This window comes from Geomicrobium sp. JCM 19055 (assembly GCF_000698185.1).
Taxonomy (GTDB): domain Bacteria; phylum Bacillota; class Bacilli; order Bacillales; family Marinococcaceae; genus Geomicrobium_A; species Geomicrobium_A sediminis.
The window spans coordinates 1-55,856 of record NZ_BAXL01000014.1 but is presented as its reverse complement, the minus strand read 5'-3'; the positions used below and the strand labels follow the sequence as shown (position 1 = coordinate 55,856).

General features: G+C 41.7%; 64 protein-coding genes, 1 other RNA gene, 12 pseudogenes and 1 riboswitch (1 of these 78 running past the window's edge). Of the genes and pseudogenes, 55 read left to right on the top strand and 22 right to left on the bottom strand.

All coding sequences use genetic code 11. The features are described 5' to 3' along the window. From JCM19055_RS13120 to JCM19055_RS13110, 4 genes are all read left to right on the top strand, one after another. Positions 1-920 carry the 3' portion of an AMP-binding protein gene (locus tag JCM19055_RS13120; RefSeq protein ID WP_370543147.1) on the top strand. 514 nt of this gene lie to the left of the window's left edge, so the window shows 920 of its 1,434 coding nt (coding positions 515-1,434); the start codon falls outside the window, past its left edge; it ends in the stop codon at positions 918-920. A 14-nt stretch (positions 921-934) separates the two neighbouring features. After that, the gene (locus JCM19055_RS29720) at positions 935-1,036 is read left to right on the top strand and encodes an SDR family oxidoreductase (RefSeq protein WP_265182141.1); all 102 of its coding nucleotides are present in this window, start codon (positions 935-937) and stop codon (positions 1,034-1,036) included. Beyond that, the gene (locus JCM19055_RS13115; protein WP_265182140.1) at positions 1,017-1,676 is read left to right on the top strand and encodes an SDR family NAD(P)-dependent oxidoreductase; all 660 of its coding nucleotides are present in this window, start codon (positions 1,017-1,019) and stop codon (positions 1,674-1,676) included. The genes JCM19055_RS29720 and JCM19055_RS13115 overlap by 20 nt, the downstream gene beginning before the upstream one ends. Positions 1,677-1,800: 124 nt before the next feature. Then, a complete protein-coding gene (locus tag JCM19055_RS13110) occupies positions 1,801-2,298 on the top strand; it encodes a hypothetical protein (RefSeq protein WP_042360043.1) in 498 nt (165 codons plus the stop codon). 91 nt (positions 2,299-2,389) lie between these two features. Here JCM19055_RS13110 and JCM19055_RS25570 read toward each other — a convergent pair whose 3' ends face one another. From JCM19055_RS25570 to JCM19055_RS13090, 5 genes are all read right to left on the bottom strand, one after another. After that, a complete protein-coding gene (locus JCM19055_RS25570; RefSeq protein WP_265182139.1) occupies positions 2,390-3,256 on the bottom strand; it encodes an MFS transporter in 867 nt (288 codons plus the stop codon). Beyond that, positions 3,159-3,743 (bottom strand): MFS transporter, encoded by a 585-nt coding sequence (locus JCM19055_RS25565; protein WP_081833685.1) that lies wholly within the window; start codon positions 3,741-3,743, stop codon positions 3,159-3,161. The genes JCM19055_RS25570 and JCM19055_RS25565 overlap by 98 nt, the downstream gene beginning before the upstream one ends. Positions 3,744-3,804: 61 nt before the next feature. After that, a complete protein-coding gene (locus JCM19055_RS13100) occupies positions 3,805-4,242 on the bottom strand; it encodes a MarR family winged helix-turn-helix transcriptional regulator (protein WP_370543135.1) in 438 nt (145 codons plus the stop codon). A gap of 151 nt (positions 4,243-4,393) precedes the next feature. Beyond that, positions 4,394-4,987: a TetR/AcrR family transcriptional regulator gene (locus JCM19055_RS13095; protein ID WP_042360041.1), complete on the bottom strand. Its 594-nt coding sequence runs from the start codon at positions 4,985-4,987 to the stop codon at positions 4,394-4,396. Between the two features lie 87 nt (positions 4,988-5,074). Further along, positions 5,075-5,818, bottom strand: a complete 744-nt coding sequence (locus tag JCM19055_RS13090) for an SDR family NAD(P)-dependent oxidoreductase (RefSeq protein ID WP_370543134.1) — start codon at positions 5,816-5,818, stop codon at positions 5,075-5,077. A 200-nt stretch (positions 5,819-6,018) separates the two neighbouring features. On the opposite strand from JCM19055_RS13090, the gene JCM19055_RS13085 reads away from it, so the two are divergent. From JCM19055_RS13085 to JCM19055_RS13060, 6 genes and pseudogenes are all read left to right on the top strand, one after another. After that, a complete protein-coding gene (locus JCM19055_RS13085) occupies positions 6,019-6,471 on the top strand; it encodes a GNAT family N-acetyltransferase (protein WP_265182138.1) in 453 nt (150 codons plus the stop codon). A gap of 28 nt (positions 6,472-6,499) precedes the next feature. Next, positions 6,500-7,047: pseudogene (locus tag JCM19055_RS13080) on the top strand (GNAT family N-acetyltransferase). Positions 7,048-7,114: 67 nt separating this feature from the next. Further along, a riboswitch (guanidine-I (ykkC/yxkD leader) is annotated at positions 7,115-7,211 on the top strand. Positions 7,212-7,293: 82 nt separating this feature from the next. Next, positions 7,294-7,621: pseudogene (locus JCM19055_RS13075) on the top strand (multidrug efflux SMR transporter). After that, positions 7,618-7,857, top strand: coding sequence for a multidrug efflux SMR transporter (locus JCM19055_RS13070; RefSeq protein ID WP_265182137.1), 240 nt, complete (start codon positions 7,618-7,620; stop codon positions 7,855-7,857). Before JCM19055_RS13075 ends, JCM19055_RS13070 begins: the two are co-directional and overlap by 4 nt. Before the next feature lie 358 nt (positions 7,858-8,215). Then, on the top strand, positions 8,216-8,839 hold the full coding sequence (locus tag JCM19055_RS13065) for a winged helix-turn-helix domain-containing protein (RefSeq protein ID WP_042360039.1): 624 nt from the start codon (positions 8,216-8,218) through the stop codon (positions 8,837-8,839). Further along, a complete protein-coding gene (locus tag JCM19055_RS13060; protein WP_042360038.1) occupies positions 8,826-10,067 on the top strand; it encodes an MFS transporter in 1,242 nt (413 codons plus the stop codon). Before JCM19055_RS13065 ends, JCM19055_RS13060 begins: the two co-directional genes overlap by 14 nt. 90 nt (positions 10,068-10,157) lie before the next feature. Here the strand turns inward: JCM19055_RS13060 and JCM19055_RS13055 are convergent, their stop codons facing one another. From JCM19055_RS13055 to JCM19055_RS27430, 4 genes are all read right to left on the bottom strand, one after another. Beyond that, positions 10,158-11,039, bottom strand: a complete 882-nt coding sequence (locus JCM19055_RS13055; RefSeq protein ID WP_042360037.1) for a fumarylacetoacetate hydrolase family protein — start codon at positions 11,037-11,039, stop codon at positions 10,158-10,160. Between the two features lie 28 nt (positions 11,040-11,067). Continuing rightward, on the bottom strand, positions 11,068-11,829 hold the full coding sequence (locus tag JCM19055_RS13050) for an SDR family NAD(P)-dependent oxidoreductase (RefSeq protein WP_042360036.1): 762 nt from the start codon (positions 11,827-11,829) through the stop codon (positions 11,068-11,070). Between the two features lie 85 nt (positions 11,830-11,914). Then, positions 11,915-12,568: an AraC family transcriptional regulator gene (locus tag JCM19055_RS23975; RefSeq protein WP_265182159.1), complete on the bottom strand. Its 654-nt coding sequence runs from the start codon at positions 12,566-12,568 to the stop codon at positions 11,915-11,917. A gap of 31 nt (positions 12,569-12,599) precedes the next feature. After that, entirely contained in the window at positions 12,600-12,758 is a 159-nt protein-coding gene (locus JCM19055_RS27430) for a hypothetical protein (RefSeq protein ID WP_193745428.1), read from the bottom strand. A 133-nt stretch (positions 12,759-12,891) separates the two neighbouring features. Here JCM19055_RS27430 and dctP (JCM19055_RS13040) point away from each other — a divergent pair, with 133 nt between their 5' ends. The 10 genes from dctP (JCM19055_RS13040) to JCM19055_RS13010 are packed head-to-tail and all read left to right on the top strand — an operon-like array spanning position 12,892 to position 19,447. Beyond that, the gene (dctP, locus tag JCM19055_RS13040; RefSeq protein ID WP_265182136.1) at positions 12,892-13,575 is read left to right on the top strand and encodes a TRAP transporter substrate-binding protein DctP; all 684 of its coding nucleotides are present in this window, start codon (positions 12,892-12,894) and stop codon (positions 13,573-13,575) included. Beyond that, on the top strand, positions 13,476-13,901 hold the full coding sequence (dctP, locus tag JCM19055_RS29715; RefSeq protein WP_370543133.1) for a TRAP transporter substrate-binding protein DctP: 426 nt from the start codon (positions 13,476-13,478) through the stop codon (positions 13,899-13,901). Before dctP (JCM19055_RS13040) ends, dctP (JCM19055_RS29715) begins: the two co-directional genes overlap by 100 nt. A gap of 2 nt (positions 13,902-13,903) precedes the next feature. After that, entirely contained in the window at positions 13,904-14,416 is a 513-nt protein-coding gene (locus JCM19055_RS13035) for a TRAP transporter small permease (protein WP_042360035.1), read from the top strand. After that, on the top strand, positions 14,394-14,534 hold the full coding sequence (locus JCM19055_RS29710; protein ID WP_265182134.1) for a hypothetical protein: 141 nt from the start codon (positions 14,394-14,396) through the stop codon (positions 14,532-14,534). Before JCM19055_RS13035 ends, JCM19055_RS29710 begins: the two co-directional genes overlap by 23 nt. Beyond that, on the top strand, positions 14,531-14,998 hold the full coding sequence (locus JCM19055_RS29705) for a TRAP transporter large permease subunit (protein WP_265182133.1): 468 nt from the start codon (positions 14,531-14,533) through the stop codon (positions 14,996-14,998). The genes JCM19055_RS29710 and JCM19055_RS29705 overlap by 4 nt, the downstream gene beginning before the upstream one ends. Next, positions 14,926-15,693 (top strand): TRAP transporter large permease subunit, encoded by a 768-nt coding sequence (locus tag JCM19055_RS29700; protein ID WP_370543146.1) that lies wholly within the window; start codon positions 14,926-14,928, stop codon positions 15,691-15,693. Before JCM19055_RS29705 ends, JCM19055_RS29700 begins: the two co-directional genes overlap by 73 nt. Positions 15,694-15,699: 6 nt before the next feature. After that, complete coding sequence (locus JCM19055_RS13025; RefSeq protein WP_042360034.1) at positions 15,700-16,584, top strand: fumarylacetoacetate hydrolase family protein; 885 nt, start codon at positions 15,700-15,702, stop codon at positions 16,582-16,584. A 1-nt stretch (position 16,585) separates the two neighbouring features. Next, positions 16,586-17,992, top strand: a complete 1,407-nt coding sequence (gene gucD, locus JCM19055_RS13020) for an alpha-ketoglutaric semialdehyde dehydrogenase GucD (protein ID WP_042360033.1) — start codon at positions 16,586-16,588, stop codon at positions 17,990-17,992. Positions 17,993-17,997: 5 nt separating this feature from the next. Next, positions 17,998-18,315: a UxaA family hydrolase gene (locus tag JCM19055_RS13015; protein WP_042360032.1), complete on the top strand. Its 318-nt coding sequence runs from the start codon at positions 17,998-18,000 to the stop codon at positions 18,313-18,315. Next, positions 18,281-19,447 (top strand): UxaA family hydrolase, encoded by a 1,167-nt coding sequence (locus tag JCM19055_RS13010; protein WP_042360031.1) that lies wholly within the window; start codon positions 18,281-18,283, stop codon positions 19,445-19,447. The genes JCM19055_RS13015 and JCM19055_RS13010 overlap by 35 nt, the downstream gene beginning before the upstream one ends. A 74-nt stretch (positions 19,448-19,521) precedes the next feature. On the opposite strand, the gene JCM19055_RS13005 is transcribed toward JCM19055_RS13010, so the two are convergent. After that, on the bottom strand, positions 19,522-20,622 hold the full coding sequence (locus JCM19055_RS13005; protein WP_265182132.1) for an MFS transporter: 1,101 nt from the start codon (positions 20,620-20,622) through the stop codon (positions 19,522-19,524). 79 nt (positions 20,623-20,701) lie between these two features. Continuing rightward, positions 20,702-21,223 carry a TetR/AcrR family transcriptional regulator gene (locus JCM19055_RS13000; protein WP_042360030.1) on the bottom strand — a complete coding sequence of 174 codons (522 nt, stop codon included), beginning with the start codon at positions 21,221-21,223 and terminating at the stop codon, positions 20,702-20,704. A gap of 135 nt (positions 21,224-21,358) precedes the next feature. Between JCM19055_RS13000 and JCM19055_RS12995 the strand changes: the two genes are divergently transcribed. The 5 genes from JCM19055_RS12995 to JCM19055_RS29695 all read left to right on the top strand — a co-directional run bounded on the left by JCM19055_RS12995 (position 21,359) and on the right by JCM19055_RS29695 (position 23,446). Next, positions 21,359-21,871: a hypothetical protein gene (locus tag JCM19055_RS12995; RefSeq protein WP_042360029.1), complete on the top strand. Its 513-nt coding sequence runs from the start codon at positions 21,359-21,361 to the stop codon at positions 21,869-21,871. Between the two features lie 115 nt (positions 21,872-21,986). Then, positions 21,987-22,253 (top strand): hypothetical protein, encoded by a 267-nt coding sequence (locus JCM19055_RS12990; RefSeq protein WP_052366310.1) that lies wholly within the window; start codon positions 21,987-21,989, stop codon positions 22,251-22,253. A gap of 384 nt (positions 22,254-22,637) precedes the next feature. Beyond that, positions 22,638-22,964: a hypothetical protein gene (locus tag JCM19055_RS12980; RefSeq protein ID WP_042360027.1), complete on the top strand. Its 327-nt coding sequence runs from the start codon at positions 22,638-22,640 to the stop codon at positions 22,962-22,964. A 33-nt stretch (positions 22,965-22,997) separates the two neighbouring features. Beyond that, on the top strand, positions 22,998-23,279 hold the full coding sequence (locus tag JCM19055_RS12975) for a hypothetical protein (RefSeq protein WP_042360026.1): 282 nt from the start codon (positions 22,998-23,000) through the stop codon (positions 23,277-23,279). Between the two features lie 32 nt (positions 23,280-23,311). Next, a complete protein-coding gene (locus JCM19055_RS29695) occupies positions 23,312-23,446 on the top strand; it encodes a hypothetical protein (RefSeq protein ID WP_265182131.1) in 135 nt (44 codons plus the stop codon). A gap of 11 nt (positions 23,447-23,457) precedes the next feature. Here the strand turns inward: JCM19055_RS29695 and JCM19055_RS23970 are convergent. Continuing rightward, positions 23,458-24,299, bottom strand: a pseudogene (locus JCM19055_RS23970) (SDR family oxidoreductase). Between the two features lie 118 nt (positions 24,300-24,417). Here JCM19055_RS23970 and JCM19055_RS31855 point away from each other — a divergent pair. From JCM19055_RS31855 to JCM19055_RS31845, 3 genes are read left to right on the top strand one after another with little or no spacing between them, the layout of a single operon-like run. Further along, on the top strand, positions 24,418-25,527 hold the full coding sequence (locus JCM19055_RS31855; RefSeq protein ID WP_370543132.1) for an ATP-dependent DNA helicase RecQ: 1,110 nt from the start codon (positions 24,418-24,420) through the stop codon (positions 25,525-25,527). After that, positions 25,478-25,978 carry an RQC domain-containing protein gene (locus tag JCM19055_RS31850; protein ID WP_370543131.1) on the top strand — a complete coding sequence of 167 codons (501 nt, stop codon included), beginning with the start codon at positions 25,478-25,480 and terminating at the stop codon, positions 25,976-25,978. The genes JCM19055_RS31855 and JCM19055_RS31850 overlap by 50 nt, the downstream gene beginning before the upstream one ends. Next, entirely contained in the window at positions 25,920-26,228 is a 309-nt protein-coding gene (locus tag JCM19055_RS31845) for an HRDC domain-containing protein (protein ID WP_370543130.1), read from the top strand. The genes JCM19055_RS31850 and JCM19055_RS31845 overlap by 59 nt, the downstream gene beginning before the upstream one ends. On the opposite strand, the gene JCM19055_RS12960 is transcribed toward JCM19055_RS31845, so the two are convergent. The 6 genes and pseudogenes from JCM19055_RS12960 to kynU form a co-directional block, all read right to left on the bottom strand. Next, entirely contained in the window at positions 26,191-26,778 is a 588-nt protein-coding gene (locus tag JCM19055_RS12960) for an MBL fold metallo-hydrolase (RefSeq protein WP_152549877.1), read from the bottom strand. The two genes, JCM19055_RS31845 and JCM19055_RS12960, sit on opposite strands and share 38 nt — an antisense overlap. After that, positions 26,732-26,878 (bottom strand): hypothetical protein, encoded by a 147-nt coding sequence (locus tag JCM19055_RS27425; protein WP_193745427.1) that lies wholly within the window; start codon positions 26,876-26,878, stop codon positions 26,732-26,734. The genes JCM19055_RS12960 and JCM19055_RS27425 overlap by 47 nt, the downstream gene beginning before the upstream one ends. Beyond that, positions 26,865-27,137, bottom strand: coding sequence for an MBL fold metallo-hydrolase (locus tag JCM19055_RS12955; protein WP_042360025.1), 273 nt, complete (start codon positions 27,135-27,137; stop codon positions 26,865-26,867). The genes JCM19055_RS27425 and JCM19055_RS12955 overlap by 14 nt, the downstream gene beginning before the upstream one ends. Positions 27,138-27,234: 97 nt before the next feature. Then, positions 27,235-28,084: pseudogene (gene kynA, locus JCM19055_RS12950) on the bottom strand (tryptophan 2,3-dioxygenase). Beyond that, on the bottom strand, positions 28,074-28,718 hold the full coding sequence (kynB, locus tag JCM19055_RS12945) for an arylformamidase (protein WP_042360024.1): 645 nt from the start codon (positions 28,716-28,718) through the stop codon (positions 28,074-28,076). Before kynB ends, kynA begins: the two are co-directional and overlap by 11 nt. Then, entirely contained in the window at positions 28,715-29,989 is a 1,275-nt protein-coding gene (kynU, locus tag JCM19055_RS12940; protein WP_042360023.1) for a kynureninase, read from the bottom strand. Before kynU ends, kynB begins: the two co-directional genes overlap by 4 nt. 327 nt (positions 29,990-30,316) lie before the next feature. Here kynU and JCM19055_RS27420 point away from each other — a divergent pair, with 327 nt between their 5' ends. The 13 genes and pseudogenes from JCM19055_RS27420 to JCM19055_RS12895 all read left to right on the top strand — a co-directional run bounded on the left by JCM19055_RS27420 (position 30,317) and on the right by JCM19055_RS12895 (position 39,809). Next, entirely contained in the window at positions 30,317-30,487 is a 171-nt protein-coding gene (locus tag JCM19055_RS27420; protein WP_193745426.1) for a hypothetical protein, read from the top strand. 91 nt (positions 30,488-30,578) lie between these two features. After that, on the top strand, positions 30,579-31,172 hold the full coding sequence (locus JCM19055_RS23960) for a chorismate-binding protein (RefSeq protein WP_081833680.1): 594 nt from the start codon (positions 30,579-30,581) through the stop codon (positions 31,170-31,172). A 4-nt stretch (positions 31,173-31,176) separates the two neighbouring features. Then, a complete protein-coding gene (locus JCM19055_RS12935) occupies positions 31,177-32,325 on the top strand; it encodes a chorismate-binding protein (RefSeq protein WP_052366305.1) in 1,149 nt (382 codons plus the stop codon). A 54-nt stretch (positions 32,326-32,379) separates the two neighbouring features. Continuing rightward, a pseudogene (locus JCM19055_RS12930) lies at positions 32,380-34,640 on the top strand (DEAD/DEAH box helicase). Positions 34,641-34,673: 33 nt separating this feature from the next. Next, positions 34,674-35,882: a ribonuclease H-like domain-containing protein gene (locus JCM19055_RS12925; protein WP_052366304.1), complete on the top strand. Its 1,209-nt coding sequence runs from the start codon at positions 34,674-34,676 to the stop codon at positions 35,880-35,882. Between the two features lie 211 nt (positions 35,883-36,093). After that, on the top strand, positions 36,094-36,429 hold the full coding sequence (locus JCM19055_RS23955) for a CotD family spore coat protein (protein WP_052366303.1): 336 nt from the start codon (positions 36,094-36,096) through the stop codon (positions 36,427-36,429). Between the two features lie 171 nt (positions 36,430-36,600). Then, positions 36,601-36,954, top strand: a complete 354-nt coding sequence (gene gpsB / locus JCM19055_RS12915; RefSeq protein ID WP_042360022.1) for a cell division regulator GpsB — start codon at positions 36,601-36,603, stop codon at positions 36,952-36,954. Further along, positions 36,947-37,204, top strand: a complete 258-nt coding sequence (locus JCM19055_RS26505; protein WP_052366302.1) for a reverse transcriptase-like protein — start codon at positions 36,947-36,949, stop codon at positions 37,202-37,204. Before gpsB ends, JCM19055_RS26505 begins: the two co-directional genes overlap by 8 nt. Continuing rightward, entirely contained in the window at positions 37,191-37,352 is a 162-nt protein-coding gene (locus JCM19055_RS25560) for a hypothetical protein (RefSeq protein WP_265182130.1), read from the top strand. The genes JCM19055_RS26505 and JCM19055_RS25560 overlap by 14 nt, the downstream gene beginning before the upstream one ends. Positions 37,353-37,412: 60 nt before the next feature. Continuing rightward, positions 37,413-37,782: RNase P RNA component class B (gene rnpB, locus JCM19055_RS25555), an RNA gene on the top strand. 102 nt (positions 37,783-37,884) lie between these two features. Next, positions 37,885-39,007: pseudogene (locus tag JCM19055_RS12905) on the top strand (class I SAM-dependent RNA methyltransferase). A 58-nt stretch (positions 39,008-39,065) separates the two neighbouring features. Continuing rightward, positions 39,066-39,257: a hypothetical protein gene (locus JCM19055_RS12900; RefSeq protein WP_042360021.1), complete on the top strand. Its 192-nt coding sequence runs from the start codon at positions 39,066-39,068 to the stop codon at positions 39,255-39,257. A gap of 138 nt (positions 39,258-39,395) precedes the next feature. Further along, complete coding sequence (locus JCM19055_RS12895) at positions 39,396-39,809, top strand: CoA-binding protein (RefSeq protein WP_042360020.1); 414 nt, start codon at positions 39,396-39,398, stop codon at positions 39,807-39,809. Positions 39,810-39,847: 38 nt separating this feature from the next. Here the strand turns inward: JCM19055_RS12895 and JCM19055_RS12890 are convergent. From JCM19055_RS12890 to JCM19055_RS31840, 3 genes and pseudogenes are all read right to left on the bottom strand, one after another. Then, positions 39,848-41,559, bottom strand: a pseudogene (locus JCM19055_RS12890) (GMC family oxidoreductase). Between the two features lie 45 nt (positions 41,560-41,604). Next, positions 41,605-42,114: a gluconate 2-dehydrogenase subunit 3 family protein gene (locus JCM19055_RS12885; RefSeq protein WP_370543145.1), complete on the bottom strand. Its 510-nt coding sequence runs from the start codon at positions 42,112-42,114 to the stop codon at positions 41,605-41,607. A gap of 43 nt (positions 42,115-42,157) precedes the next feature. Continuing rightward, on the bottom strand, positions 42,158-42,370 hold the full coding sequence (locus JCM19055_RS31840; protein WP_370543129.1) for a twin-arginine translocation signal domain-containing protein: 213 nt from the start codon (positions 42,368-42,370) through the stop codon (positions 42,158-42,160). 282 nt (positions 42,371-42,652) lie between these two features. Here JCM19055_RS31840 and parE point away from each other — a divergent pair. The 11 genes and pseudogenes from parE (at position 42,653) to JCM19055_RS12840 (ending at position 52,937) form a co-directional block, all read left to right on the top strand. Further along, positions 42,653-44,646, top strand: a pseudogene (gene parE / locus JCM19055_RS12880) (DNA topoisomerase IV subunit B). Further along, a pseudogene (gene parC, locus JCM19055_RS12875) lies at positions 44,633-47,072 on the top strand (DNA topoisomerase IV subunit A). Before parE ends, parC begins: the two co-directional pseudogenes overlap by 14 nt. 78 nt (positions 47,073-47,150) lie before the next feature. After that, positions 47,151-47,665, top strand: a pseudogene (locus tag JCM19055_RS29690) (metal-dependent hydrolase). Positions 47,666-47,745: 80 nt separating this feature from the next. Continuing rightward, the gene (locus JCM19055_RS12865) at positions 47,746-48,843 is read left to right on the top strand and encodes a D-alanyl-D-alanine carboxypeptidase family protein (protein ID WP_052366299.1); all 1,098 of its coding nucleotides are present in this window, start codon (positions 47,746-47,748) and stop codon (positions 48,841-48,843) included. 192 nt (positions 48,844-49,035) lie between these two features. Continuing rightward, positions 49,036-49,976: pseudogene (locus tag JCM19055_RS31835) on the top strand (DctP family TRAP transporter solute-binding subunit). After that, positions 49,943-50,089, top strand: a complete 147-nt coding sequence (locus JCM19055_RS29675) for a hypothetical protein (protein WP_265182127.1) — start codon at positions 49,943-49,945, stop codon at positions 50,087-50,089. The pseudogene JCM19055_RS31835 and the gene JCM19055_RS29675 overlap by 34 nt, the downstream one beginning before the upstream one ends. 49 nt (positions 50,090-50,138) lie before the next feature. Further along, the gene (locus JCM19055_RS12855) at positions 50,139-50,603 is read left to right on the top strand and encodes a TRAP transporter small permease (protein WP_193745423.1); all 465 of its coding nucleotides are present in this window, start codon (positions 50,139-50,141) and stop codon (positions 50,601-50,603) included. Next, a complete protein-coding gene (locus tag JCM19055_RS31830; RefSeq protein ID WP_370543128.1) occupies positions 50,603-50,833 on the top strand; it encodes a TRAP transporter large permease subunit in 231 nt (76 codons plus the stop codon). Before JCM19055_RS12855 ends, JCM19055_RS31830 begins: the two co-directional genes overlap by 1 nt. Further along, entirely contained in the window at positions 50,811-51,926 is a 1,116-nt protein-coding gene (locus JCM19055_RS12850; protein ID WP_370543127.1) for a TRAP transporter large permease, read from the top strand. Before JCM19055_RS31830 ends, JCM19055_RS12850 begins: the two co-directional genes overlap by 23 nt. A 53-nt stretch (positions 51,927-51,979) precedes the next feature. Continuing rightward, the gene (locus JCM19055_RS12845) at positions 51,980-52,585 is read left to right on the top strand and encodes an RraA family protein (protein WP_042360019.1); all 606 of its coding nucleotides are present in this window, start codon (positions 51,980-51,982) and stop codon (positions 52,583-52,585) included. A gap of 175 nt (positions 52,586-52,760) precedes the next feature. After that, positions 52,761-52,937: a hypothetical protein gene (locus JCM19055_RS12840; RefSeq protein WP_265182126.1), complete on the top strand. Its 177-nt coding sequence runs from the start codon at positions 52,761-52,763 to the stop codon at positions 52,935-52,937. A 30-nt stretch (positions 52,938-52,967) separates the two neighbouring features. Here the strand turns inward: JCM19055_RS12840 and JCM19055_RS12835 are convergent, their stop codons facing one another. Next, positions 52,968-53,345 carry a hypothetical protein gene (locus JCM19055_RS12835; protein WP_042360017.1) on the bottom strand — a complete coding sequence of 126 codons (378 nt, stop codon included), beginning with the start codon at positions 53,343-53,345 and terminating at the stop codon, positions 52,968-52,970. A gap of 378 nt (positions 53,346-53,723) precedes the next feature. On the opposite strand from JCM19055_RS12835, the pseudogene JCM19055_RS12830 reads away from it, so the two are divergent. The 3 genes and pseudogenes from JCM19055_RS12830 to JCM19055_RS26490 all read left to right on the top strand — a co-directional run. After that, a pseudogene (locus JCM19055_RS12830) lies at positions 53,724-54,856 on the top strand (NADH:flavin oxidoreductase). Between the two features lie 101 nt (positions 54,857-54,957). Continuing rightward, positions 54,958-55,281, top strand: a complete 324-nt coding sequence (locus tag JCM19055_RS12825) for a hypothetical protein (RefSeq protein WP_042360016.1) — start codon at positions 54,958-54,960, stop codon at positions 55,279-55,281. Positions 55,282-55,564: 283 nt separating this feature from the next. Next, positions 55,565-55,856, top strand: a 292-nt coding sequence (locus tag JCM19055_RS26490; RefSeq protein ID WP_042360015.1) for a hypothetical protein, incomplete at its 3' end; no start/stop codon positions are given.

The following is a 55,856-nucleotide window of genomic DNA, read 5'->3' as shown; positions in this document are numbered from 1 at the left end:
TGCCTTCAACATTCGGTCATCAGACGGGTTTTGGTTATGGGGTGCGGTTGCCGACAACGATTGGTGGTACGGCTGTGTACCAAGACGTGTGGAACCCTGAGCAGTTTTTGCGATCGGTAGAAAAAGAACGAATTACATTTACAGCGAGTGCAACGCCGTTCTTGCAAGACGTGGTGCAATTTGAAAACGTGAAATCGTTTAATCTTAAAACGTTACGAGCATTTGTCTCGCTCGGTGCGCCAATTCCACGGGCGCTTGTGAAAGAAGCGAAAGAAAACGTGCCATTTACGATTTTATCAGGATGGGGTCAAACCGAAAATGGCCTCGTCACACTTACAAAGTTGGATGACTCAACGGAAAAATTAACTGAAACAGACGGTTGCCCGTTTCCAGAGATGATGATTAAGACGGTGGATGAAAATGGAAACGAATGTGAGGCAAATGAAGAAGGCTCCTTACTCGTGAAAGGTCCTGCACTTTTCATTGGCTACCTTCATCAGCCAGAATTGACGGCATCTGAATTTACGGATGATTGGTTCATCACGGGTGATCGAGCAACGATTGATCGTGACGGGTACGTGAGAATTACTGGAAGAGATAAAGACATTATTATTCGAGGTGGCGAGAACATTCCCGTTGCTTATATCGAGAATGTTTTATATGAACACCCCGATATCAAAGGCGCTCAAGTCGTCGCAGTTCCAGATGAACGTCTTCAAGAGAAGGCATGTGCCATCGTTGAAATCGTGTCACAGGCGAGTCATTTAACGTTAAGTGAATTGCAATCCTATTTGAAAGATAAAGGGGTCGCAAAACAGTACTGGCCTGAGTATCTCGAAGTTATTGATGAATTTCCACGAACTCCGAGTGGCAAAGTGCAAAAATACAAATTACGAGACATGCTAAAAACAAAAGCATAGTAGGAGGAGCGAGTATGGGAGAAACGATTGCGTTTATAACAGGAGCAGGACGTGGCATTGGTCGTGAAATCGCCAGAACATTAGCGAAAAAAAGCTGTGAAAGTCGTCGTAACTGACATTGATCAAAGTGCCGCTGAAGAAACGGTCAGTCTATTAGAAACAGAGGCAATTGCGGTACGCTGTGATGTAACGAGCCTTAAGGATGTTTCGGAGGCAACGAACGAAGCGATGAAAGCGTTCGGACAGATTGATGTACTCATTAATAACGCCGGCTGGGATAAGATTGAACCGTTTTTAGAAAGCGAGCCACATACGTGGGAAAAAGTCATTGCCATTAATTTACTCGGTCAAATTCATACGTGTAAAACCGTCTTACCACAAATGATTGAACAAGGTCACGGAGGCAAAGTCATTAACTTAGCATCTGACTCCGCACGAGTCGGTTCATCGGGAGAAGCCGTTTATTCCGCCGCAAAAGGTGGTGTCGTTTCGTTTACGAAGACACTCGCTCGGGAAATGGCCCGTCATAAAATCAACGTTAATTGCATTGCCCCAGGACCGAGCAATACGCCACTACTTCAAGAGATTAGTACGTACAATGAGGGCATCGTTAAAGCGTTAGAAAAAGCAATCCCATTCCGGAGACTAGCCGAAGCAGAAGACATTGCTAACGCTGTTGCATTTCTCGCTTCTAAAGAAGCAGATTACATTACCGGGCAAACGTTGTCGGTGAACGGTGGATTGACGATGGCGTAAACGTGTTGTGGCGCAAGCATTCTATAAGGACACAATTGTGTTCTTATAGAATGGCTTTTTTATTTTTAGTTCATATAGGTGTTGGTTAAGTCGATATTAAAGAATATTAGAAAGGGGTGACAAAGTGAACGTTATAGAGGTTTATTGGGATGGACCGTTTACCTTTGAACAAGTAAAGCAGCTAGGTGACGAGCGTACCGATTACGGGCTATATCAAATTTACGGTAACCATGTTACGTATGGAAGTGACGTATTACTATACATAGGACAAGCAAACAATCAAACGTTCAGAACTCGACTAGGGCAACATAATGACAAGTATGTCATTATGAATGATTCCGCTCATACGAAGATCTATATTGGAAGAATAGGGGGTGAACATCAAATCGACAATAACGTTTGGTACGAGCAGATTAAAAATGCGGAGCGATTATTAATTCATGTTCATAAGCCAGCGTTTAATTCACAGTTCATTACGGATCGAACACGAAACGAGTTGGATCGCATTCATATTTTAAATTGGGGAAATCGTCGTCATCTCTTGCCAGAAGTATCAAGCGTACGTTGGGGGATCGAATCAAATAATGGCTTCGGTTCAACGATTTATGAATACGAGGAATAGAGGTTTTAACGAACTAAATAAGTGAATGGGTGTCAGCACCTTAAATAGTAAGAGGCAGTTGACGTATTTTTGATTTTGAATAAGAACTGCCTCATTCTCTTTTCGTTTTTCTATAGACGAAAAACACAACGGTTGCAACGATTAACCAGATTAATAGAAGTAAATACAAGTTTCGAAACGTTTGTGCGGCTTCCACATGTTGCTGTAGCGAAAGAATTAATCCAGTCACACCGACACCAAATGCACCACCTATAAATTGGACGAGTTGTGAGACGCCCATTCCGGCACCGATTAGAGTTTGGGGGAGAACGCGTGAAATTTCATTGTTTGCACTCGCCATTAAGATGTTGGAGCCAGCAATCATAAAGACAAGTAGACTGAGTGATACATACGCCGAGAAACTGGCAAACAGTGCAAATAAAATCGTCGCAAAGCTAAGTAATAGAAGACCGAGTAACATGACGACAAGCGGGCCTTTACGGTCAATGAACTTCCCAGATGATTGCGTTAATATGGCTGCAAGTAACGCACCTGGAAACATAATTAAGCCAATTTGAAGTGGATTTTGATCAAACAGTTCGAATAACAAAATGGGAATAGAAAACATCGTTGCGAAGTTCATAAAGAATGAAGTAAATGGAAAGACGGTTAACGTTAAAAACTGGCGATTATGCAGAAGCTCAGGTTGTATAAAGGGAATGGCTGTCTTGTGTACGTGTTTCCAAAGCAAAAAAAACGCTGGAATTGCAATGACGATCGCAACAAAAATACCGCTAGTAATAACTAAAAGGGTAGAAACAACCGCAACCCCAACGAGAATGGCTCCTAGTCCATCAAATTGAACACGTTGAATGGATTCTTCAGGTAAATTCCGTCGCAAAACAGGAAGAATAAACAGGACAACAAACGGCGCTAAAAATAAATAATTCCATCCCCAAAATTCTGTAAAAAAAACCACCAACGAGAGGTCCCATCCCAAATCCGAGTGCTGCCGCTGCTGCGATGATCGCCATTGCATTTCCTCGCCTACTAATCGGAATGTATTTTGACGATAAAACGATGGCAAGGCATGGCAACGTACTTGCACCAATGGCTTGAAGAAGTCTAGCAATGAGCAGTGTGGTAAAGTTCGTCGCAAAAAATCCGAGCAAAGACGAGAAGCCTAAGATGATTAAACCGATACTAATGAGCCTTTTTATCGGTACATAATCTGACAAGCGACTAAAAGTTAAGGCAGAGATGGCAAAGACAATGGAATAACCGGATACGATCCAAGTAGCCACAGATGAAGTTAACTGAAAATCAAGGATGACAAATGGAAGAGCAACATTAAACATCGTTGTATTCATCGTCATCAGCCACATGCCAATTGCCCAAAAACTTAACACTAGTCGTTCATTAAACGCGAACGCTTCTGTCGTCTCGGTGGTAGATACACTCGTCATAATCGTTCCTCCAATTAGCAAAAAGCAAATCAAACAGTAGACGAATGGATTATCGCTACCGTTACCTTGCCATCTGTTTTATACCTAGACGGTAGAGCATCTCTTTAAGTTGTTGAGCTTCTTCGTCGCTAAATTCAGATAATACATCTTGATTCATCTGTGCCATCTGTTCCATTAATGGCGCCTCCAAGGATTGACCTTTTTCTGTTAAACAAACAACTCGATTACGACGATCGGTGGTGTCAATTCGTCGTTCAATGCATCCATTCTGCTCTAAGCGATCAATTACGCCTGTAATGGTTGCACGATCTAAAAGCAAGCGATCAGCTAATTCATAACCAAGTTGAGCATCTTGCTTCCAAAGTTGACGTAATAAGGCATATTGAACAGGTGTAATCCCGAATGGCTGAAGTTTAGACTTACTTACTTGGTTTACTCGTTGAAGTGATTTACCGAGTAAGAAATGCACACATTCATGGAAGTTTTGCAATCTCGACACCTCTTTTTAATTATTCTGATTAATTAGACGATAACACAGCGTAAATCATTTGTACACAATTGATTTGTATACGAAGTAATAATCGTCATTTTCACGTGTGAAGGAATCGCACGTTCATAAAAAAGTAACGAGTGTTAACGTGAACTTTTGATTACTCGTTACTTTCATCTAGATTGTATGGACCGAAAATTGAAAGATCAATAAGTTGTTTGGCCATTTGCTGTGGCGTGTAATTGTATTGATGTTGTATCCACCATAAGACACTTTCTATATAGGCACCGGTTATATAAGAGACGAGTAATGAGCGGTCTCCACGAAGTCGATCACTATAATTCGTGTAGCTAATTCCTTCGTCAATATAATCATGAATGACAGATTTAACACCATTTAAAAACGATGCATCTGCATGATCAATAAGAAGCGTCTCATACGTATCGTGATTGTCATAAATATGTTCAAAAAAAGTTTCAAGATAGATGAATCGTTCCTCTTGGCGAAGCTCCGAAAGGGGTTTAGGGTTATTAATCGTTAACGATTGTTTTAATTTACCTAACAACGTGTCATGGACGTCATACTTAAGCTCCGCAATGTCTTTAAATTGTTTGTAAAACGTTGGGCGCGTGATGTTTGCCTCTTTGCACAACATTTGAATGGTTAACGGTGTGGACGGTTCTCTCACTAGCGTTATATACGCTTTGTGTAACTTCTCGATAGATCGGTGTTGCCGCGGATCCATTCTTTTCATTTCGATCACCTACTGTATTGGTCGTACAAAGTTTACCATAGAAAAGCAAAAGAAATCAGGGTACTAACCTGATTTCTTTTGTTCATGTTATAGGGCTGTCCAACCACCGTCAATGACAAGTTCTGAGCCTGTCATAAATTTGGATTCATCACTCGCTAAAAAGAGTACGCCATAGGCTACATCTTCAGGTTCTCCGAGGTTCGGTAATTGTGTGTGCATTTGGTAATACGGCATCGCTTGTTCCATTGATTCAGCAGTCATCGGTGTCACAATAATGCCAGGGTGTACAGAGTTTACGCGAATGTTATCTTTTCCGTATTCGACGGCAGCTGATTTTGAAAGGGAACGTAACGCACCTTTAGCAGCTGTGTAAGGGCTTGAACCTGCCATACCAACAATGCCACCAATGGAGGAAATGTTGATCACAGATCCTGCACCTGTTTTTTTCATTTCAGGTATTGCATATTTCATGCCGAGAATGCAGCCATTTAAGTTAACGTCCATAACGCTGTTCCATTGCTCCATCGTTAACTCTGCAAAACTTTTATTAATTGAAATACCAGCATTGTTGACGAGTACATCCACTTTTCCAAACGTGTCAAGAGTTGTTGCGATAACACTTTTCCATTGGTCTTCAGAACTCACGTCATGCGTAATCCCTAAGATCTCTCCTCCAGTTGCTTTTACACGAGAGACGAGTTTGTCTAATTGCTCAGTATTTACGTCTGTTGCAACGACTTTTGCTCCTTCAGCAGCAAACAATTCTGCTTCTTTGGCACCCATGCCATTTGCAGCACCGGTAATAATAGCAACTTTATTTTGTAATCTCATAATGTACCCCTCCGTTGATAGTATATAATTTACATGATGTAAATTAGTTCACATCTTTGTTATATCATAGTACTCTAAAAAAAGCCAACGAAAAGCTGATCTGCGTACCTCACTGCTTATGTCATAATAGTCAGAAGAGGTGAGACGATGATCCAAGTTCGAAAAGCAACGAAACGGCACGTAGCTGGTATCATTTCGGTATGCACGAGAGGTACTGGTCGACGTATAAAGAGTTAGCATCTGCTGAGTATATTCAAAGGATCTGTGATGAGTTTTATCATGAAGCTCGTGTTACTAGAGAAGTGACAGAAACGAGTCGACATTGGGGTGGTTATTTTGTTGCACTAGAAAATGGAACCGTAGTTGGTGCAGGTGGCGGTGGAATGATTACTGAACAAAGCGCAGAGCTGTTCGTTTTGTATATTGATCCCGATCGTCGGAATGAGGGGATCGGTTCAAAGTTACTTGCAGAAATCACAAAGCAGCAACTAACTCTTGGTGCAACAGAGCAATGGGTGTCTGTACAACAGCATAATGAAAAGGGCATTCCATTTTACAAAGCAAAAGGGTTTATCTTTCTAACGAAGCAAAGAGGCTATGCAACGATCGAGAATGAACCGTACGTGAGCCTACGATATAAACGAAACATCTAAATGTTAGTGATCGAAAGAGGTGAGGAGAATGAAGCAAATTGAAACAGATCGGCTTCAATTAAAGCAACTCGGTCCTTCGCATGCGGAGGAAGTGTTGCAATTTTACATACAGAACAAGCAATTTTTAGAAAAATGGGAGGCAAAAAAGAGTGAAGCCTTCTTCACGGTTGCTACTCAAGTTGAGTTACTAAAACAAGATCAAGTGCATTACTCGAACGGACAAGCTGTGAAGTTTTGGATCTATAAAAAAGAAGAGGGTACAAAACTGATCGGTTGTATCAATTTCTCGAACATTATTCGTAGTATTATGCAGTCGTGCTATGTTGGCTATAAGATGGATCAGAATGAAAATGGGAAAGGATATCTTACTGAAGCATTACGGGCAGCCATTAATGTTATGTTTGAAGAGTACCACATCCATCGCATTGAAGCGCCGATTATGCCGAAGAATAAAGCTTCTATTCGGGTCGTTGAGAAACTAGGGTTTGAACGAGAAGGGCTTACAAGCAGATGCTTAAAGTTAATGACCGGTGGGAAGATCATGTACGATTTTCTTTATTAAATCCTAATGATTAAGTATTACCTTGCCTATATGACGAAGATTTGCTACAATACTAACTAACGGTAGTTAGTAAAAGAATAAATAAACACTTTCTAGGGTTCCGCTCGAAGGGGTCTGGTCCGAGGGAAAGTGCAGCACTCCAATGTGCTGTTCACGGAGGGAAAAAAGCCCGGGAGATATTGCGTAAAGTCACGCAGTATGTCCCGGGCTTTTTCATGTTTTAAAAAGTCTCGGGAATAATAAAAAAAAGAGGTGAGCGTATGTGGATTACAGTCGTGATTGCCGCGTTATTTGAAATTGGCTGGGCAACAGGATTAAAGTATGCAAATGATTTAATGACGTGGACGTTAACAATCATTGCAATCATTATTAGTTTTGGCTTGTTAATACGTGCTGCATCGTCTTTACCGACAAGTACGGTCTATGCGGTCTTCGTCGGGCTTGGTACCGTCGGGACTGTGGCGGTCGATATCGTCTTTTTTTGGAACGTCTCTAAATATTGGGGTCGTTTTCTTCGTCGCCATGCTTCTGAGTGGAGTGTTAGGTCTAAAAATGGTAACAGGTAAAAAGGAGGAAGAGCACTCATGAGTTGGATGATACTCATCATCGCGGGTTTACTTGAAGTCGCAGGAGTGAATGGCATACAGCGTTATATTCAAGGGCAGAAAGTAAGCGGGATATTGTTTATCGTTTTTGGGTTTGCCATTAGTCTTACGTTGCTATCGATTGCAATGGAGACGATCCCCTTAGGTGTTGCTTATGCAGTTTGGACAGGAATGGGGACGGTAGGAAGTGCAGTGATCGGGATGATTTTTTTACAATGACTCAAAAGATGTAAAACGAATCGTTTGCTTGGTCGTCATTATTTTTGCTGTAATCGGTTTGCGAGTCGTTTCAGGATAACGTCAACACCCTTCGATCTGAAGGGTGTTGATTTTTTCATAGAAGAGGGTGATGACTTTGTTTAAAGATAGAATTTTTATAATTTCACGTACCGTAATTATTTTGATAAAATATAAAAGTAATAAATAATAACTCATTGCTAATAAGAAAGTAACGCTAAAGAGCAGCAATCTAACCGTTCATCAATTTTAAATAATTTGACAATTATACTGATATAAGTGATTATATAAATGTGAGTTAAAAAATTAACTCGGGTTAAATTAATAAGGAGGATATTAGATGACACAACACTCGTACATGATGATTGAAAACCATGAACAGTTAAAAGTTGTAAGTGATCCGTTTCGTTCTCACATCTTAACGATGCTTGTTGAACAATCCTACACGGGTCAACAATTAGCAAAAACACTAGAGGTTCCCCGTTCTAAAGTTCATTACGCCTTGCATGAGCTTGAAAAGAATAAGTTTATAAAGGTTGTACATAAAGAAGAAAAGAAGGGTGTCGTTCAAAAGTTTTATAAAGCCGTTGCAAAAAGCTATTTCCCAAGTGAACAATTGATGCCTCATGCAGCTGAGGTTGGGGATTATTTTCGAGGTACGGTCTTAAACGTATTACAACGGGCAAGACTTCGCGCTTTAGCAGCACCAGATGAAGCATTTAAATTAAAAAGCTCAGACCCTACGAAACGACCTGCAATTGCGATGCAAGTCGAAACGCGACTTCGTGAAGAGCAGTTCATTGAATGGATTGCTAAATATCGAAAACTCGTTGATGAATTTTATGAGATGGACGGAGAAGATGGTAAGCCTTATTATTTAACGACAATTGGTTTTCAATTGGATGAACCTTTCTTTGAAGAGTTCGGCGATCAAAAGAAGCGAGACTCGGATGAACAATCATGAACACATCGAGGAACGAGTAACGCTACCGTCACTTTTTAAAAATCGGAATTTTATTTTAATTTTGTTATCAAGTACATTCACAGGGTTTGCATTTTCAATCTTTTTGCTTGCCGAGACGTGGTATGTTGTGGACGAGTTGAACAATCAAGCCGCATTAGGACTTGTTCTTGCGGCTACGTCATTACCTCGAGTGCTATTTATGGTGTTTGGAGGAGCGTATGCGGATCGAATAAAAGGTTCGGTACTCATGCTCTTATCCAATTTCATAAGAAGTGTACTCATTGCCATGATGGTCATTCTCATCGTCTTCGGGTTGTTAGATGTTTGGACATTAATTCTATTCGCTTTGTTATTTGGAGTTCTTGATGCGTTTTATTGGCCGGCGAACAATACGATTGTTCCAGCGTTAATTCCAAAAGAACAATTAACCCGTGCGAATTCGTTTCTTGAGCTATCGTTTCGGCTGACGTTTATTAGTGGTCCTTTAATTGCCGGTCTTCTCTTAACGTTAGGGTCATTTGAGCTTGTCTTTGGAACAGTCGTTGTGCTGTTACTTATAGGAGCAATTTGTATATTGCCTTTACTAGGTTTTGAAACAGAAAAGACACATGCAAAAACGACGATTTTTAGAGAACTACGTGATAGTTTTCAATACGCTTCGAAGTCTCAGTTTTTAATAGGGGCAATGACGATGAGTATTATAACGAATCTAATTATCACTGGACCAGGAACGATGGCATCGCCGATTATTGTGAGTGAGATTTTAGATGGAAATGCATTTGATCTTAGCTTACTAGAAGCATCGTTTGCGATTGGGATGGTTCTCGGTGCGCTAATCGTTGCAGCGTGGAATCCTAACAAGAAACGAGGTCTTCTATCCGTATCGCGCCTCATCTTGCTCGGTGTAACGTTGGTATTATTAAGCCAGTCAACGACATTGTGGCAAGCGATTGTCGTCTTAGCATTGATTGGAATTGCAATTAGTATTGGCGATATACCGATTCGTACGTTAATCCAAGAAAAAACAGACCCACAAATGCTAGGAAGGGTAACAGGTATGCTCGGAACCGCTTCAAGGGGCTTAGCACCAATTTCATATATGATAACCGCTTGGTTATTATCGATCTCTATATCAATTGGAACGATATTGCTTGTAAGTGGACTTGTATTGATTTGTACGGCATGCTTAAGCTTTTGGAAGTTGCGAGGCTTTGTAACGGCAGATTGAACAAAAAGGAAGACTGCAACACGTCAACATGTTGCAGTCTTCCTTTTTACAATGCACTTTAATACTATAAAGCAGTGGGGACTGTCCCCATTAGATGAATCGAGTTGTGCAGGAACCGAGCTTCTCTATGCTTACCGTAACGGTATCCCCTGATTTTAAGTATTCCCGTTCTGTTTCAGGCATCCCCATGGCGACACCTTCAGGCGTCCCAGTTAAGATAATGTCCCCTGGTTTTAGGGTGAAATGTTGTGAGATGTAATTAATGATTTCTTTACATGTGAAAATCATATCTGATGTGTTGGAAACTTGACGAGTCTTACCGTTCACTGTAGTTGTTAGTGCTAACTGTTGTGGGTCGGGTACTTCATCTTTTGTTACTAAGTAAGGTCCAATTGGATTAAAATCATCAAGTGTCTTTCCAAGTAACCATTGTGGTGTGCGCAGTTGTAAATCCCTTGCTGAGAGATCATTTGCAGTCGCATAACCGAGTACATAATTAAGTGCATCTTCCTCAGACACTTGGCTTGCCGTTTGACCGATTACAATCGCAAGTTCCACTTCGTAATCCAACTCATTCGTTACAGCTGGAACAACAACATCATGGTTATGACCCGTGAGGGTATTGTTAAATTTATTAAATAGAATCGGTACCTCAGGGTAAGGCGAATTTGTCTCATCTGCATGTTTGCGGTAATTTAATCCGACGCAGATAATCTTCTCAGGATGGGGTACTACTGGACCAAATGTAACGTCTGTTTCAGTTAAATTAGATGAGTTGGTCTTAGAAAGTGTCGTTAAGTAATCTTGAAAGGCATGTTGTGTATGGTCGTCTGCGTTAATATAATCCATCATTGACGTTGGCAAATCTGTGCGTTGTTCGTTTGCTAATGTTTTCGTTACGTCGATGATCGAGTCATTGATACAGACTCCAAGGTGCGAATTGCCGTTTACTTCTAGATTGGCTAGTTTCATAGTTCTTCATCTCCTGTACTCGTAATGTTTAAGCATCTTTACCAAAAACGACGCCACCGTCAACGTATAGTGGTGAGCCCATCATAAATCGAGAATCATCTGATGCAAGAAATAGCGCTGCATCAGCAACATCTTCAGGCTTTCCGAGATCACCTGACAATTGGCGAGTCTTTATCTTTGCGATCGCCTTGTCTGGCTCTTCTGCTCGAGATAAGTAATCTTCAACAAAAGGTGTCATAATCGTGCCAGGGAGTAAGGCATTCACACGAATGTTGTATTTGGCATAATCTACTTGCATTTGTTTTGTCAATGATAAAACAGCCCCTTTAGAAGTCGCGTAGGATGCACGTTCTCCAAGACCAATTTCTGCGATACAAGAAGACATATTAATAATCACACCAGACTCTGCTTTAATCATATGTGGAATTACTGATTTCGACGGTAAAAATACACCCTTTACGTTGATATTCATCACACGGTCCCAGTCATCTTCATCAACTTCATGCAAACGACCAACACCACTCACTCCAGCGTTGTTGAACAAAACATCGATCCGTCCATACTCCTCTATGACCTTTTCGACGAGTTCATGTACAGAATTCGCGTCTGTCGTATCAGTCTCAATAAACCGTTGATCTCCTTTTAGAGCATCCGCGGTTCGTTGGCCATTCTCACGGTCAATGTCTGCGATAACGACAGTTGCTCCTTCATTTGCAAAGCGTTCAGCTGTACGTTGACCAATACCTGATCCACCGCCTGTAATAATGGCAATTTTCTGACGTAAGCGCATGTGATATCCTCCTCGTTTTTATTATGTGCTTACTTTAGCACATCAAAATAGAGAATAGAATTGCGTAATTTAGCGAAAAGATACCTTAATTTAAGCTCATTTTACGATATACCGAAGGAGTTTTGCCTGTCGTTGCGCGAAACGTTCGAAAGAAATGAGGCATGCTTTTATACCCGCATTGTTCAGCGATGTCTTGTACGCTGCAAGGAGAATTCCGGAGTAATTCTTTCGCTTTAATCATTCGCTTTGATTTAACAAAATCACTGAACGTGAGTCCGATCGTTGTTTTGAATCGCTTACTAAAATAAGCAGGGTGAACACAAGCAGCAGACGCGAGTTGTGTAAGTTCGATCTCTTCATCTAAATGATCGTTAATGTAGTGAAGACTGTGGTGAATCCAGTCTGGCATCCCTGCTGTCTCATGTGGGGATGTGTGACAATGTCTGCTTAAGAAGATGACAATGGCCTGAATAAGTATGGTCGACATGTCCGCTGTATAATGATCAGATTTGGAAGACTCGTGATTGAGTTTATTCAAGAGTTCTAGAAATTCACGTTGCTTTTCTTCGCTCAGATGGTAGCGATGCTTTCTTTGTAACTTTGAAGAAGAAAATAAATCAGCAAGCACATCACGATTTCCAGTAAGAATCGATGGGCAAAAAAACAATGCGGAACTCGTAAAAAGGGCGCCATCAGCTGGTTGAGTACAATGAATTACATTACTCGGGATTATTACAATATCTCCAGGTTCTAAGTCATAAAACAGATCATCAATAAAAAAAGCGGCTTTTCCCTTTGTGAACTAAAAAGACTTCATGCCATTCATGTAAGTGATGAGGAAGTTCTTCATACTTTGTTTTTGTATGATGGAAAGCCATGTGGAATGGAACAACATTGGATTCATCAAACTCTTTCACAATCGCATCCATAAAAGTCCCGCCCTTCATAGATTAAAATACGCAAGTTTTTCACTACAAATCGCAATATCATTGCGTAATGATTTCATGATAGCATAAATAAAACATGTTGAAAGCGTTTTCTTATGAAGGGAGATTAATTGAAATGAGAAGAGGGCTTGTTAGTGTTTTAGGTGCTATGCTCCTCGTCACTTCAGGTTGTTCCTTAAGTACATCCGCTGCAGTCGAGCAAGATGTGCACACGATTAATATTGCTTACGGAAATCAACCAGGCGAACCGCTAGACCAGCAAGCGCGCAAGTGGGCAGAACTGGCTGAAGAAGAGAGCGATGGACGTTTACAACTGAATGTCTATCCAAGTTCTCAACTTGGAGGCGAGAGTGACATGATTGAACTTGCTATGAGAGGCAACAATGTCATTGTGTTTACGGCTTATGATTTTTTAATGGATTATGTTCCTGACCTAGGAATTTTAGCAGCCCCATATTTGGCAGAAGAGTTTGATGACCTCCTCTATTTAACTACAACAGATTGGTATGCAGATCTAGAAAATGACATGAATGACATGGGACTAGCACTCCTAGGAAAAGAAACCATCTATGGTGAACGGCATTTGATGACGAAAGCACCTGTCAAGACTCCAGAAGACTTGCAAGGCATGAAAATACGAGTGCCTAACAATAATCTTTACATTCGGGCATTTCAAGCGCTTGAGCCTCACCAACCCCTTTGCCACTGGGTGATTTGTATGCATCACTTCAACAAGGCGTCATTGATGGGGCAGAGAACCCTCTACCTGTGTTGCAAGGGACTCGAACTAATGAAGTGACAAATCATCTGACATTAACCGGTCATATGAAAGTGATGAGTATTTGGGTAACAGGAACTGGAATGATGGAAGAGTTACCTGAAGATTTAGAACGAATTCTTTCAGAAACGAGTGAAGAGGCAGCAAGGTACACACATGCCATTACCGAACTAGAAGAGAAAGAAGCACTCGAAACGTTTAAAAATGAAGGCATGACCGTTCATGAGGTTGACCAAGAATTGTTCCGAGAAGCGGTTGAACCTTTCTACGATTCAATGCCCTCCTGGTCGCCTGGTTTATATGAACACGTATTAGAACTAATGGAAGAGCGGCCTAAGGAGGATTAAAAATGAAGATAAGAAGCATGTTTGAAAAGGTAGATGATGTCATCGCATCCGTTGCTCTAAGTTTAATCATCGTTATTATTGCTTCTAATGTCTTCTTTCGTTTTGTATTATCTCAACCGTTAACCTGGAGCGAAGAGATTTCACTTGCGTTGTTCGTGTGGCTCACGTTTATCGGCATCAGTGCAGTCATGAAGCGAAATGAACATGTAGGCATTGATTATTTTATTAGAAAGTTGCCAAAGAAATGGTTTCACTTTATTCAGTGGATTCGTTGGTTTGTTCTTACTTTAGTGACGTCTGTAGTGTTTATCTATTGGGGATTTTTACTAATGATTAATACGCATTGGAAAGTAACGCCTGTACTCGGCATTGATTTTAAGTTCATTTATGTAGCCATTCCATTAGGTGGTGTGCTCGCGCTGTATCACCTATTCAAGGTCGCTATAAAACGTGATAAATCTTGGTTTGTGCAAGAGGAAGGGGCTGTCCAAGATGACGATTCTTCTCATCGTTAGTCTCATTCTTTTGTTGATTGTATTAAATGTACCCGTAGCGTATGCGATGCTCGGAGGTTCACTACTTTACTTTTTAACGAACGACAGTTTTATGAATGAAACATTAACCAACGAATGATTAGTGGGGTTGAGTCATTTCCATTGCTAGGTATTGTGTTCTTTATTACCGCGGGCGTCCTTATGAATTATACAGGCATCACACGCCGAATGTTAACCTTTGCAAAACTTGTTACGGGCCATCTTACTGGTGGACTCGCGAAAGTCAACGTCACTATGAGTGTATTAACTGGTGGCTTATCTGGATCCAATGTTGCTGACGCTGCTATGCAATCCAAAATCCTCGTTCCTGAAATGGTGAAAAAGGGTTATGCCCCAGGATTTTCTGCAGCATTAACAGCGACAAGTTCATTAATTACTCCGATTTTACCACCAGGAATTGCCTTAATCCTGTATGGATATGTTGGTAATGTCTCAATTGGTGATTTGTTTATTGCGGGGATTATTCCAGGATTATTACTCGCAGTCTTTCTATTAATTTATGTACACTTTGCTGCAAAAAAAAGCGTGGGTTTGAGCAAGTAAAGGAAGAGCGACCAAAGGGTACAGATGTACTAGTTGCTTCTAAAGATGCACTGCTCGCTTTGCTTTTGCCAATTATAATTATTGGCGGTATTCGTTTAGGCGCTTTCAGTCCAACTGAGGCGGGAGCAATAGCTGTTGTGTACGCATTAATTATAGGCTTTTTTATATATCGTGAAATGACCTTCAAAGATTTATGGCTCGCGTTAAAAGAATCGATACAAATCATTGCTACAGTCATGATTATTATCGCTGCAGGGACCGCATTCGGCTGGATTTTGACGTTAGAACAAGTGCCTCAAGCGCTAACATCAACCATTACTGGACTAATTAATCACCCGATTTTGTTTTTACTTATTATCTTTGTCTTTTTACTTATAGTAGGGATGTTCATTGAAGGAAACGTAATGCTCATCATCTTAACGCCAATTTTTATACCGATGCTTGAGACGTATGGAATTGACCCTGTTCATTTCGGAATATTCTTTATCCTTTGTTTGAGTATTGGTACGATTACGCCTCCAATTGGAACCATCATGTTTACAACAGCAGCGATTACGAAAGTGAAAATTGAAGTGTTTATTAAGGAAGTAATCCCGTTTTGTCCTACTCATAGTTCTAACACTCGTTATCATTTTTATCCCAGCAATTTCACTATGGTTGCCAGAATTACTTTCTTAAATTTAAAAAAGGAGTGATAAAAAATGAGAATTATACGTTTTAGGGATAGAGAGATCGTTCATGTAGCCGTTGTAGATGGTGAAGCGATTAAAATCGCACCCTATGATACGGTGCGTCAGTTGTTAGACATGAGTGGCGGTTCATCTGCTTGGATTCGTAATAAAATGCGAAGTTGGGAAGAGGTTCATGTTGCACTTGATCAATTAAATTTACTCGTTCCGTTTGAGCTTTCAGAAGTTTGGGCAGCGGGTGTTACGTATCAACGCAGTCGTGAGGCGCGTAACTATGAAGCGACAGGTGAAGTAGGGAATCAGACAACATTTTACGATAAAGTGTACGACGCGAAGCGCCCAGAAATTTTCTTTAAGGCAACGCCACTTAGAACGGTTGGTCCTGGTGAAGCTGTCGCATTGCGAACAGACAGTACGTGGCAAATTCCAGAACCGGAGCTTGGACTCGTTATGAATCGCGAAGGTTCACTGATTGGCTATACGATTGGAAACGATATGAGTTGCCGTGACATAGAAGGAGAAAATCCACTGTATCTACCGCAAGCAAAAGTGTGGAAACGTTCATGTGCAATCGGACCAACCTTACTTCTAGCAGATAGCATTACTGATATTAGCGACTTTACTATTCATTGCCAAATCACACGCAATAGCAACGTATTATTCAATGATTCCGCAAGTCTTAAACAATTAAAACGAACACCTGAAGAACTGATTTCTTACCTATTACAAGACAATGAAATTGAAGATTTTACTGTTCTTTTAACGGGGACATGTGTCGTTCCGGATAATGATTTCACACTTCAAGAAGAGGATCAAATTGACATTGAAATTACGAACATTGGAACGTTATCAAACAAGGTAAATAGCCATCAACGAACAAACAAGGAGCTGGTTTGAGATGACACAAATGAAAACGAGAACAACGTTCCAAAGTATAAACCCTGCGAGACCAACTGAAGTTGTTGGGCACGTAGAAGACCAATCATTGGAAGAAATTGCGGAAATTGTTGCACGTGCAAAGCGCGCTCAACTTAGATGGTCCAAGTTGCCTTCACCAGAGCGGGGAATGTATTTGCATCGAGCGGCTGATCAACTGCAACTCCAATTAGAAGATATTTCCATTACGATGACAAAAGAAATGGGGAAAACGTTAGCAGAAGCAAAAGGTGAAACTGCACGTGGTGTCGCAATTTTACGCTACTTTGCTGGTGAAGGAATGCGAGAGATCGGTCAGGTGATTCCGTCAACCGATGCGGATGCAGTAATGTATACGACCCGTTGTCCACTCGGTGTGATCGGAGCAATCACACCTTGGAACTTCCCAGTTGCTATCCCACTTTGGAAGATCGCTCCTGCACTTGCCTATGGAAATACAGTGATCTTAAAACCAGCCGAAGAGACCTCTGTTACTGCACAAAAAGTCATCGCTTGTTTTCAAGAGGCGCAATTTCCAGAAGGTGTCGTAAACCTTGCAACTGGCCAAGGATCAGAAATTGGGAAAGCACTTGTCGAACATCCTCATGTTTCTGCCATTACATTTACAGGCTCGAATCTAGTCGGAAAACAGATCGGTCACTCAGCACTTGAGCGTGGTGCAAAATACCAGCTTGAGATGGGCGGCAAGAACCCTGTGATCGTAACGAAGAATGCAGATTTGGATGTTGCTGTTGAAGCAACCATTAGCGGTGGCCTCAAATCAACCGGTCAAAAATGTACAGCGACAAGTCGCGTTATTGTGGAAGAAGATGTGTATGATGATTTCAAAGAAAAGCTTCTTAATGCAGTAGAAAAGATAACCGTAGGCGATGGCTTAAAAGCAAATACATGGATGGGACCACTTGCAACGAAAGCGCAATTTCAAAACGTACTAGAAGCAATCGATAAAGGAAAAAAAGAAGGTGCCACATTACTTACAGGTGGAAACCGAGTTTCTTCATTAGATGGTTATTTTGTTGAACCGACCGTTTTTGAAACTGTCGATCATTCGATGTCGCTTGCTCAAGAGGAGATTTTTGGACCTGTTTTAGCACTCTTTCGCGTAGCTGGTATAAAAGAGGCAATTGAGCTCGCAAATGATTCAATTTATGGGTTAAGTGCTTCCATTTTTACGACAAACATCCAAGAAATGTTAACGTTCACAAGCGATATGCAAGCGGGATTAATTCGAGTCAACGCTGAAAGCGCTGGCGTTGAGCTACAAGCCCCGTTTGGAGGCATGAAAAACTCGAGTTCACATTCGAGGGAACAAGGTCGTGCTGCGATTGAATTTTTTACATCTGTGAAAACGGTTTTCGTGAAAGGGTGAAGACGATGCGGACACACGTCATAATGAGACCCATTGATAACGTCGCTACAGCGATTACTACGTTAAATGCTTCTGACACTGTTTTAGTTGATGGTTTCGATGATGTCACGATTCTTTCTGTAGATGGTATTGAATTTGGACATAAGTTTGCGATCGTCGAAATTAAAGAAGGTACAGATATTATAAAGTACGGAGAAATTATCGGAGTCGCTTCATGTGACATTCAAGCAGGTGAGCATGTGCATGTTCATAACGTTGATGGAAAACGAGGAAGGGGAGATGTAAACGATGGATTACAAACTAAGCGGATACAAAAGAACTGATGGGACAGTTGGAATACGCAATCACGTATTGATTTTGCCTACGATTGTATGCGCCACTCAAGCGGCAATGAATGTGACAAAACTCGTAGATGGTACAGTATCTGTTGTCCACCAACACGGGTGTGCGCAAGTAGGGGTAGACTATGAACAAACGTTTCGAACGTATGTAGGTATGGGGCTGAACCCGAACGTGTATGGTGTTGTTGTGATGGGGCTTGGCTGTGAAACACATCAAGGACGAAGCGTAGCCGAGGAGATTGCAAAACGAACAGACAAACCGGTTGAACTCGTGTCGATTCAAGATCATAGTGGAACGTTACAAGCAACTGCTGAAGCGGCAAAGATCGCCACACGAATGGTTCAAGATGCATCCATGATTGAGCGAGAGCCCATTCGTTTTTCTGATTTAATTGTCGGAACAGAGTGTGGAGGCTCTGATGCATGTTCCGGACTTTCTGCTAATCCAGCAGTTGGGTATGTGAGTGATCGAATTGCACAAAGTGGAGGAACGTCGATCTTAGCAGAAACGACGGAGTTAATTGGTGCCGAGCATTTACTTGCTGAACGTGCAAAAGATGATCATGTCGCAAAACGCGTATATGAAGTCATTGAAGCAATGGAAAACCGAGCATTCAGTATGGGTGTTGATATTCGTACAGGTAACCCGAGTCCTGGTAATCGAAAAGGAGGACTCACAACTCTGGAAGAAAAGTCACTCGGAGCAGCTGCAAAAGCGGGGTCTTCTCGTCTTAATGAGTTGGTGAGTTACGCAGAACGTCCATCTGAGAAAGGTTTAGTTTGGATGGATACACCTGGGCATGATATAGAACAACTTACTGGCATGACGGCAGGAGGAGCGCAACTTGTATTATTTACAAGTGGTAGAGGCACACCTACGGGCTCGCCAATTGCACCGGTGATCAAAATTTCTACAAATTCATCCATGTTTGAAACGATGAATGATAACATGGATGTGAATACAGGAACGATCATTGAAGGCAAAGAAACAATCGAAGAAGCGGGTGAGAGGCTGATGCAAGAAATTGCAACCGTTGCATCAGGAAAACGTACGAAAGCGGAGATCTTCAAGCAACATGATTTTGGAATTTGGCGTATCGGTCCGACTTTTTAATCGTAAATGAAATGAGCATCTCCTTTAAGAAGGGATGCTCATTTCTTCGTTAACGTTGCGTAGCAAGCGACCGGCTAATCGGTACGAATAATCCAGTAAATGTGATGAAAGCAAAGAGTAGAAAGCTCGTCGCATACGACGATTGAACAATCAATTCGCCTGCAACTGCGGAACCGATGGATTGCCCGATTCCAAGAGAGAGAAATGCAAGACTTACACCAACCGCAGCTACTGAAAAAAAGCCGCGTAGACCAGACAACTAAAATGCCGGTAATTAAAATGTACGTAATGCCAAAACCAATGGCTGAACTATAGATCGCAAGCGTTGACGGTAATGCTAAGATCGCGATTGAAAGTGACAATATTAGAACCGTGAGTCGGTAGATGAATGCAAGGCCGAGTTTTTCAATAAACATGCCTCCAACCCCACCAACGACTCCAAATGCGCCCATTGTGATCCAAAACAGTATACTCTCGTTATTTGTCATCTGATGATCGGCAATTAAGAAACTACGAGAAAAGGTCCAATAAATTGCTGTACCTAAGCCGATAATGATCGATGCGATGATTAAGTGTCTCGCTTTATTCAGCGTTGACCATTGAAATAATGACTGCGTTGAAGCTTTACTTGTAGTCGCTGTTCCAGGAATGCTCGATGTGTTCCAAAGTAGTACAGTGAAAGCAAGGATTGCAAACAGGAAAAACGCAAAACGCCACTGTTCTGTAAATAAAAGTGCAACCGGACCAGATAAGATTAGCCCGAAGCTCGTACCGCTATTAATCCATGTATTCGCGCGATCTTTTAATGCGCCAGTAAATGCCGTCGTCGCTACTTGGCTAAACGCAGGTGAAGCAAGGCCACTACCGACCCCTGCGACAAACGTACTCATGAGTAATACGTATATGTTATAGGAAAGCGCGATCCCTAGTAAACCAACCACTGCACTCATCCCTGCGAGTTGAATGACTCGTAGCTGTCCGAACTTCTTTATGAATGGTGAAGAGAATACGAGCGCGAGAGTATAGGAAACGTATGCTGCTGAACTCGCAATGCCCGCTTGACTTTCAGTAATTCCGATTGAAGACGTGATGTTTGGCAAAAACAAACCAAAGCTAAAACGAGCAAAGGCATAAACGACAGCAATCATCGCAATACCAGGTAAAATAATTTTCATTATGCAAACTCCTCTATATAGAACGATCATTCTATTTGGTGGGTGTAAAAAGAGTAAGTTAACGTAAAGAGTCGTTAACTTACTCTCCGATTGTAGTTGTTACCATTGATTGAAGTTGGGTTGCGACTTCATCGACATCTACGACTTCTGCTAAAGAAGTCGCACCTTCGAGTAATAGCACGAGGCGCATGGCGTCTTCATGATTGAAATTCTCTTTTTTGACAAAAGCAAGTAACGCTTCTTTATGAGCGACCACATACGTGTTAATTGGATGGGCTGGGTCCGAATACTCTTCTTTTGCTCGCAAAAACATGCAACCGTTCTGACGTGACGATTGCAACCATTCACTATGTGCTTGTGCTATGGAAAGTGCTTGATTGTCTGACGTTTTGACGTGAGAGCGTAATAAATCGAAGTAGCGTTCTTCACGTTGTTTTAACACTTCCAAAACGAGATCTTCTTTTGATTCAAAGTGATTGTACATCGTCATTAACGCAACATTTGCTTCTGTAACGATTCGCTTTAGACCAATCGCATGAATTCCGTAGTTATAAAACAATGACTCCGCGTGATCGACTAAGTCTTGTTTCTTCTTGCTCATCGTATCGCCTCCTAATAAATAGAACGATCATTATATTTTTAACATATGTCGTTATAAAACACAACCAGCAAGTAACGCTTGTTGCTTAAGAACGACTCTGTTTTATAGAAAGAGTGGTGAGGAGCGATTCGACATTTGATAATTGGTTTTATCGTATTGTTGTTCTTATCTGCATGTAGTGCGAACAATGAGAAAGAAATACCCGAAATTACTTCTGAGACGATCAGTACATTACCAGAAGAAATGCCAGAGGATTTTGATTTTTCATTGTGGTATGGCATTACGGGGGCGAATGAAATCAATACGTTTGAAGGGACGTATACGAAGGACCTTGCCGAAGGCGGAGACGTGACAACAGAGTTGCAATTAACGAACGAAGAAATGAAGATGATTTATAATCAAATGAGAAGCGTTGATGTGCTGAACACCGCTCGCTACGCCTGTAAAACGACATGTGTTGAGCCGTACGACGAGAATCATTTAACGATGACGGTAAATGGCGAAGTCATTGAAAGAGATTGGATTCATGCAATGTGTGGGGAACCAGAAGAACAACTGGCAGAATTTGTTGAAATGATCCACTTAGACATGATTGATCCAAAAAGCGAATATCAAGACTTACCCGAACCAACAGGCGGGTATGACTAAGTCAAAACCCTATCAAACTTTCACACAGTAAAGCAGTGGGGGACTGTCCCCACAAGGTTTATTGTGATAAAGTGAACCTAGATTATGATAATTAATAGTGAAGGGGTACGTGTTTGTGAATGCATTCGGGGTCATTGTTAGCGTATTGTTGCTCGTGTTTATCATAGCGAGTGGGTGGAAAAGTTTCAAAAGTAAGAAATCGTTTAGTGAGCAACAAGAACTCATTGAGAGAGCCCATCTATATCGGTACTTTCACATGAATGAAGCTGCAATGAATGAGTTGTTAAATGATAATCCAACCGCTCCAAAAGTCGTTATTGATGGTAAAACGTATTATCCATTAACGAAGTTTCAAAAATGGTACGCAACGAATACTAAGTAAACGATTATGAAAAATGGAGGTGATTCGTTGAAATCTATTCTAGTGTACTTTGTATGTATGGCTTTCATCATCCACGTCGTCATGGATTCTTTTAATGGCGCTTATTGGCTACATAGAGTCGTAAACCTTGGATTCTTATTTGTAATGGCTTCCTTTATTCATCTCATAGACACGGAGATTAAAGAGCGACGTAGCAATAGAAAAAGACCGCTTAGTGACGCATAAGCTTCTTATTAAATTAATTATTTAAAAAATTACAATTAACCAAAAATACATGATAAAATAACTATAGTGCTAGGAGGACCGAAAAAGGGGATGGTCTATGAACGTAAATGCTTTACATTTATTGGGGACTGTTAATTGTGAATTATCTAAGATCGTGAGTTGGCGGGCAATATCCGCTTTGCACTTCGTACAGCGAGTACGTTTCGTAAAGACCGCTTCCATTTCCACGATCTTGAGCATTTATTTGCTTTTGTTTATCGTCACGTCAATCAAGTAACCTATTTCGAACAGATCGTTGATGATATTATCACCCAAGTTGAAGACGGACATTTTGATAGTTATTATGTTTTGCGTAATGAATTGACGAATAGTCAAGAATGCCGAAAGGTAAAGTATTTCAGTTCGGAAGTCGTACGAAATCAAAACGAACAGGATGTGCATATTTATTTTCCTGCTCATTCTAAGCGGCAAGCCATTGGTTTTTAACGATTTTATCTTGAAACAATTCGTGGTGATCTCTTGAAAAAGAAAAAGGATTTCTGTCAGTATGTTTTTGTTAGAGGAAGCTTACTCGTAGTTTTCGGAAGTGTGATCATCTTTCAAAGTGGACGGTTTGGCACGTTTTTAGGTGATTATTGGTTACGATTTCAAGCGGGTGGTTCTGCCCCAAGCGCAGACTATGTCTTTGTGACGGAGAACTTTGTGCGTTCCATAGCGAATGTTGGCGTTGTTCTATTTACAATCGGTTTACTCTCATTGTTTGCCACACTCATCTTTCAAAAGTATCAAGCAGATGCGTGATCGTATAATAACTTGTATTAAAGGGTGTTCGAATGGAGATTTTATCAGAAGGAATGGAAATGGGATCCATACTATATTCATTGTTTGCATTTTTGATCGTAATTGCTCTCATTCTAGGAGTTATTGTGCTCATTGTTTTACTTATAAAAGCGCTGAAGAAAAGCTAAACCATTCCGGTTTAGCTTAACGCTTGCTCAATCGCCTCGTAACTCCAACGTTCCAAATGCTTTGCTCGCTCAAGATCGTTTGCAATGCCATCAACCGCTTTAATCTTACCTTTATAATAATAACCACCGTTTACGACATCATCTCGCAATGCGAGGGAAACACTCGTTCTTGCACCTTTTTCTGCGCTCAGGAAAAATGGACGTAACATCCGGTGAATCCCTTCACCAAATCCGCTGCTACGATCCACACCGAGAGAGGTACTAACTGCACCAGGGTGAACCGCCATAACGTTTATGTGGGAATGCTTCAGTCGCTCACTTAGTGCGTGAACGTACCAAAGGTTAGCTAATTTAGACCTGCCATAAGCTTTGGCGATCGAGAATTCTTCGGTTAAATTCACATTACTCTCATCGAAATCTCCCCATTTGTACGCCCCTGATGACAAGACAATTATTCGCCCGCGGTGACTACGTTGTATAAGTGGCAACAACTGCTCGGTTAAATAAAAGTGACCAAGATGATTGACGCCAAGCATTTTCTCGAATCCTTGTGCAGTTACTTCATTCTTTAATGTAACAACACCAGCATTGTTAATTAGGATATCAAGAGAATTAAATCTTTTCTTAAATTCTTCAACAAACTCATGAAGTTGTTTAAATCGTTCAAATCGCATTTTAGCACCGTAAAGTTGCCATAAGGAACGTGCGCTAGCAATTCTTGTTTTGCAATGTGGCCTCTTCGTTCATTTCGACACGCAAGTACAACGTTTGCTTCTTTTGACGCTAACGCTTTTGCTGTAGCTTTGCCGATGCCTGAATTGGCACCAGTGACAATGACTGTTTGACTTCGCATCATTCTCCTCCTTTTGTAATCACTAACGAACTATTCCCTTATTCGTCCATTCTCGAAACAACGGTTGCGATTTACGTGATGGCTACCTTATGATGAAAGAAGTAGCATTTTGGGAGGCATGAACTTCATGTTAGAAAAAGCAAGACAACTATTACATAGTTACTTCGGTTACGAAACGTTCCGACCTGGGCAAGAGAAGATTCTTACTCATGTGTTACAAGGTCAAGATGTTATGGGAATCATGCCTACAGGTGGCGGGAAATCCATTTGCTATCAGCTACCGTCATTGATGAATGACGGAATTACAATTGTTATTTCTCCATTAATTTCTCTTATGAAAGACCAAGTCGATGAACTCCAAGAAAATGGAATTCGCGCAACATATATTAACAGCACGCTTTCTCATGAAGAGACGAATGCAAGAATACAACGATTGTACGCAGGAGAGTATCGATTACTCTATGTGGCACCTGAACGTCTCCTTAGTTCAACATTCCAACAGATGATTCAATATACAAAAGTCGATGTGATTGCAGTGGACGAGGCCCATTGTCTTTCGCAATGGGGACATGATTTTAGACCGAGTTACTTAGACATTCCGACGTTTATTCATCGGTTTGAAGAGCGACCGGTAGTACTTGCTTTGACGGCGACGGCGACTCCTGAAGTGGCTGAAGACGTTTGTGAGTTACTGTCCATTCCATCAGAGCGCTTAATAAAAACGGGATTCGCTCGTGAGAATCTTATTTTTTCTGTTCTTAAAGGACAAGACACCGATCGATTTATCGTTGATTATATAAAGCAGAACAAAGAAGAGTCAGGAATTATTTATACTAGTACCCGCAAGGAAGCTGAACGCATTCAGAACATGCTACAAAAGAAATTCATCTCTGCTGGCATTTATCATGGTGGGATGTCGAGTGAAGAACGCGCGCGTCATCAAGAAGACTTCGTTTACGATGAAGTAAGTGTAATTGTCGCTACAAATGCCTTTGGTATGGGAATTAACAAAAGTAACGTCCGTTACATTATCCATGCGCAAATGCCAAGGACGATGGAAGCTTACTACCAAGAAGCTGGACGAGCAGGCCGAGATGGTGAGATGAGTGAGTGCATTTTATTGTTCTCCTCTCAAGACATTCAAGTACAACAATTCCTTCTTGAACAAACGCAATACAGTGAAGAACGTAAAAAAAGCAGAGTTTCAGAAATTGAGATCGATGGTTAATTACTGTCACACCGAGCAATGTCTCGAGCGTTATATTCTTGATTACTTTGGTGATGAACAGGCGACAGAATGTGGTCGCTGCTTGCATTGCAAAGACGATCGACAAGTCGTTGATGTGACTCGCGACGGACAAATGGTACTCTCTTGTGTGAGACGAATGAGAGAACGCTACGGGAAAACGGTCGTCGCCCAAGTGTTAACGGGGTCTGCAAATCAGAAAATCCGAGACTTTAAGCTGGATCGAATTACGACGTACGGAATTATGAAAGATAAGAAGCAAAAAGATGTGGTTGCGTTTATCGACTTTTTAATTGCCCATCGTTATTTATCAAGCGGGGATGGACAGTTTCCTGTCGTTGCATTAACGGATTTATCGGCTGCGGTTCTACGAGGTGAAGAAAAGATCCTTAAAAAAAGAAACGGTCCTTACAGAAAGAACCGTTTCAAATGATGATCCGTTGTTCCAGCAACTGCGCCAGATCCGTACGCAATTAGCGAAAGAACATGAAGTTGCGCCTTACATGGTCTTCTCAGACCAAACGTTACGAGAAATGAGTTCTCATAAGCCTGAAACGAAGCAACAAATGCTTCAAGTCAAAGGTGTCGGTGAACACAAGTACGACGTATATGGTGAAGCGTTCCTGCATGTACTACGTGCTGAAGCTAACGGTGGGAGTAATGAACAAACTCCGGTGCTTTAAACTCTTCTTGAACAAATTGCTCATAGTACTCTTTATAGATTGGATAAAGGTTTTGCAGTCGTTCTAGGTGCTTTGCGATGCCGATTTTTTCAAACCCAATGAGTGAAGGTGCTTGGTCCAAGTTCTTGCGACGGTAAAACAGCTCTTGATAATGAATATTTGTTGTCGGCACGCCGTCATCAATGAGTTGTTTTAGCCTTTGTTCGCGTTTGAAAATGATGTTCATGTATGCTTCGAGTTGCTCTTCGTATTCTTTTCTCGTAAAGACCCCTTTATGATGAAGGGTGATAAAATGCTCTGCATTGACTGCAAGCGTCTTCTCCGCCGATTCAAGCATTTCATCGATGTTAGAGTCGGCGTTGTTGTACCAAGGGCCAAATGACGTAAGGTCATAGTCCCCGACAACAATAACCCCTTCATCAGGAAAGTAAGGACAGCAAAAGCTCTCACAGTGACCTGGTGTGTGAATCATTTCTACTCGTGTACCAGATACGTTGAACGTTTCATCGTAAGGGTACACGTGCTTTTGACGGTCGATGATTTTTTTCAAACCGTTTTACATCAGGCGTTTCAATCATCGCTTCAATTCCTGAAGCCCCGTAGATCGCATAATTACCGCCCGTTTTCATTAATTCTTCAATTGATACCATTTTTTTTATGATCCAACCAGTTCACTTTTACATTCGCATCTTTAAAGTATGGAATGCCCCACGTATGGTCGATATGAAAGTGTGTAAGTAAAATGTCTTCCACTTCATACTGTTCATTTATGTATTGGAATGCTCGTTTTCCTGCTCCAGCATCGATAAGTGTTGCTCTCTTTTGATCATCGATCACTGCAACCGTCGTTGAAAAGGGCACTCGGCTGCCGTTTTCACCTGGTATGACTTCAATTGATCCAATTTTCAACGTATTGATTGTTCCATCTCCGGTGTCCCCCTATCTAATCTCTACATCTATTATACTGACGAATGGAAAGGGGATCCAATGAAGAATCCCCATTTGCTCACAATAATGTGCGAATTGCCCAAAGTTCTGGGAAAAAAATAATGGTCAATGACTCGTTTTAAGTAACTAACTCCAGACGATCCTCCCGTTCCTTGCTTAAAACCGATAATGCGTTCGACTGTCTTCATATGACGAAAACGCCACTGTTGGAACCAGTCTTCAATATCCACGAGTTTTTCTGCTAGCTCATACAACTCCCAATGTTCATCAACATTCTCATAGACGTTTTTCCAAGCAAGTTTCACACTTTCATTGGTTTCATACGGCTTTGTGAGATCCCGTTCAAGAACGTCTTGGTCAATCGAAAAGCCTGCCTTATGAAGCGCTGCAATCGACGCATCATAAATGCTCGGTGCAGACAACGCTTTTTGTAGTTGCTCATAAATCGCTTCGTCCTGCTTATAAATCTCTAAACTGTGCTTCGTTTTATACCCGAGTGCAAATTCAATTAAGCGGTATTGATAAGACTGGAAGCCTGACGCCTTCCCAAGCGAATCACGAAATTCAATGTATTCAGAAGGTGTAAGTGTCGCTAACACGTCCCAGCCTTGAATAATTTGTGATTGAATCTTTGAAACACGTGCGAGCATTTTAAATGCGGAAGATAACTCACCATTCGAGATTGCTGTCGTTGCGGCTTTTAGCTCATGAATAATCAACTTCATCCATAATTCACTGACTTGATGAATAACGATAAACAGCATCTCGTCATGGTGATTAGACAGACGTTGTTGACTCGATAAAATTGAATCGAGGGATAAATAATCACTATACGTCATGTTCTCTTTGAAGTCTGTATGAATGGACGATTCGTTTTCAAATGCCTTTGGATGTTTTTTAAAATTCATGCGTTTCCTCCTTGATTTCGTGATTATCATGCATTAACACTGCTCGCACAGGTGACCCATCGGCACCATGCAAGTGTAATGGTAATGCAGAAAGGAAATAGTTCCCCGCCTGAACATGATCCAACATAATGTTTTCTAAAATAAACATTCCATGCTTATGGATCTCATGATGAATTGCCATATCTTTGCTATCCAATGCATCGACGGAAGGGACATCAACGCCGATTAGCTTGACTCCTTGCTTTGAGAGCTTCTGAACGGCTTCTGTTGTTAGCGTTGCAACGGCAGTAGGGAAGTGTTCAGGATTGTTCGGTGTATTTGTTTTTAGTAACACTCGACGTGCATCGATGTTCTCAAAAGCAGAAGGGTGAATCGTTTTCTCGTTTGAAACGTCAATCACCACCGCATTGCCAATGAAAGGTTCAAGGGGAAGTTGATCGATTGTCATCCCTTCATGATCGACATGAAATGGGGCATCTACGTGCGTTCCGCTATGGAGACTCGTTTCGATTTTTCCGATATTAACGGAGCCGGTTTCTGCTTTCGTGTAGACCGTTTCATAACGAAACGGAGTGTCACCTGGCCAGTGGGCGAGTGTTTTGGAAAACGGTTGACTAATGTCGATAATTTTCAAGAAACGACCTCCCTCGTTGAGCTGAAGCGCTCATATTTACGCTCGCTCATAATTTCTTTTAACCGCTGCACGGTAATAAAAATATCTTCGTACGTATTATAAAGCGGTACCGGAGCAAGACGGATTCCATTTGGAGGACGTAAATCTGGAATGATTCCTTCAGCTTTTAATGCTTTTGCAATTCGTACGGCTTCTTCGTGCTCAAGATAAAGGTGGCCGCCTCGGGACTTTGCATTCCTTGGGTTACTTATCGAGAAGTGATCGTTCGCCAATTTATGATCAATCAAGTTCATAAAGTAATCGGTCATACGTAAAGATCGTTCTCGAAGAGATGCGATGCCTACTTCATTAAACATTTCAAGGCTAGCGATCAATGGAGCTGTACTTAAAATGTGTGGTGTTCCGATTTGAAAAGCGCCTGCATCTTCGGCAAAGACAGGTTCATGATTCATATCAAACTGCTTCGATTTATCCGATGCAAACCAGCCCGCAAGTCCAGGATTCGCTCCAAAATGCTTTTCATGAACGAACAATCCACCAGTACTTCCTGGGCCGGCATTCACATATTTGTAGTTACACCAAAAGGCAAAATCTACGCCCCAATCGTGAAGCTGATGCACAGTGGCACCGATCGAATGGCACAAATCAAATCCAATCAGGATTCCGCGTTCATGCGCAGCTTCAGTTAAAGCTTCCATATCAAGCACTTGACCACTTCGGTAGAGAACAGAAGGTAATACGATCAGCGCAATCTCATCGGTCATTGCTTGAATTAAGTTTTCTGTCGCCAGTGTCAGACCATCTTTAGAGTTTACTTGAACAAGGTGTGTTGAAGGATCAAGTCCTTTTAACTTTAGCTGACTTTGCAGTGCGTAAATGTCACTCGGGAAATTTAACTGATCCGCCAGAATTTTAGTACGATTGTTTTTAGGTTGAAAGAAACTCGCAACGAGTTGATGTAAATTTACCGTTGTTGAACCGGTAACAATAACTTCTTCAGGTTTTGCACCTACTAAAGGGGCGGTATCGCGACCGAGTTTCTCGCTTAAATAAAACCAAGGATGATCTCCAGATGTCCACCCATCAATTGCATAGGTTTTCCAACTTTCTAACAGTTCTAATACTTTTTGTTCAGCAGGACGAGAAAGCAGACCTAGAGAATTTCCGTCCATATATACTTTAGAATCATCAATATAGAACAAATCGCGTTTTGATGCGACAGAATCTTGATGATCGCGATTTTTCGCATCTTGTAACGTGAATGCTGTCATAACTACTTCATCCTTTCTTGATATTATTATCGTAGTATGATTTTAAACGGAATGCTAGGGAACATTGCAAAAAAACACCAGAACTTGAGAAGTAAAGAGTATCTTATCTAAGCTAAAGCCTTGTAAGTTAACGTGTTGACATCACTACAATTACGAGCAAAAGGTTTCTGTTCATAACATTAACGCATTATCTCGGTGATGTACCGAATTGGATACGTGTTAAATTACGGAATTAATTTCAGAAAATATTTAACATTTTGTAGAATGTTTTTTGGTCTTATGCGTATGATTAGATTAGGCGGTGTATATTTTTAGGGGGACGAGACCATGGCAAAGTTTTCTAAGTCAGAGATGATTTGTCTGTTGGCTGATTTGTGCGGCGTTCCAAAGAAATTTCTAGAAACTATGGATGACGAAGGGGTTCACAAGTTGTTTCATGAACGTCTGAATGTCCAGCGACCTTACACCATCGTTGAAAAACATAAGCAATCTTCCTGACGCTTCGAACTTCGAAGCGTCTTTTTCTATACGTAAAACGATAAATCGCTTAAAATGGAGCAAGGAATTCATGGAGTAAGGATGAAGTACTGTGATAAATGATCAGCACCATATGGTGAAAATAGAGTTCACCGAAGAACATGAGCAAGCGATGCGATTTACTAACCCTGTAGCAATCGTGTCAACAACAGAAGGTACTGAAGTTTTGACATGCCTACAAGAAATCGAAAACTGGACGACTAACGGCTATTATGCCGCTGGATATATAACCTATGAAGCCGGCGCTTACTTAAGTAAAGAACTGCCAATTAACGATTTTGTGCGTGACGAATCAGATCCATTAATTTGGTTTGGTATTTATGATGAACCGAAGTCAAGCTCACAGGCTGAAACAACAAACGAACCGTATCACGTCACGGGGTGGGAACAAGAAAACTCGCGCGAGGCGTATACGCAAGCCATCGCGAAGGTGAAAGATCATATTGCTCTAGGTGACACGTATCAAGTGAACTACACGATGCGGTTACGTAGTCGTTTTCTTGGTTCAGCTTATTCTTATTATGAAGTGCTAAAAACGAAACAGCGAGCACCTTACAGTGCGTACGTTCATGATGGTAAACGACAAATCCTCTCGTTATCTCCAGAGCTATTCTTCAAAAAAAGAGGGCACAAAACTAACGACTAAGCCGATGAAAGGAACAATTCGTCGGGGATTGACGAAAGACGAAGATGATCAATTAAAGCAACAGCTACACTCATCTGAAAAAGATCGAGCAGAAAATGTCATGATCGTAGATCTACTGCGAAATGATCTAGGTGAAATCGCAGAGATTGGCTCTGTTTCTGTTGATAAACTGTTTACAGTTGAACCGTATCCTACTGTATGGCAAATGACTTCTACAATTACTGCACAAACCGATGATCAAACAACGGCAACAAAAGTGTTACGATCTCTGTTTCCTTGTGGGTCGATTACTGGTGCTCCGAAGAAAGAAACGATGAAAATTATCGCTCAGTTAGAATCATCTACTCGCGGGATTTATTGCGGATCAATCGGTTACTTTTCTCCAACAGGTGATGCATGCTTTAACGTGGCGATTCGAACTGCGACCGTTAATGATGACCACATTACGTACGGAATTGGTGGCGGGGTGACGTGGGACTCAACGACAGCTGGTGAATATGAAGAAGCGTTGCTAAAAGCAAAAATTGTTACTGATCACCGTTCAAATGTGGAGCTTTTAGAAAGTATCGGTGTACGAAATGGGCAGACGAAGCATATGGATCTTCACATACGAAGGCTACATGATTCAGCAATGAAACTCGGTATAGCCTTCGATGAAAACAACATCCGCTACCAAATCACTAAAGAAATCGAAATACTGTCAGGTGAGTCGCTGTATAAGCTCCGAGTTGTGTTAGGCTCAGCACTCACAGTGACGTCGCAACGGATTGAACCGATGACACAACCACAATTGGTGCAGTTTGCCTCACATCCAGTCGACTCTACCAACCCATTTTTAAAAATAAAGACGACAGCGAGAGGGCTTTACGAGCAGCATAAAAATGAACATCCAGACGTGTTTGATGTGCTTCTTTTTAATGAAAGAGATGAGGTTACTGAATTTACTATCGGTAATCTGGTCATTGAACGTGATGGGATTTTGCTCACACCCCCAGTTGAATCAGGTCTTTTACCAGGAGTTTTTCGAGAGAATCTACTCTGTGAAGGCGCGATTACAGAGCAAATTCTAACGAAAGAAGATGTGAAACGTGCAGATCGCATTTGGTTGATTAACAGCGTGCGAGAATGGGTTCATGTACAATTTGCGGATTAAGATCAAACGTACGTTCTTATATGATATACTTTGCATGAAAGGGGGCGTCGTCAGATGTTTGATAAACCGAACCTCCAACAATTTATTCATGATTTAAGACAAAACGAGCACATTGCTCATTGGCATACACTTCCAGAACGAAAAGCACATTATGCTGCAATGCCCACATCCCTTGATCGACGCTTACGGGATGTGTTTGTTAAGCGTGGAATTGATCAGCTTTATACACACCAACGTTCCGCTTACGATAATGTGTTTCAAGGAGAGAACATTGTTACGGTAACACCAACTGCATCTGGTAAAACGCTCTGTTATAACTTGCCGGTCTTACAAACGATCGCACAAGAACCGGACGCAAGAGCGCTTTATTTATTTCCAACAAAAGCTTTAGCCCAAGACCAAAAAAGTGAACTGGCAGAATGGATTGAAGCATCAGGATTAGATGTAAATAGCTACACGTATGATGGGGATACTGCCCCTGCCATTCGGCAAAAAAATTCGACAAGCAGGCCACGTTGTCATGACAAATCCGGATATGTTGCATTCTTCAATTTTGCCTCATCATACGAAGTGGGTATCTCTGTTTGAAAAGCTACGATACATCGTCATCGACGAATTGCACATGTATCGCGGTGTGTTTGGTAGCCATGTTGCGAATGTGATTCGGCGATTAGTCCGCTTGGCTCGCTATTATGGAAGTGAACCACAGTTCATTTGCACATCTGCAACCATTCGTAACCCTAAAGAACTGGCAGAACAGTTAACGGAACAACCTTTTTCACTCATCAATAATAATGGAGCGCCTAGTGGGAAGAAGCATCTTGCTTTTTACAATCCTCCTGTTGTAAACCCATCATTAAATATTCGTCAAAGCGCGTCTAAAGAAGTGCGAACGATTGCTAGGCAAGTGCTTGAAGCGAATGCGCAATTGATCGTTTTTGCAAAGAGTCGCGTACGTGTTGAAGTGATCTACAGTGATTTGCAGTCAATGATGAACAAGGAGTATGGTCCAGCTTCAATTCGAGCATATCGAGGCGGCTATTTACCAAGTGAACGACGTGCCATTGAAAAAGGCTTACGAAGCGGAGAGGTGCGAGGGGTCATTAGTACAAATGCGCTTGAGCTAGGAATGGACATTGGCCAATTACAAGTGTGTGTATTAACAGGCTATCCAGGTTCCATCTCAAGTTTATGGCAACAAGCTGGACGAGCAGGGCGTAGACAAGATGAATCGCTCGTTATTTTAGTCGCTGGTTCTGCACCGATGGATCAATATGTGATGAACGACCCCGATTATGTACTTCGCAGTGAAGCAGAAGAAGCTCGAATTGAACCGAACAATGTGATGATCCTAATGGATCACGCGAAATGTGCAGCTTATGAATTGCCATTTAAAGTGACGGATACGTTTGGTGGCATCGATATCAATGACATAATGGGGTATCTCTCAGATCAACAAATCGTTCATTTGCGAAAAGACAAATGGTATTGGATGAGTCAAGCATTTCCTGCTCACAACATTAGCCTGCGTTCAGCATCGCAAGAAAACGTCGTAATTATTGACCAATCTGAGACCGCAAAGACGAGAGTAATTGGAGAAATGGACCGGTTTAGTGCGATGACGTTACTTCATGAAGAGGCGATTTACTTACATCAAGGGCAACAGTTTCAAGTCGAACAATTGGATTGGGAAGAGAAGAAAGCTTACGTTAAAGCTGTCGACGTGGAATATTTTACCGACGCGAACTTAAACGTGAAGTTGTTCGTCATTGAAGCAGACCAAACAGCGGATGAGAACAAGTATAGCGCTTCGTTTGGGGATGTGGCAGTCACAATAATGCCGTCAATCTTCAAAAAAAATGAAGTTGTCAACATATGAAAACATCGGATCAGGTCCAATTCATTTGCCTCAAGAAGAACTTCATACAGCTGGAATGTGGCTTGACTTTGAAGAGGAAGATCTATTAGTTTACGGACGTAATCGCTTTGAGAAAATGCTCGTTTCACTTAGTCATTTAATGCACCATATCGGTGCTGTTATGACGATGAGTGATCGCAATGACTTGCACACAGCTGTGCAAATTAAGGCTGACCACTCAGAGAAATCTGCCATCTTCTTATATGATCATTACCCTGGTGGAATTGGGCTTGCCGAAAAACTTTATGGTCGTAAAGTCGAACTGCTTGAGCGTTCACGGCAAATGATGGCGCAGTGTCCATGCGAAGATGGATGCCCTTCTTGTATCGGTGAAGGTTCAGAAGAAGGTTTAAAACAAGACGTGATGCGATGGGTACAATCGCTTTTAGGTCGGTGATCGAGATGGACTTTAAGAAAAAAACTAAAACGAATGCAGCCTCACCTTGAGACGCGTGAAGTAATGGATGCTCCGGTAAAAACGGAAGAAACAACCTCTGAGTTCACGCAAACAAAAGAATGGGAAGCATTCGACAGTAAAGTTGTTCATTTAAACGAAGGTATTGTCGTCCATCGAACGAGACGATACCAATTGAAGGATGTATTCAAACAACACGGTGCGTTACAACAAACATTCGATCAATGGCGTTTAAAAGGAGCGAATGCTCATCCGCTCGCTCCTAATGAAACGACTCGTCCGACGGATTTGTTGTTTTTCGATACGGAAACGACGGGGCTTAGCCACGGTGCTGGGAATATGATTTTTATGATTGGGACTGGAAGAATCGTCGATCAAGAAGTCATTGTTGATCAATATTTCTTGCCGGGACCAGAGCATGAACTCGCGTTTTACACGTACTTTTTACAACAAGTTCACAACCTTGATGCGCTCGTCACATATAATGGTAAAGCATTTGACTGGCCACAAGTGAAGACGAGGCATACTCTTTTGCGTGAACAATTGCCAAAACTTCCTGACTTTGGCCACTTTGATTTGTTGCATGCCGCAAGAAGGTTATTCAAACACGATTTAGAGTCTTGTCGTTTATCACAAGTCGAACAAGACATCTTGAAATTAGAGCGTACAGAAGATACACCTGGTTACCTCGCTCCAATGCTTTATCAAGATTATATGACGGAAAATGATCCCGATTATGTAAAAGGAGTATTCGAACACAACGAGCAAGACATTGTTTCGTTATTTCAACTGTACGTGGAATTATCTGATCGGGTGCTGTCAGGTGGGTTTTCAAACGGCGAGCGATATGAAGTTGCACGTTGGTGGAAGCATTTAGGTTATGTGGATGAGGCTATTCATGGATTTCGTGAAATGACGAATGAGACGAATGAGTTTTACCGTTTATCGCTGTTTGAACTCGCATCACTTCTAAAGAAAACTGGAAACGCTACAGAGAGTCACTCTTTATTTCTTCAGTTGCTTGAAAGTAATGAGGGCAACGTGCATACAGAGGCCGCAGAAGCCGTTGTGATTTACTATGAGCACGAGTTAAATAATTATCACAAAGCGCTTGCTCTTTGTGAACGTGTGATGCATGTGAACGTACTAAACGATCGTGAGCGAGAAAAGTGGATGCATCGTTCAGAGCGCTTAGTTCGGAAAATAGGAAATGCTGGCGACTAATTATTTCCCGGGGAAGCGCAAAATCCGCCATTTTCTTACGTTTCCGCTACGTAAATTCGACATGGATTTGCCCAATCCTACTAAAATAGGTACTTGCACGATATCGCTCGCCTCCTCTTTTACATATTGTAATAGTGAACTTACAATCAAGGAGGAGTTAACATGAGACATCATCACAAAGGGTGTGGCCATCACCACCATATGCAAAACCATGGCTGTAACGGAAATGGAAACCAACCAATCGTATTACCTGCGGTTGTTCACCCTTCAAAAAAACAGCACGTCATTTAGTGACCAAGAGTATATTATTCCAGAGGTACACCCTTCTCACCACACGCACGTGCACAAAGACGTATACAAGCACGTTCATAGCCATCCTCATACAACAGATAACGTATATGAGTGTGAAACAGAGCAATTCGACTGTGGACCTGGAAACGGTGCATTTGGCGGACAGATGATGAACAACAACGGTTTCGGCGGATACGGCGGTCACGGTGGTCATCATGGAAAGCACAGCAAAGGCTGCGGCCATCGCCCTTGGTAATGGCTAGCTGTCTGTAAGGACAACCATCTAGGCGAAAGTACCGACACATTAGTGTCGGTACTTTTTTAGGTAGATGGAGGTGATTCTCACGCTTGAAATTGACTTTTCCACAACGATCTGAAAAAAATATTGCTATACGATGGAAGAGATTACGAGTGTGAGGTGAAGCCGATGTCAGTAAATGCACAATTAGATGCAAAGAAGATTCTTGACAAAGAATTTAAGACGAGCATGAAAGGCTACAATAAAGAAGAGGTTGACCAGTTTCTCGATTTTGTTATTCAGGATTATGAATTGTTTCAAGAGCATGTGACAAAGCTTGAGAAGGAGATTGAGCAGCTTAAGAAGATGCAATCTACGCCACAAGTTCAACGTCAGCGTAGCGCTGCTCCACAGCAACCTGAACGTGCTCAAGCATCTGTAGAGACGCATTCAGCTACTCAGGTGGGTACGACCAATTACGATATCCTCAAAAGACTATCAAACCTTGAAAAAGAAGTGTTTGGGAAGAAGTTAAGTGAGTAACGGAGTCGTACACGTGTATGTTGATGCTGCTTGTGCTGGGGATCCCGGTGCTTGTGGCATTGGGGTTTTTTTGAAACATCCATCTGGAGAAGTAGAGCGAATTTCAAAACGAATTACTTCGACCCATATTCACGCAGCCGAATTTGTTGCGCTAAAAGAAGGAATTGCATTTGCCCACGCGAAAGGATATCGCGAGGGGCGTTTTTTTTACAGATTCCCAACTTGTGGACCAATCCGTGAATATTGGTAAGGTTCACAATGCAACCTATCGCCCGCTATTACATGACGTTTTATTAGAAAGTGCAGAGTTTGATTTGTTTTTTGTTAGCTGGGTAAGCTCGAGTAAGAATAAAGAAGCAGACCATCTTGCAAAACAAGGCATTCATAAACAAATTTAACACTTAACGTTGCAGAAAAGACTATTCCACGTTATAATACAGCTTGCGCATATGCTGGAACTCTTCGGGCAATCGCGCCGTTTCTTTAGAATCGGTGAGGAAAGTCCATGCTCACACAACCTTAACTGGATGTAGTGTTCGTGCTTGACGAAACAATAAGTCAAGGCAGCTTACTTGTAAGTTGACGGCGCTTGGAACACCTAAGTCAATGGATATGGTGAACCATCGTAACGTGCCACAGTGACGTAGCTTCTCGGAAACGAGAAGAGTGGAACGAGGTAAACCCCACGAGTGAGTAACCCAAAATATGGTAGGGGCACTTTTTCGGTGGAAACATACGAAAGAGGCGAATGTATCGCAGATAGATGATTGCCGTCGTCGTGTGAGGTCAATAGCCTTAGCACGTCGATACAGAACATGGCTTATAGAAGGTTTCCAGCCTCTAGAGGACCCCGTTTTCGGGGTTTTTTTACTTTATGCATGAAACTCAGTATAATCATAGACGAACTGACAAAAGAAAGTAGGGGTACGAATGAGTGAGACGTACACATTCATTGCAACCGCAACAATGGGACTTGAAAGCATTGTCGCAAAAGAAATTAAAGCATTAGGATATAAAACAACAGTTGAAACGGTAAGGTTATGTGGGACGGGCCAATTGAATCGATGATCGAGGCGAACCTATGGGTACGTACTTCCGACCGGATCAAGCTTGTCGTTGGCGAATTCGATGCATTTACCTTCGATGAACTGTTCGAGAAAACAAAAGCTCTTCCGTGGGAAGATTTTATTCCTGTATACGGGGAGTTCCCAGTAGATGGTCGTTCGGTGAAATCGACGTTATTTAGTATTTCAGATTGTCAACGGATTGTGAAGAAAGCCGTCGTTGAACGATTGAAAGAAACATACAATCAAGAATGGTTTAAAGAAGATGGGCCGAAATTCCAACTAGAAGTTGCCCTTTTAAAGGACAAAGCAACGCTTACAATTGATACATCAGGAGAAGGCTTCATAAGCGTGGCTATCGTCGATTACACAACCGTGCTCCACTAAAAGAAACGCTTGCTGCTGCACTGATTTCACTAACGAACTGGCGCTACGATGAGCCGTTTTTAGATCCATTCTGTGGTTCTGGCACGATTCCAATTGAAGCGGCCTTAATGGCTAAGAATATCGCTCCTGGCTTGTATCGTAACTTTGAATCTGAACAATGGTCTTGGATTGATGAAAGTCTTTGGACTGAAGCACGCGAGCGAGCAAAAGCAAAAATAGTGGATCGCGACATTCAAATTTACGGTTCAGATCATGACCGTGAGCTAATTGAGCTTTCAAGAGAGAATGCGAAACTTGCTCACGTACCAGAGATACAGTTTGAGCGAAATGCGGTACAAGACCTTAAAGCTCCAGCTGAGCGAGGCATTCTCGTTGCAAACCCACCATATGGTACGAGATTAGAAGACGAGAAGACAGTTAAGCGTATTTATAATCAACTCGGTGATGTCGTGCAAGATCACTTCCCATTCTGGTCGGTGTATGTAATCACTGCGAATGAACAATTTGAAGAAGCTTATGGCGAAAAGGCTACAAAGAAGCGTAAATTGTATAACGGGAACATTAAGACGGATTATTATCAGTTCTGGGCAAAGCGCAAATAGCATATTTCTCCTTAAAAGTGCGTATACTAACGATATGTTTTTTTAAGGAGGCATGGACGTGTTCAAAACTGAATACAACTATCTTGAGCTCAAACAAATACAATCGGCAATTACTTCTACAAAGGATTCACTCACTCAAGTAAGTTTGACGACTGAACAACAGGCAAACGTAAACAACGCAATGAGTGCGGCCCATGTCGTATATCAACGCGCTCATGATTACGTTTTCTATCGACGTAAAAACTGCTGAACGTTCAGCAGTTTTTCTTATGGCTTTTTTTTGGATGCAAGAGTGCCGCACGTCAACGTTTAGTATGATAAGATTTTAGAGAACTACTAAACATGGAATGATTTGATTACGAAAACGAAGTAAGGAGGAAGTAAAATCATGAGTTTCCAAAACCCTTCAAGAGAAGAGATTGGTAAGATTCTAACGAAAGCAAAGCGCATTGCGGTCGTCGGCTTGTCTGATGATCCTTACCGTACGTCTAATAGTGTGTCTCAAGCGATGCAAGATGCAGGCTACGAAATTATTCCTGTCAATCCAATGATTGATGAGGCATTAGGCGTTAAAGCCGTCTCTTCATTGTCTGAAGTCGAAGGTCCTATTGATATTGTAAATGTATTCCGACGTAGTGAGTTTGTTGTTGATTTAGCGAAAGAGGCTGCAAAAACGAACGCTAAAGTATTTTGGACTCAACTAAACGTTGTAAGCGGTGAAGGTGCAACAATTGCAGAAGATGCTGGTATGACCGTTATTATGGATCGATGCATTAAAGTAGAGCACAGCATCACCACATAGAAAAGCCCCCTTCTATGAAAGAAGGGGGTAATTTTACATTATTCCGCTAAAGGTCTTGGATCTTCTAAGTAGCTTAAGATTCCTTCAGCAGCTCGGTAAGAAAGTGCGCCTACTGTAGGCGTTGGGTTGTACCCACTGTTGTGCGGGAACGCCGAAGCACCAACGACAAACAAGTTTTCACAATCCCACATTTGTAAATAGTTGTTTACCGCAGACGTCTCAGAATCTGCTCCCATAATTACTCCGCCTGTGTTGTGTGTGGTTTGATAAGGCATAATGTTATAGTCGCCAATATCAGGATTCGAGACAACTTCATTGGCTCCCATCTCTTCAAGAATCTCTGTAAGTCTTGCAGATTGATGGGCTGCTAAGTTACGGTCTTGTTCTGTAAAGTTGTAGGTCATACGTAGAAGCGGATCGCCATGAGAATCAGTATAAGTTGGGTCTAAATCTAGGTAGTTATACCGATAAGGCAGGCTTGCTCCTTGAGAACCTAGAGACAATGTACGATAGAAGTAATGAGCAGACGCTTCTTTAAACTCTTTCCCCCATGTCGGTGTACCTGGCGGGACAGGGTTTGTTGCGATCGGTCGAATCCCTGTCTGTGTAAGCTGAATTGTACCGCCATGTAAGAAATCGAGATCACTATGATCGAAGTTATCAGCGTTGTAATCATCGACTTGCCCACCGAGGGCTCCGGCACCTGCGTATAAGTTGAATTGCTCATCGAAAAACCCTTGAGCACTTGCCATTACTTGATAGCAATAGTTCTTCCCAATGACACCAGTTTCATTTTCTGGGTCGTAAGGCTCGCCGATTCCAGATTGCAGCAATAAACGTGTGTTGTTCATCACATAAGACGTTAAAATCACAATATCTGCTGGTTGGAAATAATCTTCACCCGTTCTCGTGTCAGTGAAGTACACGCCATCGGTCTGATTACCATCATACGCGATTTCACGGACGTTTGAATGGGTACGAATTTCAAAGTTTCCAGTTTCAAGTGCTGTTGGAATAACTGTAATTAACGGGTCAGACTTTGCTTGGTAATCACAGCCGAAACGTTCACAAAATGAGCAGTACATACACTGGTTAATCGTTTTCCCGTCTGGGTTTGTGTACGTTTCTGACAGGTTTGCAGACGCACTAATGTAAGGATGTAATCCGAGGCTCTCTGCAGCCTCTGCAAACATGTTCATCGATCTCGTTTGTTTCATCGGCGGCGTCGGGAATTCGGTAGATCTTGGAGCCGTCATTTCATTGTCTTCACCAGATGTACCGATCGTTTCATCAAATTTCGCGAAATACTCTTCCATATCGTCATAAGAGATGCCCCAGTCTTGTAACGGCATATCATCTGGAATTCGATCTTCTCCGTATTGATCAATCGTCTGAGTGCGGATTTCAAAGTCATAAGGGTAAAACCTTGGACATTGACCATTCCAGTGAATACCGGCGCCCCCAACGTCTGTACCGAGTAAGAACGAGCCCATCTGACGCATTGGAAGCGCAAGCATGTCTTGATCATTTCGAAACGTTAGTGTCTCTTTGGATAAGTCTTGCATTAATTCGTAGCGAATCGCATAACGCAATTCATCTTTTTGCATGATAAAGTCGTTAATTTTACGTTCGCTACCTCGTTCTAAACCAATACACTCGTAACCTGCTTTTGCAAGTCAGAAGCAATGATACCGCCAGACCAACCGACGCCAACAATTGCAACTTGTTTTCTTGGTAATTCTGTTGCCATAGTTACGTAACCTCCAAAACTTTTAATTAACGTAAACCAAACGATTTACGTATGGTGTGCATGTAAGCTAATTGGCTCCATTTCAATAAATTCATCTGCTTCGATCACATCAAAGAAGGCCATTTGTCCACCAGGGTATTTCTTAATGCGCCAACCGTCCATATTTAAGTTACCGCCGTAGACAGGGTCTGAATAAACACCTTCTAAAGTCGCCTGACGTAGCATCGTGAAGAATGCATCTGAAGCTACACCAGTCATGTCAACCTCAGCATTTTGAAAAGCACCTAAAATCTCATCTTGTTGTTCGCCATCAAGATCAAAGAAGGCTTCGCCATGCTCATCCTGTGCGATCTCTTGGATCTTAGATACTCCGTAGAGGAATACTTCACGTCGACGCATCCCGGTTTGTGGGCCTTGCGTTGGTGCGCCTTCATGGAAAGGACCTTCCATGTATTCTCGTGAATTAAAGCCATACTCACCGGCAAGCTGCTTATCAATAAAGAAAGGAACAGCGAGTGCGACGGCTCCAGGACCTGTATCATCCTCTGGGAAGATACGTTCTACGGCTGCACTAAGTACACGGAAATCTTCTTGACGCTTAAAAAAACATTCTTGCTTTTGTTAATTGCTCACCGCCTGCTTGATCGGTTTGTTCTCCTTCGGTGTCTGTTGCAGGTGAAGTCTCGTCTGTGAATGAATTCGTTAGTAGACTACCTAAAATCCCCCCACCAACAACACCACCGACGACGAGTCCACTGTTTTTAAGAAAGTCTCGTCGTGTCATGCCAGATTGGTTATTTTCTTCTGCCATAATGGGTTCACTCCTTTTAACCGTCATTACGATTGTTTCTTGCGCATTTTACTTTTGCCCATATTTGGTTAAAATTACTCAAAAAAAGAAAAAAAGTTACGTATTCTTCTTTGAATTTGGCGAGCCTTATATGGAGAAATTGGGAATCACATGCAAATATAGCTTGAAAACATACGTTCTTAACCTGTATTGTATAAAGAGAACAAATCGGCAAAGACCGAGATAGAGATGCCTATACAGTAGGCTTTTTGTTTCTGTTTAGGAAAGGGGTCACTTAGATACGTGAGTCAAGATAAAGATCAAACACTTGAATATAATGATGATGCGATTCAAGTACTTGAAGGACTTGAAGCTGTCCGTAAGCGACCTGGGATGTACATCGGGAGTACGGATACGAGAGGATTGCATCACCTTGTTTATGAAATTGTAGATAATGCTGTCGATGAAGCGATGGCGGGTTTTGGTAATCATATTAAAGTGATCATTCATAAAGACGATAGTATTTCGGTAGAGGATGAAGGACGCGGGATGCCTGTTGGGACGCACCGAACAGGTCGACCGACGCCAGAAGTGATTATGACGGTTCTTCATGCAGGTGGTAAGTTCGGACAAGGCGGATATAAGACGAGTGGAGGTTTACACGGAGTAGGTGCTTCGGTTGTAAACGCATTGTCGTCTTCACTTGAGCTTACAATCCATCGTGATGGCCATAAATATCGCCAACGATTCGAACGTGGTGGCGTTCCCGTTACGACGCTTGAAAAGCTTGGCAATACGAGAAAGTCTGGAACGATCGTTCACTTCAAGCCAGATGATACGATGTTCCAAACGACAAACTATCAGTATGAATCGCTTTCAGAACGGTTGAGAGAAAGTGCATTCCTTCTTGGTGGAACGTCCATTACGCTCATTGATGAGCGCAAAGGCAAAGAGAAAAGCGAGACGTATCAATACGAAACCGGAATTGATGCGTTTGTTGAATACTTGAACGAAGATAAAGAGGCGCTTCACAACGTTGCTTCTTTTGACGGTGTTCATCAAGACATCCATGTGAATTTTGCTTTTCAGTTTAACGATGGCTATACAGAAAACATCTTGTCATTCGTTAACCATGTTCGCACGAGAGACGGCGGAACTCATGAATTTGGAATGAAGTCTGCGTTTACGAGAGCAGTTAATGAGCATGCACGAAAGCTACAGCTTCTAAAGCAAAAGGATAAGAACCTTGATGGCAATGATATCCGAGAGGGATTAACTGCAGTTCTGTCTATTCATATACCTGAATCATTACTTCAATTCGAAGGTCAAACGAAGAGTAAACTCGGTACGCCAGAAGCACGTCAAAGTGTCGATAACCTTCTTTCTGAGAAGCTCGTATACTTTTTTTGAAGAAAACCCTAAGTTAAGCACGCAATTAATTAAAAAAAGCGATAAAAGCTCAAGAAGTACGTGAAGCTGCCCGTAAAGCAAGAGAAGAAGCGCGAAGTGGTAAGAAAAACAGCCGTAAAGATGCGCTTTTAAGCGGTAAGCTCACCCCAGCTCAATCGAGAAACCCGAAGCGCAATGAATTGTATCTTGTTGAAGGGGACTCTGCAGGTGGTTCTGCAAAGCAAGGTCGAGATCGCAAATTCCAAGCAGTCTTGCCCCTCCGAGGGAAAGTCATTAACACTGAACGTGCAAAGCTTGATGACATTATGAAGAACGAAGAAATTCGCACGATTATTTATAGCATTGGTGCTGGTGCTGGGACGGACTTCTCTGTGGAAGACTGCAATTACGATAAAGTGGTCATTATGACAGATGCTGATACTGATGGTGCTCACATTCAAGTCTTGTTACTAACGTTTTTCTATCGTTACATGCGTCCGCTCATTGAGGCAGGAAAAGTATTTATTGCACTGCCACCACTTTACAAAGTCGAAAGAGGCACAGGTAAAGGAAGAAGCTTGAATATGCTTGGGATGAGTCCGAATTAAAAAGAGCCATTGAAAAGGTTGGAAAAGGTTACACGATCCAGCGTTACAAAGGTCTTGGTGAAATGAACGCTTCCCAATTGTGGGAAACGACGATGAACCTGAGACACGTACGCTCGTACGCGTTCGAGTTGAAGACATTGCTAGGCTGATAAGCGTGTGGCTACGTTAATGGGTGACAAAGTCGAGCCGCGTAGAAAATGGATTGAATCACATGTCGCCTTTGGCTTAGATGAGGAAACGAACATCTTAGACAACGAAATGCTCGTTGCAGAGGAGGACGACACCCGTGCAAGAAGCTGAAAAGTATTTGGATTTACCACTTGAAGAAGTGATTGGAGATCGCTTCGGACGGTATAGTAAGTACATTATTCAAGAACGAGCGCTACCGGATGCTCGGGATGGCTTAAAGCCAGTACAACGACGGATTCTTTACGCAATGCTCCGAGATAATAACTTGTCTGATAAACCGTTCCGTAAATCCGCAAAAACAGTCGGAAATGTAATCGGTAATTATCATCCTCACGGTGACTCTTCTGTCTATGAAGCACTCGTTCGGATGAGTCAATCGTGGAAGATCCGTAAAAACCTCGTCGAAATGCACGGCAACAACGGTTCCATTGACGGAGATCCCCCTGCTGCGATGCGTTATACCGAAGCACGTCTCTCTGCGCTTGCAGAAGTGATGTTACAAGACATCAAAAAAAATACAGTCGAGTATATCCCGAACTTTGATGACACAGAAGAAGAGCCAGTCGTTTTACCTGGCTACTTTCCTAACTTACTCGTCAACGGGTCGACAGGGATCTCTGCGGGTTATGCAACAGACATCCCTCCTCATCATTTAGGGGAGATCATCGATGGTGCGATTTTATTACTTGATCGGCCGAATTCCGATGTGAAAGACTTGATGAATGTGATTCAAGGTCCAGATTTTCCTGGTGGAGGGACCATTCAAGGATATGAAGGATTAAAGAAGGCTTATGAGACGGGGAAAGGAAGGATCGTTCTCCGTGGAAAAGCCGAATTTGAAACACTTCGAGGCGGGAAAGAACAAATCGTAATTACAGAGATTCCGTATGAGGTAATTAAAGCGAATCTCGTTAAGCGTATGGATGAAATTCGCTTTGATAAAAAAATCGACGGGATTGCCGAAGTTCGTGATGAAACGGATCGTACGGGGCTAAGAATTGTTGTCGAGTTAAAGAAAGAAGCCGATGCGAAAAGCATCCTGCATTATTTGTATAAGAATACCGACCTACAAGTGAATTACAACTTTAATATGGTCGCTATTTCTGATAAGGCACCAAAGCTTCTCGGATTAAAGTCACTCTTAAATGCGTATCTCGATCACCAAAAAACGGTCACAACGAATCGAAGCCGTCATGATTTAGATCAAGCTTTAAAGCGTAAGCATATTGTTGAAGGGCTTATTAAAGCGATTAGCGTGCTTGATGAGCTCATTCAATTAATCCGAGAATCTAACGACAAACAAGATGCAAAGAACAATATTATGCAACGCTTTGGATTTACGGAAATGCAAGCAGAAGCGATTGTTACGTTGCAACTTTATCGATTGACAAACACAGATATCCAAACGCTAGAACGTGAAGGTAGTGAATTGGATGAAACGATTAATTCGCTGAATGAAGTGTTAAACAATCCGAAAAAGCTCGTCCAAACGATCAAAAAAAGAACTAAAACAAGTCAAGAAGACGTTTGCAGATGAAAGACGAACGAACGTTGAACGAGATGTTGAAGAACTCAAAATCGACATGCAGACGATGATTCCTCAAGAAGATGTCATCGTCACCGTAAGCCGAGAAGGCTACGTGAAACGGACGAGCGTTCGATCGTTTACAGCTTCGAATGATGAGCGTCCTGGCATGAAAGAAACGGACGACTTAACATTCTTTAAAGAAATGAATACGACAGAGACAATTCTAATCTTTACTGAAAAAGGTCAGTACCTTTATGTGCCGATTCATCAACTACCTGATATTCGTTGGAAAGACAATGGTCAACACGTTGCGAACCTTGTACCTATTTCACCCGATGATCGTGTGGTAAGCGTTGTTCCTGTTGAACAATTTCATGAAGATCAGTTTCTCGTTTTTATTACGAAGAACGGCATGATTAAGCGAACACCACTTAGTGAATATCAAGCACAACGTTTTAACCGGGCACTCGTTGCTTTGAAATTAAAGACAGATGACCTCGTGCGCTCTGTTGATGTAACGAATGGTAAAGAAGAAGTGATGATTGTAACTCGTCTCGGTTATGGCTTACGGTTTGATGAAGAAGAAGCGAATGTTGTTGGCCAACGAGCGGCAGGGGTAAAAGCAATCGCATTGAAAGACGATGATCTCGTTACGTCAGCATTTACGTTTGATCCGACCCAGGTGAAGACAATGCTCGTTACGACTCAGCGAGGAGCGATGAAGCAAGTAAAAGTGTCATTGTTTACGAAGAGTAGTCGAGCTAAGCGAGGGTCAACGATGGTTCGTGAACTTAAGCGAAGTCCGCATTTCGTCGTGCAAGCATGGCCCGTTACGACAGAAAGTAACGCTTTTGTTGCTCGTACTGAGAATGGTGACACTGAACACGTCGAAGGTGGATCAATTAAAGAGTATGATCGTTATCAAACAGGAAATTATGTCGTCGATACGGATACAAGTGGCATGATTGAAGATGTTTGGCCATATATTGATCATAGCCAAAAAAAATGAGGATAGTCGAATTGAGAAAGTCTCACAGAACGTGATGTGAGGCTTCTCATTCGTTATTGTAAAGAACGGAGAAAAAATATGAAAGCCGGTACGCATTTGGTCGGTGCCGTTGCATTAACGACCCTTTATGATCGATTCGTGCCTGTGTCATGGGGGGCGCCACCAGAGGGAATTGAATCGTTTGTTATGCTTGGTGCCGCGTTAATCGGGGGACTTTTGCCAGACATTTGTCACCCAAATTCTACAGCAGGCAAAAAAATATCATCTCTATCTGTCATGATAAGAGGTGTATTTGGTCATCGGACGTTCACACATAGTTTACTGTTTTTACTTATTGTCGGTGTCTTAACTGGACTCATCCCAGGTACATATGGCGTAGCATTCAAACCGGAATCATCATCGGTATGATTAGTCATTACGTATTAGATATGTTAACGTCTCGAGGGATTCGACTGTTTTATCCAATTCCGACGATGGTTCGGTTTCCGTGGCATACGAAAACGGGTTCGTTCTTAGGGGAAGGTAGTGTTTTGTTCGTTTGTATGCTATGGATTAGTTATTATAGCTTAGAATACGTAGGGGTAATTGGCTGAAAATTGTCGAAAAATGATTGTTGCAACGTGACTTTTGGCTTATAATAAACATCAATGTCTTGTTTAAGGGATGGGTGGCAATGATCCGACGTTTAACAATCGCTTTATCGCTTCTGCTTTGTGTGTCATTGTTTATGAGTAATGACGTAACAGCAACGTCTAAGGGACTTGGCAATAAATATGTCTCAGCATATGAGAAATCAACAATTTCTAAAATCCCAACGACTGAACTTGACGAAGTTCAAGCAGAGGCTGCGATCGTTGTCGATGTGAATACAGGTCAATTGTTATGGCAAAAGAATGCTAGAGAACCGTTAGCACCAGCGAGTATGTCAAAGATCATGACGATGTATCTCGTTTTAGAAGCGATTGAAGACGGAGAAGTTAATCGTGACGATGTTGTAACGATTAGTGAAGAGGCTGCAGAGACGGGTGGAAGTACGATGTTTTTGCAAGAGGGCGCAGAATGGACCGTGAAGGATCTATTTGTCTCAATGGCCTTAGCTTCTGCGAATGATGCTTCGGTTGCTTTGGCAGAACACCTTGCATCTGATGAGAAGAGTTTCGTGAAGAAAATGAATGAAAAAGCAGTTGAATTTGGTCTTTCAAGTCATGCGAACTTTGTGAATAGTCACGGATTACCACAACCGAAAACGAGAGAAGAATCTACGTTAACTGCATATGACACGGCACTGATCGGCTATCACCTCATTCAAGATTATCCCGAAGTGATTGAGTTAACTGAAAAACCTCAGTTTACGTTATCGTTTTCAAATCAACAATTTTACAATACGAACCAACTACTTGATCGACAAGTAGAGATTGAACAATTGAACGATTCGCTACAACAACTTGAGGATGAAGAAGAACGTCAAGAACTTGAAGACCAACTCCTTTTAATGGATGAAGGGTTACAAGGAATGGATGGACTGAAAACGGGTTACACGAACCGTGCAGGATATTCATTTATTGGAACTGCCGAACGAGGTGGTCAAAGATTATTATCTGTCGTAATGAAAACAGACTCGAATCGATCTCGTTTTCAAGCAACGGAGACGTTATTAGAAGCAGGTTTAATCATTATACTGCAGATCGAGTCGCTGCGGGCGACTGAAATCGTGCCAATTATTCAAGACAAGAGCCGAATCCATGTACACGACATGGATTCGGCTCTTTAGTTTGTCTCGTAAGATAAATTGACAATACACTATACGCAAAAAACGTATTGACTTCTCGTTTCGCATTCGATAGGTTTATATAAGAATATTCTGTTATATTACAGGGTTAAAGTTAGGAGAGATGTACTAATTTCATATCGAGTAAAGAAATAACGAAACATATATACGGGTAATAATCTTAATACTTAGTCAATGGAGAAAGCTGGGGGAATCGCAATGAAGAAGGTAAAAGGGGGAGTTGTAGGCTTATGCATTGCAGCGCTCGCATTAACTGGATGCATAACGAATACGACGTCAACAGGTGAAGAGATTCATGAATGGAATATGACAATTACGGTAGGGCCAGGCTCTACATGGTATGAAGGCGCTGTGAAATTTGCAGAAGATTTAGAGAGAGAGTCGGACGGTCGGATGCAAATAGAGATCTACACGAATGAACAGCTATCAGCGGGGAATCAAGAAGCAGGCGTTGAACAACTAATGGACGGTCTCAAAGACTTCTCGTATAACTCTAGTATTATTTATGCAGGGGTTGACCAACGGTTCGGTGTTTTAAGTGCGCCATTTTTAATCAATGATTATGACGATGCCCACCGAGTGTTAAATGGAGAGAGTGGACAACTCATTGAAGACATGCTGAGAGAACGGGGAGTTGAACCACTTGGATTTGGTGAGAGCGGTTTTCGTCAAATTACGAATGACACGCTGCCAATTCGTACACCTGAAGATCTTGATCATCTAAAATCCGTGTTCCGAATATGGGTGTGTTAACGAACCTCTTCCGAACACAAGGGGCGGACCCGATTACGATGCCGTTTTCTGAGGTGTATACAGCTCTGCAACAAGGAACCATCGATGGTCAAGAGAATCCAGTAGACGTGACGTATTCATCGGGTCTTGTCGAAGTACAACAATACATGACGATGTGGAATTACGTGTATGACGCGATCATTTTAGGGATGAATAAAGACTTGTATGATTCCTTACCGGAAGAAGATCAGGCGTTAATCCGAGAAGTTGCTGCTGAAGCGAATGACTATCAAATCCGAATTACTCGCGAAAAAGAAGCTGAGCAGCTTGAAGAATTAAAAGCGGCAGGATGGAGATCTACTATCCTACTGAAGAGGAAATAGAACAATTTAGAAACGACTCTCAACCTGTCTATGATCAATTTCGTGACATTTGGGGCGAAGATCATATGCAAACGTTTTTAGATGAAGCGATGGGAAGTGGGGGAGTCGAATGAAGTGGTTAACATATGTTGAATATGACTCGTCATTTTTGCGATGGCTGGAATGTCAATTATTACGTTTGGCAACGTATTGTCTCGTTATTTCTTTGATACGTCCTTTGCCTTTGCTGAAGAAATTACGATTAATTTGTTTGTACTTGCCACATTTGTCGGCGCATCAATTGCAATTAAAAGACAAGCTCACTTTCGTTTTCAATTTCTCTATGAAAAAATGAGACATTCATTTAAGAGAATGACATTACTTTTGACGAGCGCGCTCATGCTAACCTTTTTGTTACTGACGTTCCTATTTGGTTTAGAACTTGTGATCAATCAGTTTGAGCGTGGGCGTATGACACCAGCTCTAAACATTCCACAATGGTTATTTACTCTGTCAATTCCTGTCGGTTCACTGTTTTGTATGATTCGAACAGTAGAGAGTACCTTCCTTTCATGGAACGGTATGAAACGAAACGAATCGCATCAATGGTCAAACATCGAATCGAAGAGTAAGGAGTTGGAAGGGTAATGTTAACCGCACTTATGTTTGTTTTGTTTTTTATTTTAATATTTATTAATTTGCCTGTCGCATTTGCCCTCGGCATTGCAGCAGTTGTTGTACTTTTGCTCGATAGTGGGTGGAGTTCACTTGGACTCATTCCTAGCATTATGTACTCTTCGATTTCATCATTTACATTGCTTGCGATTCCTTTTTTTCGTGTTAGCAGGCGTCATTATGGGTTACTCAGGTATTTCTAAACGCTTAATTGACTTTGCGTATCTCGCGTTCGGACATCGCAAAAACGGGATTGTTATTGTGGCAATCGTAGCGGCATTCTTTTTCTCAGCCATCTCTGGTTCAGGACCCGCAACCGTTGCTGCCATGGGTGCTCTTTTAATACCTGCATTGATTCAAAACGGTTTTCCTGCAAACCGCGCCTCTGCTCTCGTCGCAAGCTCTGGTTCGTTAGGAATTATTTTACCACCGAGTATTGCATTTATCGTTTTTGGTGTAATTGCAAGTGACTTTGCGAGTGTGTCGATTAGTCGACTTTTCGTAGCAGGAATTGTCCCGGGCATTTTACTTGCAGTTGGTCTTCTTGTTGCTAGTATTTTTGTAAGTAAGCAAAATAAGCAACTGATGAAAGCTCGCAATGAAGCTGCTCCTGTCATTGAGAAAGCGCCACTCATAGATGTGCTCAAAGCCTTTGTGAAAGCACTTTTAGGACTCATGATTCCAGTGATCATTCTAGGTGGTATTTATTCAGGAATGTTTACACCAACGGAAGCGGCAGTCATTGCGGTGTTTTATGCACTCATCGTTGGTCTGTTCTTCTATAGGGAATTAAAACTTAAAGACATTCCGAAAATTCTGATCGATGCTTCCGTTCAATCTGCGGTAATTATGTTCATTATTGGGGTTGCGTCATTATTTTCATATATTATTACGACACAACAAGTCGCATCAACGATTACATCGTCTGTACTTAGCTTAACTGCGAATCCGTTTGTACTATTGTTCATGACCGCGATCATTTTACTTGTTGTTGGTGCGTTTATTGACGCCATTTCAGCGTTTTATATTTTTATTCCTCTTTTGATGCCAATTTTACTTGAGGTAGGGGTAGATCCAACAACGATAGGCGTTATGATGACGGTTAGCCTTGCAATTGGATTGTTTACGCCACCGGTCGGCTTGAATTTGTTTGTTGCGAGTGGAATTTCAGGTGTTTCTTCTGAAAGTATCGTACGAGGAATTGGTCCGTATTTAATTGTATCTATCATTGTTTTGCTCATCGTGATGTACGTTCCGATCGTCTCAAATGGTTTGCCAGATTTATTAGGGATGTAGCAGGGAAATAAAAAGGAAGCGAGAACTAGTGTTTATTGGGAGGAGAGAGAAGAATGGCTGAAGAAAATCTATTTGAAGGTTTGCCATCAACAGCTGTATCTGACGGTTTAAAAGGGTATAACCATATGAAAAACGGTGTATATCCACTCAAAGAAGAGTGGAAGCTCAGTGGACCTGCATTCACAGTCGATGTGTCTGGTGGTGAGAATCTATCCCTTTTAAAAGCGATTAAAAATGCCTCTGAAGGTGATGTATTGGTCATTGACGGTAAAGGTGAGCGAAGTGTTGCAATTGCAGGAGACTTTATCGTTGGATTAGCGAAGACACTCGGCTTAAACGGAATAGTAGTAGATGGCGTCATTCGTGATTTAGAAGCGATTCGGGATCTTGATTTTCCAGTCTTTTGTTTAGGGACAACTCCGGTTGCGAGCAAGAAGAATGAATATGGAAAGCTTCAAGTCCCAATCACTTGTGGTGGCGTTGTCGTAAACCCTGGTGATTATGTTGTAGCTGATCTTGATGGCGTTGTTGTTGTGCCAAAAGAAGATGCAAATGACGTATACAAGAAAACGTTAGATAAGATTGCAAAAGACGAAAAAAGAGAAAACGAGATTGGCGAAGACAAAGAAAAAGCACGTAAGTATTTAGAGCAGTATTAATTCGAAATTTGTAGCCAATATACATGCGTGTTGGTGTATGCTCGTTTCAGGTTTAAAAGAAGCGTCACTCGGGAATGTATTCGATACCGAACGAATACGATGAACCATTAATCATTTGGCAAAGGTGTGATGTTGAATGGTGAAGATTTCCCATATCAAAAAGGTTTTAGAGAACATGAGTAAAGATCATGATCAGCGCACAAGTTCATTAAATGAAGATGTGTCATGGTTTGCGCCGATCAGTCGCAAGTTTGATGAGTTTTTACTCGAAAACGACGAGAATAATCAACACGGTTTAGAGAAGTTCACCATTCAACACCTTAAGACGTTGAAGAATGAAACCGCTGAATAATCAAGAAGGCTCCCCGATATGGGGGGCCTTTCACAATTTAATCGGAATTAATTGAAGCTTTGTTGCTTCTTCGAGTAACCGGTCATTAAGTTTTTGGACTTGTTTGTTGTATGCGGTCTTAAGCAACTTTCGTTCGATTACTAAGCTTTCATTTGAAAGCGGTTGTGCCTTTAATAAGTGATCGATATTTTTCATGTTTCGCTTTAACGTAGCGATTTCTTGTTCACACGATTGGATGTGATTTTGAAGTTCAATCGGAATTAAAGACTTAGGAATGAAAATGTCTACGAGCGCTCTTACTTTTGTTATGTTTTGTTTTTTTGGCAAGGTAGATTCGATGATTACCATGTCGGATTCCAAAACGCCCATCGGGTAATAGCAACAACGCAATTGGATCGGCGGGGTCATCATACCATTCCCCGCGTCGTTTATAGGCCTCTTTTAGACGATCTAATTTTTGTTGGCGTAACACCTTTCGGTGTGACAATGCAATGACGTCATCAGGATGTATATACGTAATTCCAAATTCGCAAAAATACATGTCATCTTTTTTTAAACGAACGCATCACTTCATCCATATAGAGCCATTCATTATGGTCTTTAATTTGCACCAAAAACACCTCCTGTACAATGTATGAGTACGTTTTTGGAAGTAGGACTCAAAAGCAAAAAAAACAGTTTGATTCACGCCATTAATTAAATAAACATTCAAAAAAATGCTAACGCTTCCAAAATGAGTGGGTGTAAAATAGAAGAGTAGCTATTTATAGAAAGGAAGTGGGAGAGATGACAAAAACAGTAGGTCACGTATTGCTTGAAGAAGTAGCCATGAAGAATGTACAACTCCAAAGTCGAATTGTGATGGCACCAATGACGAGGGTGTTCTCACCAGATGGAGTTCCAAATGATGAAGTTGCAGCATACTATCGTAAGCGAGCTGAAGGTGGTGTCGGTTTAATCGTTACAGAGGCACGGCCATTGATCATCCTTCAGCAGTTATGCATAAAGATATTCCAAGATTTTATGGTGAAGAATCACTAGCTGGGTGGAAGAAAGTCGTTCAAGAAGTTCATGCGGCAGGCGGGAAAATCATCCCTCAACTATGGCACGTTGGTGCAGCTAGAAAAGCTGGAAGTGAACCAAATGTTGAAGCCGCACCGATTAGCCCATCAAGCATAAGTCTTAAAGGAAAAGAAGTTCCAAAGATTCATGCGTTAACAAACGATGAAGTTAAAGACCTCGTCCATCAATTTGCAAAAGCTGCCAAACAAGCACAAGAGATTGGATTTGACGGAATTGAATTACACGGTGCTCATGGTTATTTAATTGATCAGTTCTTCTGGGAATTAACGAATCGCCGTGATGATGAATACGGTGGCAATTTAACAGGTCGCTCAACGTTTGCAGCCGACATTGTACGAGCTTGTCGTGCAGCAGTTGGGGAAGATTTCCTAATTGTTTTCCGCTATTCTCAGTGGAAAGGGACTGACTATGAAGCGAAGTTAGCTCAGAATTCACAAGAGCTAAAAACGCTATTGCAACCCCTTGTAGAAGCCGGTGTGGATGTGTTCCATTGTTCAACGAGACGTATATGGGAGCCAGAATTTGTTGAAGAAGATCCAGATCTCACGTTAGCTGGATGGACGAAGAAAGTAACTGGCAAACCAGCAATTGCCGTTGGATCGATCGGGATTAACAAAGCTTATCGTAGTGAACATGAAAATGACACGCGTGATTTAGTCGTATCAATCAATGAAAATATTCAAATCACAGAAAAGAAAATCGAAAACGGTGAATTTGATTATGTAGCAATTGGCCGTTCATTACTCGCAGATTCAGATTGGCCAAAGAAGTTACAAGAAAATCGTCTTGAAGATGCAACGATGTATACGAAAGAGCTTGAAGAGACTCTACGATAAGAATTTCTAGTCTATTTTAGTCGCTTTTTAGAAAGATGAGGTTTAAAACTTAAGGGATTGCGGTAAAAGAAAGTAATTATGTTTATGAAGGGTGAGAACAAATGAAGAACAAATACACATCAACGGATCAAGAAAATCAACCTGTAGCAGTGTTTGAAGCAACAGATGATCTTGAAACAGCAACATTAAATGAAGTTCGCTCACTTTATGAACGATTGCTAATTTTACCTTGGAAATCACATACCTCAACGTCTCGAGAGAATGGGGAGATTGCCCTTACACTTTTTGAAAAAGCGAACCAAGAAGGCCATGAAATGTACTTATTAGAGACGACAACGAAAGGTAAGCAAGTTGAATTGCATATTGTTGGTGGGCGCGGAGTAGATGTCTTCCGCCAAATACCGAAAGTATTAACAAAACAATAGATTAATCGTAAACAAGCTGAGAATCGATGATTCTCAGCTTGTTTTTGTTGAGTAGTTGGTAAAAGGTCAAACTCATCCATATAGTTATCGTTTAATGAAATCCATCATTAAATGATGTAACTAATCGGTGAATTGAAAACTTTAAATAGATGGTTCATTGTTCATTATTTATTCAACTAGGCTCATTCCACTTACTAATCACTAGGTCATAAGCACTGGATCGAGCATATCCATAATACATAAACTAAATGAAACAACTTAAATGATGGGGGGGTGAATAATTTTGGCAAAAAAACCACATCACCTAGGAAAGCAAGGTATTCATGTAAATAATAATCTAATTAATAGTCACGCAAAGTGTTCTGGTACCGGAGCCACGGGTGTGACAGGTCCTACCGGAACAACGGGAGCTACAGGAGACACTGGCGAACCGGGTCCAGCTGGTGCAACTGGAGAAACCGGACCTACTGGAGCAACGGGAACAGGAATAACTGGAGCCACAGGAGAAGCTGGTGAACCGGGTCCAGCTGGGCCGATCGGAGAAACTGGTCCTACTGGAGCAACGGGCACGGGAA

Excerpts from the sequence above, each read along its gene's own strand:
- JCM19055_RS13050 (WP_042360036.1), bottom strand. The coding sequence starts at position 11,829 with ATGCGCTTACGTCAGAAAATTGCCATTATTACAGGCGGTGGATCAGGT.
- JCM19055_RS13010 (WP_042360031.1), top strand. The coding sequence starts at position 18,281 with ATGGATTACAAACTAAGCGGATACAAAAGAACTGATGGGACAGTTGGA.
- JCM19055_RS27425 (WP_193745427.1), bottom strand. The coding sequence starts at position 26,878 with ATGGTATCAATTGAAGAATTAATGAAAACGGGCGGTAATTATGCGATC.
- JCM19055_RS27430 (WP_193745428.1), bottom strand. The coding sequence starts at position 12,758 with ATGGATGCGATTGTGAAAGAGTTTGATGAATCCAATGTTGTTCCATTC.
- JCM19055_RS13095 (WP_042360041.1), bottom strand. The coding sequence starts at position 4,987 with ATGAAAAGAATGGATCCGCGGCAACACCGATCTATCGAGAAGTTACAC.
- JCM19055_RS13070 (WP_265182137.1), top strand. The coding sequence starts at position 7,618 with ATGAGTTGGATGATACTCATCATCGCGGGTTTACTTGAAGTCGCAGGA.
- kynU (WP_042360023.1), bottom strand. The coding sequence starts at position 29,989 with ATGACAGCATTCACGTTACAAGATGCGAAAAATCGCGATCATCAAGAT.
- JCM19055_RS12935 (WP_052366305.1), top strand. The coding sequence starts at position 31,177 with ATGAAAGGAACAATTCGTCGGGGATTGACGAAAGACGAAGATGATCAA.
- JCM19055_RS12895 (WP_042360020.1), top strand. The coding sequence starts at position 39,396 with ATGAGTTTCCAAAACCCTTCAAGAGAAGAGATTGGTAAGATTCTAACG.
- JCM19055_RS13085 (WP_265182138.1), top strand. The coding sequence starts at position 6,019 with ATGCACGAGAGGTACTGGTCGACGTATAAAGAGTTAGCATCTGCTGAG.
- JCM19055_RS13060 (WP_042360038.1), top strand. The coding sequence starts at position 8,826 with ATGAACAATCATGAACACATCGAGGAACGAGTAACGCTACCGTCACTT.
- JCM19055_RS13065 (WP_042360039.1), top strand. The coding sequence starts at position 8,216 with ATGACACAACACTCGTACATGATGATTGAAAACCATGAACAGTTAAAA.
- JCM19055_RS29695 (WP_265182131.1), top strand. The coding sequence starts at position 23,312 with ATGGAGATTTTATCAGAAGGAATGGAAATGGGATCCATACTATATTCA.
- JCM19055_RS27420 (WP_193745426.1), top strand. The coding sequence starts at position 30,317 with ATGGCAAAGTTTTCTAAGTCAGAGATGATTTGTCTGTTGGCTGATTTG.
- JCM19055_RS13015 (WP_042360032.1), top strand. The coding sequence starts at position 17,998 with ATGCGGACACACGTCATAATGAGACCCATTGATAACGTCGCTACAGCG.
- JCM19055_RS13025 (WP_042360034.1), top strand. The coding sequence starts at position 15,700 with ATGAGAATTATACGTTTTAGGGATAGAGAGATCGTTCATGTAGCCGTT.
- JCM19055_RS12825 (WP_042360016.1), top strand. The coding sequence starts at position 54,958 with ATGAAGAACAAATACACATCAACGGATCAAGAAAATCAACCTGTAGCA.
- JCM19055_RS29710 (WP_265182134.1), top strand. The coding sequence starts at position 14,394 with ATGACGATTCTTCTCATCGTTAGTCTCATTCTTTTGTTGATTGTATTA.
- JCM19055_RS13000 (WP_042360030.1), bottom strand. The coding sequence starts at position 21,223 with ATGAGCAAGAAGAAACAAGACTTAGTCGATCACGCGGAGTCATTGTTT.
- JCM19055_RS13005 (WP_265182132.1), bottom strand. The coding sequence starts at position 20,622 with ATGAAAATTATTTTACCTGGTATTGCGATGATTGCTGTCGTTTATGCC.
- JCM19055_RS25565 (WP_081833685.1), bottom strand. The coding sequence starts at position 3,743 with ATGACGAGTGTATCTACCACCGAGACGACAGAAGCGTTCGCGTTTAAT.
- JCM19055_RS13035 (WP_042360035.1), top strand. The coding sequence starts at position 13,904 with ATGAAGATAAGAAGCATGTTTGAAAAGGTAGATGATGTCATCGCATCC.
- JCM19055_RS29720 (WP_265182141.1), top strand. The coding sequence starts at position 935 with ATGGGAGAAACGATTGCGTTTATAACAGGAGCAGGACGTGGCATTGGT.
- JCM19055_RS23955 (WP_052366303.1), top strand. The coding sequence starts at position 36,094 with ATGGCTGTAACGGAAATGGAAACCAACCAATCGTATTACCTGCGGTTG.
- JCM19055_RS12865 (WP_052366299.1), top strand. The coding sequence starts at position 47,746 with ATGATCCGACGTTTAACAATCGCTTTATCGCTTCTGCTTTGTGTGTCA.
- JCM19055_RS31855 (WP_370543132.1), top strand. The coding sequence starts at position 24,418 with ATGAACTTCATGTTAGAAAAAGCAAGACAACTATTACATAGTTACTTC.
- JCM19055_RS12840 (WP_265182126.1), top strand. The coding sequence starts at position 52,761 with ATGAGTAAAGATCATGATCAGCGCACAAGTTCATTAAATGAAGATGTG.
- JCM19055_RS12835 (WP_042360017.1), bottom strand. The coding sequence starts at position 53,345 with ATGACCCCGCCGATCCAATTGCGTTGTTGCTATTACCCGATGGGCGTT.
- JCM19055_RS13090 (WP_370543134.1), bottom strand. The coding sequence starts at position 5,818 with ATGAGATTACAAAATAAAGTTGCTATTATTACCGGTGCTGCAAATGGC.
- gpsB (WP_042360022.1), top strand. The coding sequence starts at position 36,601 with ATGTCAGTAAATGCACAATTAGATGCAAAGAAGATTCTTGACAAAGAA.
- JCM19055_RS12850 (WP_370543127.1), top strand. The coding sequence starts at position 50,811 with ATGGGTTACTCAGGTATTTCTAAACGCTTAATTGACTTTGCGTATCTC.
- dctP (WP_265182136.1), top strand. The coding sequence starts at position 12,892 with ATGAGAAGAGGGCTTGTTAGTGTTTTAGGTGCTATGCTCCTCGTCACT.
- JCM19055_RS12845 (WP_042360019.1), top strand. The coding sequence starts at position 51,980 with ATGGCTGAAGAAAATCTATTTGAAGGTTTGCCATCAACAGCTGTATCT.
- JCM19055_RS31830 (WP_370543128.1), top strand. The coding sequence starts at position 50,603 with ATGTTAACCGCACTTATGTTTGTTTTGTTTTTTATTTTAATATTTATT.
- gucD (WP_042360033.1), top strand. The coding sequence starts at position 16,586 with ATGACACAAATGAAAACGAGAACAACGTTCCAAAGTATAAACCCTGCG.
- JCM19055_RS13055 (WP_042360037.1), bottom strand. The coding sequence starts at position 11,039 with ATGAAACTAGCCAATCTAGAAGTAAACGGCAATTCGCACCTTGGAGTC.
- JCM19055_RS12855 (WP_193745423.1), top strand. The coding sequence starts at position 50,139 with ATGTCAATTATTACGTTTGGCAACGTATTGTCTCGTTATTTCTTTGAT.
- JCM19055_RS31840 (WP_370543129.1), bottom strand. The coding sequence starts at position 42,370 with ATGGCAGAAGAAAATAACCAATCTGGCATGACACGACGAGACTTTCTT.
- JCM19055_RS29675 (WP_265182127.1), top strand. The coding sequence starts at position 49,943 with ATGGAGATCTACTATCCTACTGAAGAGGAAATAGAACAATTTAGAAAC.
- JCM19055_RS29705 (WP_265182133.1), top strand. The coding sequence starts at position 14,531 with ATGATTAGTGGGGTTGAGTCATTTCCATTGCTAGGTATTGTGTTCTTT.
- JCM19055_RS12925 (WP_052366304.1), top strand. The coding sequence starts at position 34,674 with ATGCAGCCTCACCTTGAGACGCGTGAAGTAATGGATGCTCCGGTAAAA.